The organism is Streptomyces sp. NPDC097595 (assembly GCF_044761525.1).
Lineage (GTDB): Bacteria > Actinomycetota > Actinomycetes > Streptomycetales > Streptomycetaceae > Streptomyces > Streptomyces drozdowiczii_A.
Genome location: NZ_JBIWCN010000013.1, coordinates 171,157 through 212,116, shown reverse-complemented (window position 1 = coordinate 212,116; position 40,960 = coordinate 171,157). Strand labels below are relative to the sequence as shown.

39 protein-coding genes and 5 tRNA genes are annotated in these 40,960 nt (G+C 72.9%); 28 read left to right on the top strand and 16 right to left on the bottom strand.

Translation table 11 applies throughout. The features are described from left to right. Positions 1-141 precede the first annotated feature (141 nt). From ACIQZN_RS21525 to ACIQZN_RS21510, 4 genes are all read right to left on the bottom strand, one after another. Positions 142-1,638: an FG-GAP-like repeat-containing protein gene (locus ACIQZN_RS21525; protein WP_403996094.1), complete on the bottom strand. Its 1,497-nt coding sequence runs from the start codon at positions 1,636-1,638 to the stop codon at positions 142-144. 342 nt (positions 1,639-1,980) lie between these two features. Beyond that, entirely contained in the window at positions 1,981-2,979 is a 999-nt protein-coding gene (gene gap / locus ACIQZN_RS21520; protein ID WP_265545289.1) for a type I glyceraldehyde-3-phosphate dehydrogenase, read from the bottom strand. A gap of 153 nt (positions 2,980-3,132) precedes the next feature. After that, the gene (locus ACIQZN_RS21515) at positions 3,133-4,083 is read right to left on the bottom strand and encodes a GlxA family transcriptional regulator (RefSeq protein WP_403996090.1); all 951 of its coding nucleotides are present in this window, start codon (positions 4,081-4,083) and stop codon (positions 3,133-3,135) included. Next, positions 4,083-4,517, bottom strand: a complete 435-nt coding sequence (locus tag ACIQZN_RS21510) for a VOC family protein (RefSeq protein WP_403996087.1) — start codon at positions 4,515-4,517, stop codon at positions 4,083-4,085. The genes ACIQZN_RS21515 and ACIQZN_RS21510 overlap by 1 nt, the downstream gene beginning before the upstream one ends. Before the next feature lie 99 nt (positions 4,518-4,616). Between ACIQZN_RS21510 and argC the strand changes: the two genes are divergently transcribed. From argC to ACIQZN_RS21485, 5 genes are read left to right on the top strand one after another with little or no spacing between them, the layout of a single operon-like run. Continuing rightward, positions 4,617-5,645, top strand: coding sequence for an N-acetyl-gamma-glutamyl-phosphate reductase (gene argC, locus ACIQZN_RS21505; RefSeq protein ID WP_403996084.1), 1,029 nt, complete (start codon positions 4,617-4,619; stop codon positions 5,643-5,645). Continuing rightward, entirely contained in the window at positions 5,642-6,796 is a 1,155-nt protein-coding gene (gene argJ, locus ACIQZN_RS21500) for a bifunctional glutamate N-acetyltransferase/amino-acid acetyltransferase ArgJ (protein WP_403996081.1), read from the top strand. Before argC ends, argJ begins: the two co-directional genes overlap by 4 nt. Next, a complete protein-coding gene (gene argB, locus ACIQZN_RS21495) occupies positions 6,793-7,695 on the top strand; it encodes an acetylglutamate kinase (RefSeq protein ID WP_073967851.1) in 903 nt (300 codons plus the stop codon). Before argJ ends, argB begins: the two co-directional genes overlap by 4 nt. Next, positions 7,692-8,903, top strand: a complete 1,212-nt coding sequence (locus ACIQZN_RS21490; protein WP_403996078.1) for an acetylornithine transaminase — start codon at positions 7,692-7,694, stop codon at positions 8,901-8,903. The genes argB and ACIQZN_RS21490 overlap by 4 nt, the downstream gene beginning before the upstream one ends. Positions 8,904-8,913: 10 nt before the next feature. Next, entirely contained in the window at positions 8,914-9,450 is a 537-nt protein-coding gene (locus tag ACIQZN_RS21485) for an arginine repressor (RefSeq protein WP_073967849.1), read from the top strand. A gap of 13 nt (positions 9,451-9,463) precedes the next feature. Here ACIQZN_RS21485 and ACIQZN_RS21480 read toward each other — a convergent pair whose 3' ends face one another. Continuing rightward, the gene (locus ACIQZN_RS21480) at positions 9,464-10,171 is read right to left on the bottom strand and encodes a L,D-transpeptidase family protein (RefSeq protein ID WP_403996075.1); all 708 of its coding nucleotides are present in this window, start codon (positions 10,169-10,171) and stop codon (positions 9,464-9,466) included. A 53-nt stretch (positions 10,172-10,224) separates the two neighbouring features. Then, on the bottom strand, positions 10,225-11,391 hold the full coding sequence (locus ACIQZN_RS21475; protein WP_403996072.1) for a hypothetical protein: 1,167 nt from the start codon (positions 11,389-11,391) through the stop codon (positions 10,225-10,227). A gap of 130 nt (positions 11,392-11,521) precedes the next feature. Between ACIQZN_RS21475 and argH the strand changes: the two genes are divergently transcribed. The 4 genes from argH to ACIQZN_RS21455 all read left to right on the top strand — a co-directional run bounded on the left by argH (position 11,522) and on the right by ACIQZN_RS21455 (position 16,147). Beyond that, the gene (gene argH / locus ACIQZN_RS21470) at positions 11,522-12,955 is read left to right on the top strand and encodes an argininosuccinate lyase (RefSeq protein ID WP_403996069.1); all 1,434 of its coding nucleotides are present in this window, start codon (positions 11,522-11,524) and stop codon (positions 12,953-12,955) included. A 64-nt stretch (positions 12,956-13,019) separates the two neighbouring features. Beyond that, positions 13,020-13,991, top strand: coding sequence for an aldo/keto reductase (locus tag ACIQZN_RS21465; RefSeq protein WP_403996066.1), 972 nt, complete (start codon positions 13,020-13,022; stop codon positions 13,989-13,991). A gap of 63 nt (positions 13,992-14,054) precedes the next feature. Continuing rightward, positions 14,055-14,606, top strand: coding sequence for a TetR/AcrR family transcriptional regulator (locus ACIQZN_RS21460; RefSeq protein ID WP_073864393.1), 552 nt, complete (start codon positions 14,055-14,057; stop codon positions 14,604-14,606). Beyond that, complete coding sequence (locus ACIQZN_RS21455; protein WP_403996062.1) at positions 14,603-16,147, top strand: MFS transporter; 1,545 nt, start codon at positions 14,603-14,605, stop codon at positions 16,145-16,147. The genes ACIQZN_RS21460 and ACIQZN_RS21455 overlap by 4 nt, the downstream gene beginning before the upstream one ends. A 59-nt stretch (positions 16,148-16,206) precedes the next feature. On the opposite strand, the gene ACIQZN_RS21450 is transcribed toward ACIQZN_RS21455, so the two are convergent. Continuing rightward, a complete protein-coding gene (locus ACIQZN_RS21450) occupies positions 16,207-16,878 on the bottom strand; it encodes a 1-acyl-sn-glycerol-3-phosphate acyltransferase (protein WP_073967842.1) in 672 nt (223 codons plus the stop codon). 234 nt (positions 16,879-17,112) lie between these two features. Here ACIQZN_RS21450 and ACIQZN_RS21445 point away from each other — a divergent pair, with 234 nt between their 5' ends. Together ACIQZN_RS21445 and ACIQZN_RS21440 are read left to right on the top strand one after the other, a co-directional pair. Further along, positions 17,113-18,279: a glycerophosphodiester phosphodiesterase gene (locus ACIQZN_RS21445; RefSeq protein WP_403996058.1), complete on the top strand. Its 1,167-nt coding sequence runs from the start codon at positions 17,113-17,115 to the stop codon at positions 18,277-18,279. A 204-nt stretch (positions 18,280-18,483) separates the two neighbouring features. Continuing rightward, positions 18,484-18,990 carry a GNAT family N-acetyltransferase gene (locus ACIQZN_RS21440; protein ID WP_403996055.1) on the top strand — a complete coding sequence of 169 codons (507 nt, stop codon included), beginning with the start codon at positions 18,484-18,486 and terminating at the stop codon, positions 18,988-18,990. A gap of 25 nt (positions 18,991-19,015) precedes the next feature. On the opposite strand, the gene ACIQZN_RS21435 is transcribed toward ACIQZN_RS21440, so the two are convergent. Continuing rightward, positions 19,016-19,450 (bottom strand): hypothetical protein, encoded by a 435-nt coding sequence (locus ACIQZN_RS21435; protein WP_018103832.1) that lies wholly within the window; start codon positions 19,448-19,450, stop codon positions 19,016-19,018. 2 nt (positions 19,451-19,452) lie between these two features. Beyond that, entirely contained in the window at positions 19,453-19,812 is a 360-nt protein-coding gene (locus tag ACIQZN_RS21430) for a hypothetical protein (RefSeq protein WP_018103833.1), read from the bottom strand. Positions 19,813-20,363: 551 nt separating this feature from the next. On the opposite strand from ACIQZN_RS21430, the gene ACIQZN_RS21425 reads away from it, so the two are divergent. From ACIQZN_RS21425 to ACIQZN_RS21390, 8 genes are all read left to right on the top strand, one after another. Beyond that, positions 20,364-21,413: a methionine ABC transporter ATP-binding protein gene (locus ACIQZN_RS21425; protein ID WP_403996051.1), complete on the top strand. Its 1,050-nt coding sequence runs from the start codon at positions 20,364-20,366 to the stop codon at positions 21,411-21,413. Further along, positions 21,410-22,078 carry a methionine ABC transporter permease gene (locus ACIQZN_RS21420; RefSeq protein WP_403996048.1) on the top strand — a complete coding sequence of 223 codons (669 nt, stop codon included), beginning with the start codon at positions 21,410-21,412 and terminating at the stop codon, positions 22,076-22,078. Before ACIQZN_RS21425 ends, ACIQZN_RS21420 begins: the two co-directional genes overlap by 4 nt. Before the next feature lie 235 nt (positions 22,079-22,313). Then, positions 22,314-23,168, top strand: coding sequence for a MetQ/NlpA family ABC transporter substrate-binding protein (locus tag ACIQZN_RS21415; RefSeq protein WP_403996045.1), 855 nt, complete (start codon positions 22,314-22,316; stop codon positions 23,166-23,168). Positions 23,169-23,270: 102 nt separating this feature from the next. After that, the gene (locus tag ACIQZN_RS21410) at positions 23,271-23,957 is read left to right on the top strand and encodes a GNAT family N-acetyltransferase (protein WP_403996042.1); all 687 of its coding nucleotides are present in this window, start codon (positions 23,271-23,273) and stop codon (positions 23,955-23,957) included. A 107-nt stretch (positions 23,958-24,064) separates the two neighbouring features. Then, a complete protein-coding gene (gene cbiE / locus ACIQZN_RS21405) occupies positions 24,065-25,303 on the top strand; it encodes a precorrin-6y C5,15-methyltransferase (decarboxylating) subunit CbiE (protein WP_403996039.1) in 1,239 nt (412 codons plus the stop codon). A 331-nt stretch (positions 25,304-25,634) separates the two neighbouring features. Then, complete coding sequence (gene cobT / locus ACIQZN_RS21400; RefSeq protein ID WP_403996036.1) at positions 25,635-28,844, top strand: nicotinate-nucleotide--dimethylbenzimidazole phosphoribosyltransferase; 3,210 nt, start codon at positions 25,635-25,637, stop codon at positions 28,842-28,844. A gap of 296 nt (positions 28,845-29,140) precedes the next feature. Beyond that, positions 29,141-30,391: a uroporphyrinogen-III C-methyltransferase gene (cobA, locus tag ACIQZN_RS21395; RefSeq protein ID WP_403996033.1), complete on the top strand. Its 1,251-nt coding sequence runs from the start codon at positions 29,141-29,143 to the stop codon at positions 30,389-30,391. Between the two features lie 58 nt (positions 30,392-30,449). After that, on the top strand, positions 30,450-31,268 hold the full coding sequence (locus ACIQZN_RS21390) for a TrmH family RNA methyltransferase (RefSeq protein ID WP_403996030.1): 819 nt from the start codon (positions 30,450-30,452) through the stop codon (positions 31,266-31,268). Here the strand turns inward: ACIQZN_RS21390 and ACIQZN_RS21385 are convergent, their stop codons facing one another. Then, the gene (locus tag ACIQZN_RS21385; RefSeq protein ID WP_403996027.1) at positions 31,269-32,561 is read right to left on the bottom strand and encodes a protein kinase; all 1,293 of its coding nucleotides are present in this window, start codon (positions 32,559-32,561) and stop codon (positions 31,269-31,271) included. A gap of 205 nt (positions 32,562-32,766) precedes the next feature. Here ACIQZN_RS21385 and ACIQZN_RS21380 point away from each other — a divergent pair, with 205 nt between their 5' ends. The 4 genes from ACIQZN_RS21380 to ACIQZN_RS21365 all read left to right on the top strand — a co-directional run bounded on the left by ACIQZN_RS21380 (position 32,767) and on the right by ACIQZN_RS21365 (position 35,153). Further along, positions 32,767-33,027: a hypothetical protein gene (locus ACIQZN_RS21380; RefSeq protein ID WP_383297108.1), complete on the top strand. Its 261-nt coding sequence runs from the start codon at positions 32,767-32,769 to the stop codon at positions 33,025-33,027. A gap of 186 nt (positions 33,028-33,213) precedes the next feature. Next, positions 33,214-33,405, top strand: a complete 192-nt coding sequence (locus ACIQZN_RS21375) for a hypothetical protein (RefSeq protein ID WP_018524181.1) — start codon at positions 33,214-33,216, stop codon at positions 33,403-33,405. Positions 33,406-33,840: 435 nt separating this feature from the next. Next, positions 33,841-34,806, top strand: coding sequence for a phosphotransferase enzyme family protein (locus ACIQZN_RS21370; RefSeq protein ID WP_403996023.1), 966 nt, complete (start codon positions 33,841-33,843; stop codon positions 34,804-34,806). A gap of 68 nt (positions 34,807-34,874) precedes the next feature. Next, positions 34,875-35,153, top strand: a complete 279-nt coding sequence (locus ACIQZN_RS21365) for a zf-TFIIB domain-containing protein (protein WP_026171619.1) — start codon at positions 34,875-34,877, stop codon at positions 35,151-35,153. Between the two features lie 50 nt (positions 35,154-35,203). Here the strand turns inward: ACIQZN_RS21365 and ACIQZN_RS21360 are convergent. From ACIQZN_RS21360 to ACIQZN_RS21340, 5 genes are all read right to left on the bottom strand, one after another. Then, a tRNA-Val gene (locus ACIQZN_RS21360) sits at positions 35,204-35,275 on the bottom strand. A 22-nt stretch (positions 35,276-35,297) separates the two neighbouring features. Continuing rightward, positions 35,298-35,369: transfer RNA gene (locus ACIQZN_RS21355), tRNA-Val, on the bottom strand. A gap of 37 nt (positions 35,370-35,406) precedes the next feature. After that, positions 35,407-35,478: transfer RNA gene (locus ACIQZN_RS21350), tRNA-Val, on the bottom strand. Position 35,479: 1 nt separating this feature from the next. Further along, positions 35,480-35,553, bottom strand: a tRNA-Cys gene (locus ACIQZN_RS21345). Positions 35,554-35,591: 38 nt separating this feature from the next. Further along, positions 35,592-35,664, bottom strand: a tRNA-Gly gene (locus tag ACIQZN_RS21340). A gap of 163 nt (positions 35,665-35,827) precedes the next feature. On the opposite strand from ACIQZN_RS21340, the gene ACIQZN_RS21335 reads away from it, so the two are divergent. The 3 genes from ACIQZN_RS21335 (at position 35,828) to ACIQZN_RS21325 (ending at position 38,586) form a co-directional block, all read left to right on the top strand. After that, positions 35,828-36,865, top strand: a complete 1,038-nt coding sequence (locus ACIQZN_RS21335; RefSeq protein ID WP_403996136.1) for a chorismate-binding protein — start codon at positions 35,828-35,830, stop codon at positions 36,863-36,865. After that, positions 36,862-37,683 carry an aminotransferase class IV gene (locus ACIQZN_RS21330; protein WP_403996020.1) on the top strand — a complete coding sequence of 274 codons (822 nt, stop codon included), beginning with the start codon at positions 36,862-36,864 and terminating at the stop codon, positions 37,681-37,683. The genes ACIQZN_RS21335 and ACIQZN_RS21330 overlap by 4 nt, the downstream gene beginning before the upstream one ends. Before the next feature lie 66 nt (positions 37,684-37,749). Then, positions 37,750-38,586 (top strand): GNAT family N-acetyltransferase, encoded by an 837-nt coding sequence (locus ACIQZN_RS21325; RefSeq protein WP_403996017.1) that lies wholly within the window; start codon positions 37,750-37,752, stop codon positions 38,584-38,586. Positions 38,587-38,597: 11 nt separating this feature from the next. Here the strand turns inward: ACIQZN_RS21325 and ACIQZN_RS21320 are convergent, their stop codons facing one another. Continuing rightward, complete coding sequence (locus tag ACIQZN_RS21320; RefSeq protein WP_403996014.1) at positions 38,598-39,113, bottom strand: DsbA family protein; 516 nt, start codon at positions 39,111-39,113, stop codon at positions 38,598-38,600. Between the two features lie 158 nt (positions 39,114-39,271). Between ACIQZN_RS21320 and ACIQZN_RS21315 the strand changes: the two genes are divergently transcribed. Continuing rightward, entirely contained in the window at positions 39,272-39,733 is a 462-nt protein-coding gene (locus ACIQZN_RS21315; protein ID WP_403996011.1) for a hypothetical protein, read from the top strand. 237 nt (positions 39,734-39,970) lie between these two features. Beyond that, complete coding sequence (locus ACIQZN_RS21310; RefSeq protein WP_403996008.1) at positions 39,971-40,942, top strand: acetylxylan esterase; 972 nt, start codon at positions 39,971-39,973, stop codon at positions 40,940-40,942. Positions 40,943-40,960 lie beyond the last annotated feature (18 nt).

The window sequence follows — 40,960 nt, the reverse complement described above, 5'->3', positions numbered from 1 at the left end:
CGACCTCCTGACCGACCTCGGCCTCAAGGAGCTGCCATGACCACCGCAGGGGCGGGCGGCCCCCCCCCCCCCCCCCCCCCCCCCCCCCCGGGGGGGGGGGCCCCCCCCCCCCCCCCCCCCCCCCCCCCCCCCCCACGTTTCTCAGTACGTGTAGAGCCCGGCTCCGTTGTCACCCGCCAGATTCAGGCCGAACCGGGCCTTCTTCGCCAGGATGCCCAGGTCGACCGGGTTGAAGGCCAGGGCGCCGGTCGTCGTCAGCCCCGTCGCGGTGCCGCGCAGCGACCACACCGCACCGCCGTCCGCGACCGCCTCCAGGTCCTCGTCCGGCGCACCGGCAGTCAGCTCCGCCCTGCCGTCCCCGGTGACGTCCAGCAGCCGCACGGAAGCGCCGAAGTGGTCGCCCTTCTCCGCCACCCCGGGCATGCCCGTCGTGTCCTGGTGGAACGACTTGGCACCGGTGCCGCTCAGCCCGCCGGGCCCGCCCTTCAGCAGGACCACCGCGCCCGCGCCCTTGACCGACTCCAGGGCCTCGAACGGCACGCCCACCGCCAGGTCGTCGTAGCCGTCGCCGTCGACGTCGCCGGCGCTCATCCGGGCGCCGAACTGGTCGCCCTTCTCGCTGACCCCGGGGACGCCCGCCGTGTCCTGTGTGATGATCCGGGACCGGGTGGCGCCCGGAACGGTCGCGGAGCCGTAGAGGATCCGGATGGTGCCCGGGTCGGTGGGGTAGTCCTCCTCGTTGCCGTTCGGGACCAGCCGGAGGGCCAGGTCGTCCTTGCCGTCGTGGTCGAAGTCGCCGACCGTCGGGACCCGGCCGCTGGGCAGCCGGCTGTAGGTCGTGGACAGGCCCTGCGGGGTGCCGAGCCACAGCCGGGTGTCCTCGACGTTCCCCTCCCACCCGTAGAAGGTGATCAGGTCGTCGATGCCGTCACCGTTGAAGTCGCCCTCGGCGGGGGTGCTCATGCGGCTGTCCGACGTGAACATGGGCACGAACTGTTCGCGCGAGGGCTCCCCGGACCGCTTGAACGGCCCGTAGAGCACGCTCCGCTGGTCGAGGTACTCGTCCTGCGAGCCGTGCGCCATCATCAGGTCCGCGTTGCCGTCGCCGTTGAAGTCGCCGGCGATCAGGTTGTCCCCCATATCGCCGCTCTCGGGGCCGGGAATGCGTACCGAGTCCTTGCCCGTCATGCCGCCGGTGCGGCCCCACAGGATGATCACGGAGCCGTAGTTGTTCAGCTCCGGCAGCGATTCGTTGGAGTAGAGCGCGAGATCGGTCAGCCCGTCGTGGTCCAGGTCGGCCGGGAACATCTGGAAGCCGAGGCCGTGGCCCTCCCCGGCCTCGCCCGGCACGCCCGGGGTGTTCTGGTCGATGGTCGTCGTGCGGGCGGGGCCGAGGCCCTGGGCGGAGCCGTAGGCGATGGTGATGTAGCCGGCGTAGAGCTGCCCGTCCACCGTCGCGTTGGGGGACCCGACGGCGACGTCCTGGTACCCGTCGCCGTTGAAGTCCTCGCGGACGGTGGTGCCTGCCGTTCCCCCGGCCGTGCCCGCGTGCGCGCCCTCGGGCGCCGCGACGGCCACGCCGCCGGTCAGCGCTGTGGCGGCACATACGGCCACGGTCAGCATGGTGCGAATGCCCACAAAATTCTCCTTGGTCGCGTACGTGGAGCCAATGGCGTACGAGGTGTGAGGGCTCGCATAGGAGACACCTACGGCGCGGAGAAGGTTGCACGGCGAACGGAAGGTGAACTCGGCTCGGGGGTAGGGGAGTCGGGGGCGGTCCGTGGCCGCCCCCGCCGCCCGTTCCTAGGGCCTGTCGTCACATTCCCGTCGTCCGCCCGGAGGGCGGGCCGGGCGGCGTCAGGTGCGTGCTCTCGGCGTGCCGGCCCCAGACCCCTGTACTGGATGTACTGGGGTCTGGGGCCGGTGCGGCGAGAGTGCGTGCATGGCGTCGCCCGGCAGACGGGAATGTGACGACAGGCCCTAGCGGCCGGCCAGCAGGGTGAGCGTGTCGATCACCCGGTTGGAGAAGCCCCACTCGTTGTCGTACCAGGCGGACACCTTGATGTGGCGTCCGTCGACCCGGGTGAGCTCCGAGTCGAAGATGGACGACGCCGGGTTGCCGGTGATGTCGGCCGACACGAGCGGGTCCTCGGAGTATTCGAGTACGCCCGCGAGCGGGCCCTCGGCCGCCGTCCGGTACGCGTCGAGCACCTGATCCCGCGTCACGTCCCGGGCCACGGTGGTGTTCAGCTCCACGATCGAACCCACCGGGACCGGCACCCGGATGGAGTCACCCGACAACTTGCCGTCGAGCCTGGGCAGCACGAGCCCGATGGCCTTCGCGGCGCCGGTCGTGGTCGGCACGATGTTCACGCCGGCGGCGCGGGCGCGGCGGGCGTCGCGGTGCGGGCCGTCCTGGAGGTTCTGCTCCTGGGTGTAGGCGTGCACGGTCGTCATGAAGCCGTGCTCAATGCCGGCGAGGTCGTCCAGGACCTTGGCCAGCGGGGCGAGCGCGTTGGTGGTGCAGGAGGCGTTCGACACGATGGTGTGCAGCTCCGGGTCGTACGCGTCGCTGTTGACGCCGTACGCGAGCGTCACGTCCGCCCCGTCCGAGGGCGCGGCGACCAGCACCCGCTTCGCTCCGGCGTCCAGGTGGGCGCGGGCGGCCTTCGCCGAGGTGAAGCGGCCGGTGGCCTCCACCGCGATGTCGACGCCCAGCTCCGCCCAGGGCAGCCGCGCGGGCTCCCGCTCGGCGAGCACCTTGATGCGGCGGCCGTCCACGACGAGCGTGTCCCCGTCCACGGTGACCGGGCGGCCCAGCCGGCCCGCGGTGGTGTCGAACGCCAGCAGCCGGGCGAGGGTGGCGGGCTCCGAGAGGTCGTTGACGGCGACCAGGTCGAGGTCGCTGTCGCGTTCGAGCAGCGCGCGCAGCACGTTGCGTCCGATGCGGCCGAATCCGTTGATGGCGATGCGAGTCACGTGAGATGTCCCTTCTCTCTTCGCCCTCCACGATCGCGCTCGCCGCGCGGCCCGGACAGCGGCGTGAACGCCACGGTCCGCAAGGATCCCGCCAGCCGGAGCCGGTGGCGGCAGGCCCTGTCTGTCCCTATTCGCCCCGGGCGGCCGTATCTTCTATTCGCCCCGGGCGAAGGTGCGCCGGTACTCGCTCGGGGTCGTGCCCAGGATGCGCTGGAAGTGCAGGCGGAGATTGGCTCCGGTCCCGAGCCCCACATCGGCGGCGATCTGCTCGACGGCCCGCTCCGAGCGTTCGAGGAGTTCGCGGGCCATGTCGATACGGGCCCGCATCACCCACTGCATCGGGGTGTACCCGGTGTCCTCGGCGAACCGCCGCGAGAACGTGCGGGGCGAGACCGCCGCGTGCCGGGCCAGCGCGTCGAGCGTGAGGGGTTCGCCGAGCCGGTGCAGCGCCCATTCCCGGGTGGCCGCGAACCGCTCGCCCAGCGGCTCGGGCACACTGCGCGGCACGTACTGCGCCTGGCCCCCGCTGCGGTACGGGGCCGCGACGAGCCGCCGGGCCGCGTGGTTGGACGCGGCGACGCCCAGATCGCCGCGCAGGACGTGCAGGCACAGGTCGATCCCGGACGCGGCGCCGGCCGAGGTGAGGACGCTGCCCTCGTCGACGAACAGCACGTTCTCGTCCACCCGGACCAGCGGGTACTTCGCGGCGAGCGCGCGCGTGTAGTGCCAGTGCGTGGTGGCCCGGCGGCCGTCGAGCAGCCCGGTCGCGGCGAGCGCGAACGCCCCGGTCGAGATGGCGGCGAGCCGCGCCCCCCGCTCGTGCGCGGCGACCAGCGCCTCGATCACGGTCCGGGGCGGATCCTCCCGGTCCGGCTGCCGGTACCCGGGTACGAAGACGATGTCCGCCCAGGCCAGCGCTTCGAGCCCGTGCGTCACGTGGTACGCGAGCCCGTCACCCCCCGTCACCGGCCCCGGGGCCGCCCCGCACACCCGTACCTCGTAGGGCATGCTCGCCCGGGTCGTGAACACCTGGGCCGGGATGCCCACATCGAGCGGCTTCGCCCCGTCGAGCACGAGGACGGCGACACGGTGCAGCCGGTCCATCAGTCGAGGCAGAACTCGTTGCCCTCGACGTCCTGCATGTTGAGGCAGGACTCGTTCTCCTCGTCGGCCGTCAGCAGCTTCCCGCGCACCGCGCCGAGCGGGAGGAGCCGCGCGCACTCGGCCTCCAGCACGGCAAGCCGCTCCTCGCCCTTGAGCCCGGTGCCCACCCGGACATCGAGGTGCAGCCGGTTCTTGGCGGTCTTGCCCTCGGGAACCTTCTGGAAGTACATCCGCGGACCGGCTCCGGTCGGGTCGGAGGCCGCGAACCAGGTGTTCCGCTCCTCGGCAGGCAGCGAGGCGTTGTAGGCGTCCCAGGAGTCGAACCCCTCCGGCGGCTGCGGCGCGACATACCCCAGCACCTCGCACCAGAAGCGCCCCACGCGCTCGGGATCCGCGCAGTCGAAGGTCACCTGGAAATGCTTGATCGTTGCCATGGGGTCACCTTAGAGGCCGCATCGGTGCCGCTCCAGGCGGATTCTTTGCATAAAAGTGCATCACTGCGTATAGTCATGCCATCGATGAGGAGGCTTTCCATGGCGGTACGCGCAGCAGTGGCAGGAGCGAGTGGGTACGCGGGCGGGGAACTGCTCCGTCTGCTGCTCGCCCACCCCGAGGTGGAGATCGGCGCACTCACCGCCAACTCCAACGCGGGCCAGCCCCTCGGCGCCCTCCAACCGCACCTGCGCCCCCTGGCGGACCGCATCCTCCAACCGACCACCGCCGACGTGCTCGCCGGGCACGACATCGTCTTCCTGGCCCTGCCGCACGGCCAGTCCGCCGCCGTGGCCGAACAGCTCGGCGACCAGGTCCTGGTGGTGGACATGGGCGCCGACTTCCGCCTCCGGGACGCCGGCGACTGGGAGAAATTCTACGGCTCGCCGCACGCCGGCACCTGGCCCTACGGACTGCCCGAGCTGCCCGGCGGCCGCGCCGCCCTCGCCGGGACCAAGCGGATCGCGGTGCCGGGGTGCTACCCGACCGCCGTGTCGCTCGCGCTGTACCCGGCGTACGCGGCGCAGCTCGCCGAGCCGGAGGCCGTGATCGTCGCCGCGTCCGGGACCTCCGGCGCCGGCAAGGCGGCCAAGCCGCACCTGCTGGGCTCCGAGGTGATGGGCAACATGTCGCCGTACGGCGTCGGCGGCGTCCACCGCCACACGCCCGAGATGATCCAGAACCTCAGCGCCGCCGCCGGCGAGCCGGTCACCGTGTCGTTCACGCCGACCCTCGCGCCCATGCCGCGCGGCATCCTTGCCACGTGCAGCGCGAAGGCGAAGCCCGGGACGACCGCCGAGAGCGTACGCGCCGCCTATGAGAAGGCGTACGCGGACGAGCCGTTCGTGGACCTGCTGCCCGAGGGGCAGTGGCCCGCCACCGCCGCCGTGTACGGCTCCAACGCCGTGCAGATCCAGGTCGCGTACGACGAGGCGGCCGGGCGGATCATCGTGATCAGCGCCATCGACAATCTCGCCAAGGGCACCGCGGGCGGGGCCCTGCAGTCCATGAACATCGCCCTCGGACTGCCCGAGGACACAGGTCTTTCCACGATCGGAGTCGCACCGTGAGCGTCACGGCAGCACAGGGATTCTCGGCGGCGGGCATCGCCGCCGGAATCAAGGAGAACGGCAACCCGGACCTGGCCCTCGTGGTCAACAACGGTCCGAGCCGCGCCGCCGCGGGCGTCTTCACCTCCAACCGCGTCAAGGCCGCGCCGGTCCTCTGGTCGGAGCAGGTCGTCAAGGGCGGCGAGGTCTCCGCCGTCGTCCTCAACTCCGGTGGCGCCAACGCCTGTACGGGCCCGCAGGGCTTCCAGGACACCCACGCCACCGCCGAGAAGGCCGCCGAGGTCCTCCAGGGCCACAGCGCGGGCGAGATCGCCGTCGCCTCCACCGGGCTCATCGGCCTCCTGCTCCCCATGGACAAGCTGCTCCCCGGCATCGAGAAGGCCGCGGCGGCGCTCAGCGAGCACGGCGGCGAGAAGGCCGCCATCGCCATCAAGACCACCGACACCGTGCACAAGACCGCCGTCGCCGGCGGCGAGGGCTGGACCGTCGGCGGCATGGCCAAGGGCGCCGGCATGCTCGCCCCGGGCCTGGCCACCATGCTCGTCGTCCTCACCACCGACGCCGACGTGGACGCCGCCGGTCTCGACGCTGCCCTGCGCGACGCGACCCGCACCACCTTCGACCGGGTCGACTCGGACGGCTGCATGTCCACCAACGACACCGTGCTGCTCCTGGCCTCCGGCGCCAGCGGGATCGCCCCGGAGCAGAAGGAGTTCGCCGAGGCCGTCCGTACCGTCTGCGACGACCTGGCCCGGCAGCTCATCGGGGACGCCGAGGGCGCCTCCAAGGACATCCGGATCGAGGTCGTGAACGCCGCGACCGAGGACGACGCCGTCGAGGTGGGCCGCTCCATCGCCCGCAACAACCTCCTCAAGTGCGCCATCCACGGCGAGGACCCCAACTGGGGCCGGGTGCTCTCCGCCATCGGCACCACGAAGGCCGCCTTCGAGCCGGACGCGCTCAACGTCGCCATCAACGACGTCTGGGTCTGCCGGAACGGCTCGGTCGGCGAGGACCGCGACCTGGTCGACATGCGCTTCCGGGAGGTCCGGATCACCGCCGACCTCGCCGCGGGCACCGAGTCCGCCGTCATCTGGGCCAACGACCTCACCGCGGACTACGTCCACGAGAACAGCGCGTACAGCTCATGACGACGGCGCGGAAGCACACCGCACTCCCGAAGGCGCAGATTCTCATCGAGGCTCTGCCCTGGCTGACCCGGCACAACGGCAAGACCGTCGTCATCAAGTTCGGCGGCAACGCCATGATCGACGAGGAGCTGAAGGCGGCCTTCGCCCAGGACGTCGTCTTCCTGCGCCACGCCGGGCTCAAGCCCGTCGTCGTGCACGGCGGCGGCCCCCAGATCAGCGCCCAGCTCGACAAGCAGGGCCTGGTCAGCGAGTTCAAGGCCGGGCTGCGCGTCACCACGCCCGAGGCGATGGACGTCGTCCGCATGGTGCTCGCCGGCCAGGTCCAGCGCGAGCTGGTCGGCCTGCTCAACCAGCACGGGCCGCTCGCCGTCGGCATGACCGGCGAGGACGCCCACACCATCACCGCCATACAGCACCGGCCCACCATCGACGGCGAGCTGGTCGACATCGGCCGGGTCGGCGAGATCACCGCCATCGACACCGGCGCCATCCAGGCCCTGCTGGACGACGGCCGCATCCCGGTCATCTCCTCCATCGCCCGGTCCGCCGACGACAACCACGTCTACAACGTCAACGCCGACACCGCGGCCGCCGCACTCGCCGCCGCGCTGAACGCCGAGACGCTGATGGTCCTCACCGACGTCGAGGGCCTGTACGAGGACTGGCCCAACAGCGACGACGTGATCAGCCGGCTCACCGCCACCGAGCTGGAGAAGCTGCTGCCCGAGCTGTCCAGCGGCATGGTGCCCAAGATGCAGGGCTGCCTGCACGCCGTACGCAACGGGGTGGAGACCGCCCGCGTCATCGACGGCCGGGTCCAGCACTCGATCCTGCTGGAGATCTTCACCGACGAGGGAATCGGCACGATGGTCGTGCCCGACGCACAGGGGGAGTCATGAGCAACGCCGAGCTTTCGCAGCGCTGGCAGCACGCACTGATGGACAACTACGGCACCCCGAAGCTGTCCCTCGTGCGCGGCGAGGGCGCCCGTGTCTGGGACGCGGACGGCACCGAATACCTCGACTTCGTCGGCGGCATCGCGGTCAACGCCCTGGGCCACGCCCACCCCGCCGTCGTGGAGGCGGTCACCGCCCAGATCTCCACCCTCGGGCACGTGTCCAACCTGTACATCGCCGAACCGCCCGTCGCGCTCGCCGAACGGCTCCTCTCGCTCTTCGGCCGCACCGGCAGGGTCTTCTTCTCCAATTCGGGCGCCGAGGCCAACGAGGCCGCGTTCAAGATCGGCCGGCTGACCGGACGCACCCACATGGTCGCCACGGACGGCGGCTTCCACGGCCGGACCATGGGCGCCCTCGCGCTCACCGGCCAGCCCAAGAAGCGCGAGGCGTTCACCCCGCTCCCCGGCGACGTCACCCATGTGCCGTACGGGGACGTGGAGGCGCTCCGGTCCGCCGTCACCACCGAGACCGCGCTCGTGATCATCGAGCCGGTCCAGGGCGAGAACGGCGTCGTGGTCCCGCCCAAGGGCTATCTGGAGGCCGCCCGGGAGATCACCCGGGCCACCGGCACCCTGCTCGTCCTGGACGAGGTCCAGACCGGCGTCGGTCGCTGCGGCACGTGGTTCGAGCACCAGGCCCACCAGGGCGTCGAGCCCGACGTCGTCACGCTCGCCAAGGGGCTCGGCGGCGGACTCCCGATCGGCGCCACGGTCGCCTTCGGCGCGGCGGCCGACCTGCTCGCACCCGGCCAGCACGGCACGACGTTCGGCGGCAACCCGGTCGCCTGCGCCGCCGGCCTCGCGGTCCTGGACACCCTCGCCGCCGACGGCGCCCTCGACCAGGTCAAGCGGCTCGGCGAGCGCATCCGGGAGGGCGTGGAGGCGCTGAACCACCCGTTGGTCTCCCATGTCCGGGGCTCCGGGCTGCTGCTGGGTATCGTGCTCACCGAGCCCCTCGCGCCCCAGGCGCAACAGGCGGCTCAGGGGGCCGGCCTCCTGGTGAACGCGCCCGCGCCCGATGTCCTGCGGCTGATGCCGCCGCTGACCATCGGCGACGCGGAGGTGGACGCGTTCCTCCGGGCGCTGCCGGATGCCCTCGACGCGGCATACGGGGACGGACGATCCGGAGAGAAGCGCTCCGGAGAATGAGGCGACGACGATGACCGAGGCGCAGGATTCCGAGTTCGGCGGGCCTTCGGTGCCGCAGACCCGCACGGCGCGCCACCGCCGGATCGTGGACATCCTCAACCGGCAGCCGGTGCGCTCGCAGAGCCAGCTGGCCAAGCTCCTCAGCGACGACGGGCTGAGCGTCACTCAGGCGACGCTCTCCCGGGACCTGGACGAGCTGGGCGCGGTGAAGATCCGCAACACCGGCGGCGAGCTGATCTACGCGGTGCCCAGCGAGGGCGGTTTCCGCACCCCGCAGGCCCCGCTGGGCGGCTCCGCCAAGGAGGAGCGGATGCGCAGGCTCTCCGCCGAGCTGCTGATCTCGGCGGAGGCTTCGGCCAACCTGGTGGTGCTGCGTACGCCGCCGGGCGCCGCGCAGTTCCTCGCCTCGGCCATCGACCAGGCCGAACTGCACGACATCCTCGGCACCATCGCGGGCGACGACACGCTCATGCTGATCAGCCGCGACCCGGCCGGCGGGCAGGCGCTCGCCGACCATCTGCTGCGGCTCGCGCAGAACGAGCGCTAGTGGTCGACGCGCGCTAGTAGTTCGTGATCGCGGTCGCGCCGGCAACGGTGCCGATCGCGATGTGCGGGCTGCGGGCCGGGTCGGCCCAGGCGAGGATGCGGTCGATCGCGTCCGCCGGTACGGAGACGCAACCGGCGGTCGCGCCGGACCCGTTGACGTGCAGGAAGATCCCGGCGCCCCGGCCGCGTACCGGCTTGTCGTAGTTGAAACCGATGACGAGCGCGCGGGCGTACTGCGTGGGGTACGCGGTGATCTGCTCGGACTCCGATGCCCGGCAGTCCGAGGGCAGCGGCTCGACCCAGCGGTTGTAGGCGGCCGCCTCGTTGTCCTCGCACCACCAGGACTTGGTGGTGGCCTGCCGGTACGAGAAGCGCGTGCCGGCGGGCGCGGCCTTGACCCCGAAGGCGTACGGCAGGTCGTAGAGACCGGTCGGCGTCGTATACGTGCTCTGCTGACGGGTGCTGCCCTCGGTGAGGCCCTTCGAGCCGAACCGGGCGGCGGCGGTCCCGGCGGCGACCCACTTCCCGTCCTTCAGGTCCCACCAGGTGAGGGTGCCGACGGTGGACGAGGTGGAGTCCGCCATGGCGGTGATCAATTGGGTGCCGCCGCCCGTGTCGGCGAGCCGGGTCGGCAGCGGGGCGGTGGCCAGCGGGGGCCGGCCCGCCCCGACGACGGTGCCGAGGGCGAGCAGGACGGCGGCGGTGGTCATAAGTCTTCGCATGCCACGGACTCTAGGCCGTGCCCGGCGGATCGTCTCAGGGTTCTGATACGGGATCAGCGCGCCGCCCGCAGCAGCCGCTGCGCCCCCACCCGCACCGCCCGCCGCGACTCCGGGCTGTCGCGCTCGCGCAGCCACTCCACCGGGAACTCGGCCGCGTGGGGGAGCAGGGCCCGGGTCGCCGCCCGGACGACGGCGGATGACGGGTCGTCCAGCAACGGCATCAGCCCCTCCCGCCGCACCGCGTCCAGCGCCCGCAGCCCGGTCACCGCCTGGGCGCGCACCGCCGGGTCCGGGTGGCGGACCAGGGCCCACAGCGTGTCCGCGTCCTGGTGCCGGTCGCCGCACTCGCCGAGCCCGGCTGCCGCGCCCGGCGCGACGTCCCCGCGGGTGCACAGCTCCCGGTACAGCGGCAGCGGATCGGTCCCGCCCTGGCGCACCACGTACCGGGCGCAGGCCCGCACCACGCCCGAACGGTCCGTCAGATGGGCCCGCGCCTCCTCGTACCGTCCGGCGCGCCGCAGCGCGGTGACTCCGGCGGCCCGGACGCGGCCCGAGCGGCCCGTCAGCAGGATGTCGAGGACATCCTCGTCACCGCTCTGCCGGAGCGCCGCTTCCGCGCACAGGTCCTGGAGGACGACGTCCCCCGAGCGCGCGGCGATCCGGGCCATCCGGAGCGGCGGCAGCAGTCCGCGCTCGACGGCGACGCGATGGGCGAACCGGAGCGTCGCCCGGTCGGCGCTCTCCAGCAGCGGGTGCAGGGCCTCGGCGGGGCCCTCGCGCAGCGCCCGGCCCAGTTGCTCCGCCGCGAACCCGCCCCGCTCGCGCCGGTCCAGGAGCAGGATCAGCTCCGCCTGGGCGATGAGGGCGGCGGCCTCCACCGATGCCAGCAGGGCCCGGGCCCGCTCACGTACCGGAGCCGCCCAGTCCGCGCACCGCACGACGAGGAGGGGCAGCAGATCCGGGTAACGGGACACGCGGTCGAGCGCGGCCTCCCGGGTCCGGCCGTCGGGGTGGCACAGGGCGAGGGCGGTGCCGGGTCCGGTCGGCGCGGCGTCCCGGTCCGGGAGCGGCGAGACCCAGCGGTCCGGGGCGTACCAGGGCGGGTACCGCACCGCCAGATCGAGTGCCACCCAGTCCACGGCGGAGTCCCGCCCGCCGAGCGCTTCGCGCACGGGCCGGCCCTCGGCGAGGCGCTGCGCCGCTGTCCACGCGTGGTCCATGATCCCCCCAGGTGCTCCGGAGACCGACCGTACCGGCGGCCCGGCGGTCCCGGCACCCGCTTTGACAAACCATGCAGAGCTCTGCATAGTTATGCCTATCAACGATCGTGGCACTTCCGAGGAGCACGTAGTGAGCAACGGCAACGGCAACGGCGACGTACGTCTCTGGGGCGCCCGCTTCGCCGACGGACCGGCCGAGGCGCTGGCCCGGCTGTCCGCGTCCGTCCACTTCGACTGGCGCCTCGCGCCGTACGACATCGCCGGCTCCCGTGCCCACGCCCGCGTCCTCAACAAGGCCGGTCTGCTCACCGAGGACGAGCTGAACCGGATGATCGCCGGGCTCGACCAGCTCGAAGCGGACGTGGCCGACGGCTCCTTCACCGGCACCATCGCCGACGAGGACGTCCACACCGCCCTGGAACGCGGCCTCCTGGAGCGGCTGGGCCCCGACCTCGGCGGCAAGCTCCGCGCCGGCCGGTCCCGGAACGACCAGATCGCCACGCTCTTCCGGATGTACCTGCGCGACCACGCCCGCGTCATCGGCTCCCTGATCGCCGACCTCCAGGACGCCCTGGTCGGCCTCGCCGAGGCGCACCCGGACGTCGCCATGCCCGGCCGTACGCACCTCCAGCACGCCCAGCCGGTGCTCTTCGCCCACCACGTCCTGGCCCACGTCCAGTCCCTGTCCCGGGACGCGGAGCGGCTGCGGCAGTGGGACGAGCGGACCGCCGTCTCGCCGTACGGCTCCGGCGCGCTGGCCGGGTCCTCGCTGGGGCTCGACCCGGAGGCGGTCGCGGCCGACCTCGGCTTCGAGCGGGGCTCGGTGGGCAACTCGATCGACGGCACGGCCTCCCGGGACTTCGTCGCCGAGTTCGCGTTCGTCACCGCGATGATCGGCGTCAACCTCTCCCGGATCGCCGAGGAGATCATCATCTGGAACACGAAGGAGTTCTCCTTCGTCACCCTGCACGACGCCTTCTCGACCGGCTCCTCGATCATGCCGCAGAAGAAGAACCCGGACATCGCCGAGCTCGCCCGGGGCAAGTCGGGCCGCCTCATCGGCAACCTCACGGGCCTGATGGCCACGCTGAAGGCCCTGCCGCTCGCGTACAACCGCGACCTCCAGGAGGACAAGGAGCCGGTCTTCGACTCCTGCGACCAGCTGGAGGTCCTGCTCCCCGCCTTCACCGGCATGATGGCGACGCTCACCGTCAACCGGGAGCGCATGGAGGAGCTGGCCCCGGCCGGCTTCTCGCTCGCCACGGACATCGCGGAGTGGCTGGTCAAGAAGGGCGTGCCGTTCCGCGTCGCCCACGAGGTGGCCGGCGAGTGCGTCAAGGAGTGCGAGCACCACGGCATCGAGCTGGACGAGCTGACGGACGAGCAGTTCGCGAAGATCTCCGAGCATCTGACCCCGGAGGTCCGCACCGTCCTCAACGTGGCCGGCGCCCTCGCCTCCCGCAGCGGGCGCGGCGGCACCGCCCCCTCGGCCGTCGCCACCCAGCTGGCCGAGGTCAAGGCGGACCTCGCCGTGCAGCACGCCTGGGCGGACGCGCACAAGTAGTCGAAAACGCATCGCGGGCTACGTTGAGGGTAGGCGCGTCCTGCCCGACGACGAGGAGCCCGCGATGCCGTTCGCCCGACTGTCCGAAGCGACCACCCCCACCGCCCACATCGGGCTCGGCCTGGCCGCCGTCGGCCGGCCCGGCTACATCAACCTCCACCGCGACCGCGACCTGCCCCAGGACCGCTCGCCCGACGCCCTGCGCGACCGTACGCACGAACTCCTCGACGCCGCCTACGCGCAGGGCGTCCGCTACTTCGACGCCGCCCGCTCCTACGGGCGCGCCGAGGAGTTCCTGGCCGGCTGGCTGGCCGCACACCCCGAGGCCGACGACGTCGTCATCGGCAGCAAATGGGGCTACACCTACACCGCCGACTGGGGCCTCGACGCGGAGACGCACGAGGTCAAGGACCACAGCCTCGCCGCGTTCGAGCGCCAGCGCGCCGAGACCGCCGCCCTGCTCGGCGACCGGCTCGACCTCTACCAGATCCACTCGGTGACCCCGGACAGCCCGGCGCTCGCCGACAAGGAGCTGCACGCCCGCCTCGCCGAACTGGCCGCGCAGGGCGTCAGCGTCGGCATCTCCACCAGTGGCCCCGCCCAGGCCGAGGCGATCCTCGCCGCCCTCGCCGTCACGGTCGACGGCGCCCCCCTCTTCCGTACGGTCCAGGCCACCTACAACGCGCTGGAGACCTCGGCGGGCCCCGCGCTCGCCGAGGCGCACGCCGCCGGACTCACCGTCATCGTCAAGGAGGGCATGGCCAACGGCCGGCTCGCCGGTGACCAGGTGCCCGCCGTCGTCCGGGAGATCGCGGACGAGGAAGGGCTCGGGGCCGACGCGGTCGCCCTCGCCCTGGTGCTCCACCAGCCGTGGGCCGGTGTCGTGCTCTCCGGCGCGGCCACCGTCGCCCAGCTCTCCGGCAACCTCCACGCGGCCGTCCCCGTCCTCGACGAGGAACGGCAGGCCAGGCTGGAGGCGCTGGTGGAGGAGCCGGACGCGTACTGGCGGCACCGCGCCTCGCTGCCCTGGAGCTGACACCGGCGACACGGCACTAACCCGAATGAGACATGAACGTCTCATTCGGGTTAGTGTCGTCTCATGACTCTTGATCGTGAGCAGGTGCTGCGCAGCGCCGCCGCCCTGCTGACCCGTAAATCCACCGCCACCATGGACGAGGTCGCCAAGGCGGCCGGCATCGGGCGCGCCACCCTGCACCGGCACTTCGCCGGGCGGGACGCCCTGGTCAGGGCGCTGGAGGAGCTGGGCATCCAGGAGTTCGAGGCCGCGCTCGACGCCGCCGCGATGGACGAGGGCACGAGCGAGGAGGCGCTGCGCCGGTTCGTCGTCGCCGTCGAGCCGAGCGCCGGACTGCTCTCGTTCCTCGTGACGGAGAACCAGCTCTGGGAGGACGGCGACCAGAACGCCGGCTGGGACCGGCTGGACGCCCGCGTCGCCGCCTTCTTCCGGCGCGGCCAGGAGCGCGGCGAATTCCGCATCGACCTGACCCCGGCCTGGCTGACCGAGGCGCTGTACGGGCTCATCGGCAGCGGGGCGTGGGCCGTTCAGGCGGGCCGGGTGGCCGCCCGGGACTTCCCGTACATGATCGCCGAGTTGCTGCTCGGCGGCGCACGCCGGAGCGTGGAGCAATGAGCAGCGTCGAAGAGCACCCGGAGCCCCCCGTCGATCCGTACCGCCCCGGGCGGTGGATCGCGCTGGCCGTCCTCGTCCTCGCCGTGCTCCTGGTGGCCGTCGACGCGACCGTGCTCGGCCTGGCGACCCCGTTCCTCAGCGAGGACCTGGAGCCGACCGGCACCCAGCTGCTCTGGATCGGTGACGTCTACTCCTTCGTGATCGCCGGGCTCCTGGTCTCCATGGGCAGCCTCGGCGACCGCATCGGCCGCAAGAAGCTGCTGCTGTGCGGCGCCACCGCCTTCGGCGCGGTCTCGGTGCTCAACGCCTACGCGCACACGCCCGAGATGATGATCGTGGCGCGCGCCCTGCTCGGCGTCGCGGGCGCCACCCTGATGCCGTCCACCCTGGCCCTGATCCGCAACCTCTTCCACGACCCCCGCGAGCGCAGCCTCGCCATCGGCATCTGGGGCGCGATGGCCTCGGCCGGTGCCGCCGTCGGGCCCGTCGTCGGCGGGTTCCTCCTCGAACACTTCTGGTGGGGCTCGGTCTTCCTGATCAACCTGCCCGTCATGGCCGTGCTCGTGGCGGTCGGCGTCAAGATGATCCCCGAGTCGAAGAACCCGGCGCCCGGACCGTGGGACCTGCCGAGCGTGGGCCTCTCGCTGGTCGGCATGATCGGGGTCGTCTACGCCATCAAGGAGATGGCCGCGCACGGCGTGGGCTGGACCCCCGCCCTGGTGGGCGTCGCCGGGCTGCTGGCGCTGATCTGGTTCGTACGCCGTCAGTTCCGGCTCCCCGCCCCGCTGCTGGACATGCGGCTCTTCCACCACCGGGGCTTCTCCGGCGCGGTCCTCGCCGACCTGCTGACCATCCTCGGCCTGTCCGGGATCGTCTTCTTCCTCTCCCAGTTCCTCCAGTTGGTCCAGGGCCGCGGCCCCCTGGAGGCCGGGCTCGCCGAACTGCCCGCCGCCATCGGTGCCGTCACCGCGGGCCTGCTGGCGGGCACGGTCGCCCGGCGGTTCACCGTACGGACCGTGGTGGCGGGCGGGCTCGGCGCGATCGGCCTGGCGCTGGCCGCGGTCGCCGCCGTCCACCGGGACACGGCCTACCCGCTGATCGGGGCGCTGCTCCTGATCGTCGGCGTGGGCGCGGGCTTCGCGTTCACCGTGACGTCCGACGTCATCCTCTCCAGCGTCCCCAAGGAGCACGCGGGCTCCGCCTCAGCGGTCTCCGAGACGGCGTACGAGCTCGGCGCGGCGCTCGGCATCGCGCTGCTCGGGTCCATCGTGACCGGGGCCTACAAGAGCTTCCAGGCCCCGCCCGGCACCCCGCCCGCCGTCTCGGACGCCGCGCATGAATCGCTGGGCGGCGCCGTGGAGTCCTCGCACCTGCTGCCGCCGCACGAGGCCACCGAGATGGTCACCGCCGCCCAGGACGCGTTCGTGGACGGCCTGCACCTCGCCTCCGTCGTCGGCGCCGTCGTCCTCGTGGCTACGGCCGTCGCCGCCTGGTTCCTGCTGCGCGGTCAGGAGCTGGAGGAGGGCATCGTGCACGACTGACACACGCGTGAGGGCCCGCCCCCGGTCCGGGGGCGGGCCCTCACGTATGCGTCAGCGGATCAGGCGGCCTTCGCCTTGGTCGCGTACATGTCCACGTACTCCTGGCCGGACAGCCGCATCACCTCGGCCATCACGGAGTCGGTTACCGCCCGCAGCACATAGCGGTCGCGGTCCATGCCCTCGTAGCGCGAGAACTCCATCGGCTCACCGAAGCGCACCGTGACCTTGCCCGGCCGGGGCAGACCCGAGCCGCCCGGCTGGAGCTTGTCCGTGCCGATCATCGCGAACGGCACCACCGGCGCGCCCGTCATCAGCGTCAGCCGCGCGATGCCCGTACGGCCCCGGTAGAGCCGGCCGTCGGGGGAGCGGGTGCCCTCCGGGTAGATCGCGAACGCCTTGCCCTCCTCCAGGATCCGGCGCCCCGTCATCAGCGCCGCGACACCGCCGCGCCCGCCGTCCCGGTCCACCGGGATCATCCCGACGCCCGTGAAGAACCAGGCCATCAGCCGGCCCTTGAGCCCCTTGCCCGTCACGTACTCGTCCTTGCCGATGAAGAACACCGGGCGGTCGCAGCAGATCGGCATGATCATCGAGTCGATGAACGTCAGATGGTTGCCCGCCAGGATCACCGGCCCGCTGCCCGGAATGTTCTCGATGCCCTCCATCCGGGGACGGAACATCAGGCGCAGGATCGGTCCGAGCACTGCCTTGATGAGTGCGAGACGGGACAACGCTTCCTCCGGTGTAGTGGCCGGGCCGGCCGGGGTGACGGATTGTAAAGGTCCATGCAGGTGAGGACGATACTCGCGGGTACCGGCCCATCGCACATCGGGTTCACGCATCGGATACACCGTGTTGACATGTGTTCGCGCCATGTTCGTCCAGGTGCCGCCCCCAGGACCGTACCTCTGCCTACGCTCGATCCTCGCTCGACAGGTGCCGTACATCACATGCGAGGAGCATTCATGACAGAGCGTGCGCAGGCCGCGCCGGGCCGCCGGACCGTCATCGGAGCGGGGGCGGCCGTCCTCGGAACCGCCGCCCTGGGTGTCACCACAACGGCGCAGGCGGCCGACCGCAACGGCGGACACGGGGACCACGGCGGCCACCGCCTCGACCTGCCGGTCCCGACCGTCATCGGTCACCGGGGCACCAGCGGCTACCGCCCCGAACACACGCTGGGCTCCTACCAGCTCGCCCTGGACATGGGCGCGCACATCATCGAGCAGGACCTCGTCCCCACCCGCGACGGCCACCTCGTCTGCCGCCACGAGAACGACATCACCGCCACCACCGACGTCTCCGCGCACCCCGAGTTCGCGAACCGCAGGACCACCAAGAGCGTCGACGGTGTGTCCCTCACCGGCTGGTTCACCGAGGACTTCACCCTCGCCGAGCTCAAGACGCTCCGCGCCAAGGAGCGCATCCCGGCCAACCGCCAGAAGAACACGCTGTACGACGGCCGCTGGGAGGTTCCCACCTTCGAGGAGGTCCTGCGCTGGGCCGACCGCGAGGGCCGCCGCCGCGGAAAGCCCGTCTGGCTGTACGTCGAGACCAAGCACCCCACCTACTTCCGGGGGATCGGACTCGGCCTGGAGGAGCCGCTGGCCAAGCTGCTGCGCCGCTACGGACGCCACCGCGCCCAGTCCCCGGTGATCCTCCAGTCCTTCGAACCCGGCAGCGTCCAGCGGCTGGCCCGGCTCGTCGCGACCCCGCGCATCGTCCTGCTCTCCGGCACCGGCACCAAGCCCTGGGACTTCGAGGTGTCCGGCGACCCCCGCACCACGGACGACCTGGTCAAGCCGGCCGGCCTCAAGTGGATGGCCTCCTTCGCACAGGGCATCGGCCCCACCCTGGACCTGATCATCCCCAAGGACGCCGCCGGCCGGCTCGCCGAGCCCACCACCCTGGTGCGCGACGCCCACGCGCAGGGCCTCGTCCTCCACCCGTACACGATGCGCAACGAGAACACCTTCCTGCCCGCCGACTTCCGGCGCGGCAGCGACCCCAACGCGTACGGGGACGCGTTCGGCGCGTTCGCCGCGTACTTCGCGACCGGGATCGACGGCATCTTCTCCGACAACCCGGACACCGCCCTGCTCGCGGCGGCGGACTTCGCGGCGAAGAAGTAGCACGTCGGGCCCGACTCCCCGTCAGTACCCCGCTCCCGTCACATCGCAGGGGAGTTGGCTATGTCACAGGGGAGTTTGGGCCCCATCCGTTCCCGATGCCTTGGATGTCTGCGCAGAATGCTCGCGGCGGAGGTTGTCGCTCCTGAACCGTGGGAAAGGAGCGGGAGACAACCGGCGGATCAGGTGAGCGGGAGGCATGCGCACATGGGCATGAGCGTGACCATCTCGGCGGCGGACGTGCGGGACGCCGAAGAGATTCTGAAGCTGCAGTACCTCTGTTTCCAGAGCGAGGCGGAGCTGTACGGCAATTACCGCATCGACCCGCTCGTCCAGACCCTCGACTCGGTGCGCGCCGAGATCGCGGAGAACCTGGTCTACGTGGCACGGCTCGGCGACGAGGTCGTCGGCTCGGTCCGGGGCTCGGCCGACGAGGACGGCACCGGCCAGATCGGCAGGCTCTGCGTCCACCCGCGCCTGCGGGGCCACGGCCTCGGCGCCCGGCTGCTGCGCGCGGCGGAGGCGGGCCTCGCCGACGAGCGCGCCGCCACCCGCTTCCGGCTGCACACCGGCCACCGCAGCGAGGCCAACCTGAGGCTCTACCAGCGCGCGGGCTACGCCGCCGTGGGCAACGCCCCGGGCAGCGACGGGGTCATGATGATCCTGCTGGAGAAGGAGGCCCCGGCCCCCACCGCGTACGTGGCCAGCGCCTAGCCGTACACGCGCCGCGCGCGGGCCCTTACGCGGTCCGGGCGCGGCGCAGCCACATCATCCCGGTCACCGGCAGGATCACCGGGATGAACAGGTAGTCCCGGCCGCAGTACGACCACACGGTCGCGTCGGCGAACGCGGACGGCTCCACCAGCGTCCACGTCCCCACGATCAGCACCCCGGCCAGCTCGGCCGCGCAGCACACCAGCGCCGTCCGGCGCGCCCGCTCGCCGCCGCGCACCAGCGAATACGTGATGAAGCCGTAGACGAGCGCGGCGACCGCCGACAGCACATAGGCGAGGGGCGCACGCCCGAAGTCCAGGATCATCTGGACGATCGAACGGGACGCCGCCGCCACGGTGAACACGCCGTAGAACCAGACGAGGACCCGGCCGGGACCGGTGCCGAGGTCGAAGGGCCGCTTCTCGCCGGCCGTCGCCTGCGTGGTGTCGGTGTCGGTCACGGTCAGCTTCCCCAGATGTCGTAGAGCCGTACTTCGAGGACGGCCAGGACGACCGCGCCCGCCGCCACCGTCACCGAGCCCCAGCGGGTCCGCTCGCTCAGCGACAGGAACCCCGCCGCCGGTACGGCGAGGAACGCCCCGGCGAGGTACGCGATGAAGATGGTCATGCCCTGCTCCGGCCGCTCGCCCCGGGCCAGCTGCACGATCCCCGTCACCAGCTGCGCCAGGGCCAGCAGCGAGACGACGGCCATGCCGATGAAGTGCCAGTCCTTGGTGGGCTGGTCGCGGTAGGCGGCGTATCCGCACCAGGCGGCGAGGGCGAGGGCGGCCACGGCGACCGCGACCGTCAGGGCGTCGAGCATGAGCCGAGGGTATTACGGCGCGCCGGACCCTCCGCCCTCGCCCCCGGTTCGCCGGGGATGGTGGCCTTGACCACAGGGTGCGCTGCTCCCGGGGACTGGGGGAGTGGCATGGGAGGGGTCGCTACGAGTACATCACCGCAGGTCAGAGCCGTTTGGCTGGAAAACGTCGGCCGATACGGGACCGTCGTGCCCACCCATCCATGGCCGTCCGCTATCCGGACAACCGGTCCGGCGGCGAACTCACGTCTGTTTTACTTGTGCCCATGACCACGACGAGCAGCCGCATCCTTGCGACCGAGGCGATCACGACGCCCGGTGCTCGTTGTATGGGTCGAATGCGCGCCTTCTGAGGGCCCACGACCGAGCCTCGCGCCCCGAAGCGAGACCCTTCCCGGCCGCCCGTACGGGCCCCGGCCCGCGGTGACCGCCGCGCCCGGACGCCCCGGGAACCCGCTCGGAACGTCCGATCGAAAACGTCCGGATCACCCCCGGACGCATGCCCCGTGCCCGGCGGACACCGCGCCGCGCACTCGACAGTGACGGAAACCCCTGTGATCACCACGACGGGCCTCACGAAGGTCTACCGTTCGCGCGACCGCGAGGTCACCGCCCTGGACGGCGTCGACCTCCACGTAAGCGAGGGCGAGGTGTACGGCGTCATCGGCCGCAGCGGCGCCGGCAAGTCCTCGCTCATCCGCTGCGTCAACCTCCTGGAGCGCCCCACCTCGGGCACCGTGGCCGTGGCCGGCCAGGACCTCACCGCCCTCGCGGGCCGGGGCCGCCGGGCCGGCAAGGAGCTGCGCGAGGCGCGCAGCCGCATCGGCATGGTCTTCCAGCACTTCAACCTGCTGGCCTCCCGCACCGTGCAGAGCAACGTCGAACTCCCCCTGGAGATCCTCGGCGTCACCGGCCGCGAGCGCTCCCGCAAGGCCCTCGAACTCCTCGACCTGGTCGGCCTCGCCGACAAGGCCAAGTCCTACCCGGGTCAGCTCTCCGGCGGCCAGAAGCAGCGCGTCGGCATCGCCCGCGCCCTCGCAGGCGACCCCAAGGTGCTCCTGTCCGACGAGGCGACCTCCGCCCTGGACCCCGAGACCACCCGCTCCATCCTCCAGCTCCTGCGCGACCTCAACCAGCAGCTCGGGCTCACCGTCCTGCTCATCACCCACGAGATGGACGTCGTCAAGACCGTCTGCGACTCCGCCGCCCTGATGCGGGGAGGCAGGATCGTGGAGTCCGGCACCGTCGGCGAACTGCTCGCCACCCCCGGCTCCGAGCTGGCCCACGAGCTGTTCCCCGTCGGCGGCACCGCCTCCGCGCCCGACCGCACCGTCGTGGACGTCACCTTCCACGGCGAGGCCGCCGCCCGCCCGGTGATCTCGCAGCTCTCCCGTACGTACAACATCGACATCTCGATCCTGGGCGCCGCCATGGACACCGTCGGCGGCAAGCAGATCGGGCGCATGCGCATCGAACTGCCCGGCCGGTTCGAGGAGAACGTCGTCCCCATCGGCTTCCTGCGCGAACAGGGCCTTCAGGCCGAGCTCGTGGATGCCGCACCCGTCTCCGCACCCGCACCGCTCACCAAGGAGGTGGCGAAGTGACCTGGTCCGAAATGCAGCCGCTGCTGTCGCAGGGCACCGTCGACACCCTCTACATGGTGCTGTGGTCCGCCCTCGTCACCGTCCTGGTCGGACTGCCCCTCGGCGTCCTGCTCGTCCTCACCGACAAGGGCGGACTGCTCCAGAACACCCCGGTGAACAAGGTCGTCGGCGTGATCGTGAACATCGGCCGCTCGCTGCCGTTCATCATCCTGCTGATCGCCCTGATCCCGTTCACCACCTGGGTCGTCGGCACCTTCATCGGCCCCACCGCGATGATCGTGCCGCTCGCCGTCGGCGCCATCCCGTTCTTCGCCCGGCTGGTCGAGACGGCGGTGCGCGAGGTCGACCACGGGCTCGTGGAGGCCGTCCAGTCGATGGGCGGCTCCATCCCGACGATCGTCCGCAAGGTGCTCCTCCCGCAGGCCCTGCCGTCCCTGGTCTCCGGGATCACCACCACCGTCATCGTGCTCATCGGCTACTCCGCGATGGCCGGCGCGGTCGGCGGCGAAGGGCTCGGCTCCAAGGCCGTCACCTACGGATTCCAGCGCTTCGACAACCGGTTCATGCTGATCACGGTCGCGCTGCTGATCGTCATCGTGACCCTCGTCCAGCTGATCGGCGACCTCGCCGTCCGCCTGCTGGCCCGCCGAGGCCGCACCACCTGACTTCCCTTCCCCAGGGGGGTGTCTTGCCGGTCAGGGCCGGGCCCGCGACGCCTGGCACGGTACCTCGCGGCGTTGCCGAACCGCCCTAATCGCTCCGCGATGAGGACGCCCCGGCGCCTTGCGATGCACCGCACCAGACGCCGCGGCCTGATCCGGCCCTGACCGGCAAGACACCCCCTAGCCCGCACTCCTTGTCCGGGCGCTCCACCATCACCACCTGAAAGAGGCACTTTTCGTGCGTACCAGCATCAAGATCACCGCCGCCGCCGCGGCCACCACCGCCCTCGCCCTCGGCCTCACCGCCTGCGGTACGGACTCCGACCCGGCGTCCAAGAGCGGCACCGCCGACAGCTCCAAGGCCCTCGTCGTCGCCGCGTCCCCGACGCCGCACGCCGACATCCTCGGCTTCGTCAAGAAGAACCTCGCCGAGAAGGCCGGCCTCAAGCTGGAGGTCAAGGAGTTCACGGACTACGTCCTGCCGAACACCGCCACCGAGACCGGCCAGGTCGACGCCAACTTCTTCCAGCACCAGCCCTACCTGGACGACTTCAACAAGAAGAACAACACCCACCTGGTCTCCGTCGGCACCGTCCACCTCGAACCGCTCGGCCTCTACTCCAAGAAGGTCAAGAGCCTCGACGCCATCAAGGCCGGCCAGACCATCGCCGTCCCCAACGACACCACCAACGAGGGCCGCGCGCTCCAGCTGCTCGCCGAGAACCACCTCATCACCCTCAAGGCGGGTGTCGGCACCAGCGCCAAGCTGAGCGACATCACCGACAAGAAGGGCCTGGAGTTCAAGGAGCTGGAAGCCGCCACGGTCCCGCGCGCCCTCAACGACGTGGACGCCGCCGTCATCAACGGCAACTACGCCATCGAGGCCAAGCTCAAGCCCGCGAAGGACGCTCTCGTCCTGGAGAAGGCCGACGGCAACCCGTACGCCAACATCATCGCCGTGAAGAAGGGCAACGAGAAGGACCCCCGCGTCCAGAAGCTCGTGAAGCTCCTGCACTCCGACGAGGTCAAGAAGTTCATCGAGGACACCTACCAGGGCTCGGTCGTCCCCGCCTTCGGTGACACCAAGTCCTGACCCGTACACGGCACTTGCCCCAGGAGCCCCGCACCCCCCGCCCGGGGGGTGCGGGGCTCCGCCGTACCGACCCGGCCATGCACGCGCCCCCGGCGATGCTGCATGCTGTGCATTTACACGGTCTTCGGCATGGAGCTGCGCATGACTTCCACCTTCCCGGACATCTCCATCAGCACGGACCGGCTGGTGCTGCGCCCATTCGACATGGCGGACCTCCCCGCGTACATCGAGATGATGAACGACGAGCTGGTCACCGCCTGGACCGACGCACCCCACCCCTACACCCAGGTCGACGCCGAACGCTGGGTGCGCAGAATCGCTCCGGCACACCGCACCAAGGGCGACGGGATCGCCCTGGCCGTCACCGAGTTCCTCACCCAGCGCCTCGTCGGCTCCGTACGGCTCCGCAACACCGACTGGCGCACCCTGTCCACCGAGGCCGACTACATCACCGCACCCTGGGCCCGCGGCGAGGGCTACGCCACCGAATCCGTGCTCGCCGTCGCCCAGTGGCTCTTCCGCGACCAGGGCTTCGAGCGCATCGAACTGCGCACCGCAGCCGACAACACCGCCTCCCAGCAGGTCGCCCAGAAGCTCGGCTGCATCAGCGAGGGCGTCCTGCGCAACGCCCGCATATCGCGTACCCGGACCGAGAACGGCACGGACGGCGGATGGACCGACATCCGCACCGACCTCATCGTCTGGGGCCTGCTCCCCGAGGACCTCGAAGGCGTCGCCGAACAGCTCGCCGACGCCGGCGGCTACGGCACCTACAACGACTGGAACTGACCGGCGGCGGGGCCCCGGCACCCCGCCGGAGGGGACCCGGTAACCTCACCCTGCCCGCCCCCGGGCCACCGCCCCGCCTGCGACGACTCCAGGAGAATGACACCAAGATGGCCGACCGGGTCACAGTGATCGGCTGGGACGGCTCGCCGCTGACCAGAGCGGCCACCGCAGCGCTCTCGGCCGCGACCCTGGTCGCCGGAGCCGCCCACCACCTCGCGCTGCCCGAGGTCCCCCGGAACGCCGAACGCATCCGCCTCGGCTCCGTCGACCTCGCCGCCCGCCGCATCGCCGGCCACCGCGGCAGCGCCGTCGTCCTCGCCGACGGCGACCCCGGCTTCTTCGGCGTCGTCCGCACCCTGCGCGCCCCGCAGCACGGCCTGGAGGTCGAGGTCGTCCCGGCCGTCTCCTCCGTCGCCACCGCCTTCGCCCGCGCCGGCATGCCCTGGGAGGACGCCCAGACGGTCGTGGCCCACCCCCGCACCCTGCGCCGCGCCGTGAACGTCTGCCGCGCCCACCACAAGGTCGCCGTCCTCACCTCGCCCGGCGCCGGACCGGTCGAACTGGCCCTGCTCCTCGAAGGCGTCCACCGCACGTTCGTCATCTGCGAGGAGCTGGGCACCGACCGCGAACAGGTCACCGTCGTCACGTCGGACACCGCGGCCGACCACGTCTGGCGCGACCCCAACGTCGTCATCGTCATCGGCGGCAGCCCCGAACAGCAGGCCGAGGGTGCCTGGATCGCCGGCCGCCATCCCGCCCACCCGCAGGGCGTACGGGGATGGGCCCTGCCCGCCGACGCCTACCCGGACCCGGGCGCCCGCCCGACGGGGGAGAGCGGCGAGGGCGAGGGCCCCGTCCTGCGCGCCGCCCAGCTCGCCCATCTCGGCCCCCGCACCGGCGACCTCGTCTGGGACATCGGCTCCGGGAGCGGCGCGCTGGCCGTCGAGGCGGCCCGCTTCGGCGCGGCGGTCCTCGCCGTGGACAGCGACCCCGACGCCTGCGCCCGCACCACGGCCGCCGCCCGCGCCTTCGGCGTACAGCTCCAGGTCGTCGAGGGCCGCGCCCCGCACGTACTGGAACGGCTGCCCGAGCCCGATGTCGTACGCATCGGAGGCGGCGGAGTCCCCGTCGCCACCGCCGTCGCGGACCGCCGCCCGGAGCGCATCGTCACGCACGCCTCCACCCGCGACGAGGCCGAGGCACTGGGTGCCGCACTGGCCGGAAACGGCTACACGGTCGACTGCTCGCTCCTCCAGTCCGTCGAACTCGACACGACCGCCTGGTCGGAGCGCGAACGCACGGTCGTCTTTCTCCTTTCCGCACTCCGTTCGGACCTTGCCCCCTGACCCGTCGGCAAGCGGTGCGAGGTAGGCTGGCCGATCGTCGCACCGCTCCCGGACGTTCGTCGCTTCGTTCGTCAATGTCCGGAAAAGGGGACCGTTTTGGTCCCCGTTGTGGTACGGCAGCACCCTGGGACGCGCAACGTGGCGCAGTCCACAGCGGGCCGTGGCGAAATCAGCTGCCGCGGCGGCGAACGACCGCGAGAATGCAGGATGTCCGCGACCGATTCGTGCCGCGCGGCGCGCCCGCTCGTTCCATTGGACGAGCACCGCGTGCCGTGTCCGGGCGTCCCGGGCGAAGGGCCGAAGGAGCACTGACGATGGGCGAGGGGAACGCATGAGTGACACCGGCCGGATCCCGGGCGAGGGACTGCCGGAGAACACGGGCACGGTGGAGCAGCCGGGCGTCCCCGCGCCCGACTCCTACACCTACCTCGAACCCTCCGCGCACACCTCCGAGGACGACGACCTCCTCCTGATGCCGAGCGCCCAGGGCGCCTGGGGCGAACCCCAGCCGGCCGCTCAGCCGACCGACCACTACGCGGACCCCGCCGCGCAGGGCGCCTACCAGCCGCACTTCCAGCCCCAGCCGGCCGACCCGACGCACGCCCAGGGCCCCGTCCAGCTCCAGGAGCAGGCCCCCGCGTACGCCATGCACCAGGCCGCCGCCGCACCGCTGCCCGAGACCGGCCCCGGCGCGCACGAGTCCGGAGGCCGCGACTCCGGCTCCGTCGACCTCGGCGCCGTCCGCATCCCCGCCTCCGCCGCGCAGGCCCCCGTGCGCCGCCCGCTGCACCGCGGCCCGGCCTCGCCCGAGCCGTCCTACGGCGGTACGGCGGGGGCCGGCGTGGTCCGCTCCCTGGCCGACCGCGGCCCGGCCGGAGCACCCCAGGCCCGCCACGCGGGCCCGGCGACGGCCGAGCCGGAGTACTTCGACCCCCAGCCGACGGACCAGCCCCTCCCGGGCCCCCAGCTCGGCGAGATCCCGCCGCAGACGGCCCACCAGTGGGCCCCGCTTGCGCCGGAGGCACCGGAGCAGGCCCTGCCGCCCGAGCCCGTCGCCCCGGCGGCCGAGGCACCGGCACCTGAGCCGCAGATCGCCGAGACGGTGGCGCCCGCACCGGTCGCGGCGGAGCCGGTACCGGCACCGGAGGCGCAGATCGCCGAGGCGGAGGCCCCGGCACCGGTTGCCGAGCAGCCGGTCACGGAGCCCGTGGCGGCGCCCGAGCCGGTGGCCGTGGCGGAGCCGGCCCAGGTCGCGGCGCCGGAGCCCGTCGCCGTGGTGGAGCCCGAGCCGGTCCCGGTCGCCGAGGCCGCACCGGCCCCGGTGGCGGAGCCCGCGCAGGCGGCCGATCCGCAGCCCGAGCCGGCCGCCGTGCCGGAGCCCGCACCGGCCGCCGAGCCGGAGCCGGTGGCCGTGGCGGAGCCCGTACAGACCCCTGAGCCGCAGCCCGCACCGGCCCCCGAGCCGGAGCCCGTCGCGGTGGCGGAGCCCGTAGCGGCCCCCGAGCCGCAGCCCGCACCGGCTGCCGAGCCGGAGCCCGTCGCGGTGGCGGAGCCCGAGGCGGTCCCGGTCGCCGAGGCCGCACCGGCCCCGGTCGTGGAGCCCGCACCGGCACCGGTCGCCGAGCCGCAGCCCGAGGCCGTGACCGAGCCCGCACCGGCCCCCGAGCCGGAGGCCGCCGAACAGTCGATACAGTCGGAGGCACCCGCACCCGCCCCCGAGCCCGGTCCCGAGGTCATCGAGACCCCGGACCTGAGCGACGACGCGGAGCCCGTACCGGCGGAGGCCCCCGAAGCGGCGGCGCCCACGGCGCCCCCCGCGCCCGGCTACGACGACGCCGAGCGCGAGGCCGTCCTGCGGGTCATGCGGGAGCGCCGCGACATCCGCAACGGTTTCCGCAGCGACCCCATCCCGCACGAGGTGCTGCTGCGCGTCCTGGAGGCCGCGCACACGGCGCCCAGCGTGGGCCACTCGCAGCCGTGGGACTTCGTGGTCATCCGGTCCGCCGAGACGCGCCGCTCGATGCACGAGCTGGCGCAGCAGCAGCGGGAGGCCTACGCCAAGTCGCTGCCGAAGGCGCGGGCGAAGCAGTTCAAGGAACTGAAGATCGAGGCGATCCTCGACACCCCGGTCAACATCGTCGTGACCGCCGACCCGACGCGGGGCGGCCGCCACACGCTCGGCCGGCACACGCAGCCGCAGATGGCCCCGTACTCGTCGGCGCTCGCCGTGGAGAACCTGTGGCTGGCGGCACGCGCCGAAGGCCTGGGCGTCGGCTGGGTGAGCTTCTTCGACGAGCGCGAGATGGTGCGCGCGCTGGGACTGCCGGAGCACCTGGAGATCGTGGCTTACCTCTGCGTGGGGTACGTGGACGAGTTCCCCGAGGACCCGGAGCTGATGCAGGCGGGCTGGTCGAAGCGGCGCCCGCTGTCCTGGGTCGTCCACGAGGAGACGTACGGCCGCCGCGCCCTGCCCGGCGAGGCGCCGCACGACCTGCTCCAGGAGACGATCTCCAACATCCGCCCGCTGGACGCCAAGGCGCTCGGCGAGGCGTGGGAGCGCCAGAAGCGGATGACGAAGCCGGCCGGTGCGCTCGGCATGCTGGAGATCATCTCGGCGCAGCTGGCCGGGCTCTCCCGGATGTGCCCGCCGCCGATCCCGGAACCGGCGGCCGTCGCGGTGTTCGCGGGCGACCACGGGGTGCACGCGCAGGGCGTCACGGCGTGGCCCCAGGAGGTCACCGGCCAGATGATCGCCAACATGCTGGGCGGCGGCGCGGTGTGCAACGCGTTCGCGTCGCAGGTCGGCGCCGAGGTCTGCGTGGTCGACGTGGGCGCGGTCGCGGAACTGCCCGCGATGCCGGGCCTGCTGCCCCGGAAGGTACGGGCGGGCACGGCGGACTTCACCACGGGCCCGGCGCTCACCCGCGAGGAGGTCCACGCGGCGATCGAGGTCGGCATCGAGACCGCCCGCGACCTGGTGGCGGCGGGCAACAAGGGTCTGCTGACCGGCGAGATGGGCATCGCGAACACGACGGCGTCGGCCGCGCTGATCTGCGTGTACACGGGGATGGACCCGGCCGAGGTGACGGGCCGGGGGACCGGCATCAACGACGAGATGCACGCCCGCAAGATCGACGTGGTGCGGCGCGCCCTGGAACTCCACCAGCCCGACCCGGCGGACCCCATCGGCGTCCTGGCGGCCGTCGGCGGCCTGGAGCACGCGGCGATGGCCGGCTTCCTGCTGGGCGGCGCGTCGCTCCGTACGCCGGTCATCCTGGACGGCGTGAGCGCGGGCGCGGCGGCCCTGGTGGCCCGGGCGATCGCCCCGGAGGCCCTGGCCGCGTGCATCGCCGGCCACCGCAGCGCGGAGCCGGGCCATGTGGCCGCCCTCAACAAGCTCGGCCTGCGCCCGCTGGTCGATCTGGACCTCCGCCTCGGCGAGGGGACGGGTGCGCTGCTGGCGCTGCCGATCGTGCAGAGCGCTGCGCGGGCGATGCACGAGGTGGCGACGTTCGACTCGGCGGGCGTGACGGAGAAGTAGCCCGGCTCGTTGCGGGGGCTCTGCCCCCGTACCCCCGCTGCTCAATCGCCACAGGGGCTTGATGGTGGCGCGGCCACTTTCAGCCCCGCCGGCGTTTGAGGCGCGGGGTCCGGGGCAGCGCCCCGGTTTCGGGAAGGGGCGGGGAGGGGAACAGGCCAGCCGCAGGCGCCCCCCTGCCCACCGCACACCGTGGCCCCCGGGCCACCCCGTATCGTGATCCCCACCCACCACACCCACGCCGCTCCACCGCCGCAGCGGCCCGCGCTTCCGCACCGCCCCGAGGAGCCCGCACCACCATGGCCGAGCACGCCGATCGCCCCGCCTACCCCGTCGGACTGCGCCTCAACGGGCGCCGCGTAGTCGTCGTCGGCGGCGGCCAAGTCGCGCAGCGCCGCCTTCCCGCCCTCATCGCGGCCGGCGCCGACATCGTCCTCGTGTCGCCGTCCGCCACCCCCTCCGTCGAGGCGATGGCGGACGCCGGCGAGATCCGCTGGGAGCGCCGCGGGTACGCCGATGGCGACCTCACCGACACCTGGTACGCGCTCATCGCGACCGACGACGACGCCGCCAACGAGGCCGCCTCCGCCGAGGCCGAACGCACCCGCACCTGGTGCGTCCGCAGCGACGACGCCGAAGCGGCCACCGCCTGGACGCCCGCCACCGGCCGCAGCGAGGGTGTGACCGTCGCCGTGCTCACCGCAGGCGCCCACGGCCGCGACCCGCGCCACTCCGCCGCCGTCCGCGACGCGATCGTGGAGGGCCTGCGCGACGGCAGCATCGCCGCCCCGCACCACCGCACCCGCACCGCCGGCGTCGCCCTGGTCGGCGGCGGCCCCGGCGACCCGGACCTCATCACCGTCCGGGGCCGCCGCCTCCTCGCCGAGGCGGACGTCGTCATCGCCGACCGGCTCGGCCCCCGCGACCTCCTGGACGAGCTCCCGCCGCACGTCGAGGTCATCGACGCCGCGAAGATCCCGTACGGCCGCTACATGGCCCAGGAGGCCATCAACAACGCGCTGATCGAGCACGCCAAGGCCGGCAAGGCGGTCGTCCGGCTCAAGGGCGGCGACCCCTTCGTCTTCGGCCGGGGCATGGAGGAGGCCCAGGCGCTCGCCGCCGAGGGCATCCCGTGCACCGTCGTCCCCGGCATCTCCAGCTCCATCTCGGTGCCCGGCGCGGCCGGCATCCCCGTCACCCACCGGGGCGTCGCCCACGAGTTCACCGTGGTCAGCGGGCACGTCGCCCCCGACGACGAGCGCTCCCTGGTCGACTGGGCCGCCCTCGCCAAGCTGCGCGGCACCCTGGTGCTCCTGATGGCTGTCGACAAGATCGGCGCCATCGCCCGTACGCTCGTGGCGCACGGCCGCTCGCCCGAGACCCCGGTCGCCCTCGTCCAGGAGGGCACCACAGCCGCCCAGCGCCGCGTCGACGCCACCCTCGCGACGGTGGCCGAACGGGCCGCCGCGGAGGACGTCCGCCCGCCCGCCGTCATCGTCATCGGCGCCGTCGTGGAGGTCGGCGCGGACCTCGCGACGAGCGGCGCGTAGCCAGCCGTACCAGCCCCCGACCGTCGGCACCCCCACCGGACAAGGCAGCACCAGAACCGTGGTTCAACCCCTCACCATCGACACCCCCGACGACCCCCGCCTCAGCGACTACGTCAGCCTCACCGACGTGGAACTCCGGCGAAGGAAGGAGCCCGCCGAGGGCCTCTTCATCGCCGAGGGCGAGAAGGTGATCCGCCGCGCCCTGCAGGCCGGGTACGAGATGCGCTCCATGCTGCTCTCGGCGAAGTGGGTCGACCAGATGCGGGACGTCATCGAGGAGAGCGACGCCCCCGTCTACACGGTCGCCCCGGACCTCGCCGAACGCGTCACCGGCTACCACGTGCACCGGGGCGCCCTCGCCTCCATGCAGCGCAAGCCCCTCCCGGCCGCCGCCGAACTCCTCCGCACGGCCCGCCGCGTGGCCGTCATGGAGGCCGTCAACGACCATACGAACATCGGCGCGATCTTCCGCAGCGCCGCCGCCCTCGGGATGGACGCCGTCCTGCTCTCGCCGGACTGCGCCGACCCGCTCTACCGACGCTCCGTCAAGGTCTCGATGGGCGCGGTGTTCTCCGTACCGTACGCCCGTCTCGACACCTGGCCGCAAGGGCTCGGGACCGTACGCGAGGCCGGGTTCACGGTGCTCGCGCTGACGCCCGCCGAGCAGGCCGTCAGCATCGAGGAGGCGGCGCCGCACCGGATGGACCGGGTCGCCCTGATGCTCGGCGCCGAGGGCGACGGCCTGTCCGCCCGGGCCCTCGCCGCCGCCGACCGGTGGGTGCGCATCCCGATGGCCCACGGCGTGGACTCGCTGAACGTCGGGGCGGCGGCCGCGGTCGCCTTTTACGCGGTGGCCACAGGACGCCCCGAGAGCTGATTACGGCCGGCTCTGGGCCTGGCCCTGGCTCGTGCCGTGCCCGAGGTCCACGCCCAGCCCCCGGGCCGGACCCTGGCAGCCCTGCGCCGCCGCGATCCCCAGCGCCACCAGCAGTGTCACCACCACGAAGACGACGAGCCGCTGCCGCAGCAGTTTCGGGTTGGCCGGGCGCCGCCCCGTCGACGTGGTCCGGGTCCCGGGCCGCGTGCCCGGCCTGCCGTTCGTCCCGTTGGTGCCCTGCGGACGCCTGGCCGGACGCGCCGTCCCGCGCGGCTGCTGCACCGGCCGGCCGCCACCGGTGCGGGCGGGGGCGGAACGCGCCGCCGACGGCCGGTTCTGCGGGCGCGACCCCGGGGGCGGACCGGCCGCCCGGCGGGTCTGCTGCTCGGTGTACGGGCCGTCCAGCCGGCCGGTCGGGCGGTCCGCCTCCTGGGCCGAACGCTGGACCGGCGGCCGGCTCTCGTGCAGCCCCTGCGCCTCGCGCGCCGCGATCTCCTTCAGCCGCATCGACAGCTGGAGCGTGCTCGGCCGCTCCTCCGGGTCCTTGGCCAGGCAGGCGCTCACCAGCGGCGCCAGCGCGTCGTGCACATCGAAGAGCTGGGGCTCCTCGTGCACCACGCGATACAGCATCACCTCGGAACTGCCGTGCCCGAAGGGGGAGTCGGCCATCGCCGCGTACGCCAGCGTCGCCCCGAGCGAGAACACGTCCGTCGCCGGCGTCACCGCCGCGCCGCGCACCTGCTCGGGCGCGAGGAAGCCGGGCGAGCCCACCGCCGTACCGACGTGCGTCAGCGTGGACGCGCCCGTCGACCAGGCGATCCCGAAGTCGATGATCCGGGGGCCCTTGGGGGAAAGGAGGATGTTCGACGGCTTCAGGTCCCGGTGGACCACCCCCGCCTCGTGCACCGCGACCAGGCCCTCGGAGAGCGCCGCCCCGATCGAGGCCACCTCGGCGGCCGACAGCGGGCCCTCCTCGGCCACCTTGTCGTGCAGCGAGGGCCCCGGAACGTACTGCGTGGCGAACCAGGGGCGGTCCGCCTCCAGATCGGCGGCGACCAGCCGGGCCGTGCATCCGCCGCGGATCCGCCGGGCGGCGGACACCTCGCGCGCGAACCGCGAACGGAACTCCTGATCCTCCGCCAGGTCCGGGCGGATCACCTTCAGCGCGACGCGCTGGCCCCGCCGGTCCGAACCCAGGTAGACGACACCCATCCCGCCGGCCCCGAGCCGCCGGTGCAGCCTGAACGAGCCGACGACACGCGGGTCCTCGCGCCGGAGCCGCATCATCGCCATGTCTGCCCATCCCCGCTGCCTGGTACGCCTGACGAGGCACAGCTTACGTACCCGCCGCCCGGGGTGCTCAGAGGCCGCGCCCTCAACGGAGATTCGATTGTCAGTGGCGGGTGGGAGACTTGAGGAGTGGTCAGGGCGCCGCGGATCCAGGCGCCCCGGCCCGTGCGAGATCTCAAAGGTCCGTCGCAGAAGGGGGATTGGATCAGTGAAGGGCGATCGAGTCGAGATAGTCGTGGACGCCGGGGACAGCACCCGGACCTACGAGGTGGTGGCTTCCCGGGCAGGCCGCCGGGTGGAGACCGCGGTCCGCCGGGGCGTGGTCGAAGTGAGTGAAGTCACCCGAAACGGGTCCGTCGTGCGCACGGCCCGCTTCATGGCGACCAGGGTCCTCGCCCTGGTCGAACAACCGGTCCCCAGGGAGGACGCCTCCGAGCGTCCCCTCCGGGAAGACCCCAACCCCGCGTAGTCCGTTCTCCACCCAGGGGAGTACGCCGACCGAGCACGGCTCATCCTCCGGGAGGCCCGGGATTCGGTACGCGGGCATGACGCCGCCCGCCCCCCGGATCCCTAATGTTGAGTCCAAGCGGCGGGCGTCGCACTCGTCCCCCGAGGTCAAACGCCCGCCGCCCCACATCAGGTCAGGAGAGGAACCATGGCTGACACGGCAGCACGGACGGTGGTCCGCACGCGGACACGCGGCTCGTCCGCCGCGTCCGGCCGCCGCCACCCGCTGGTGGCGACCGCCATGGTCCTTCCCCTGGCGGCCCTGCTCGTCGTCGTCTTCGGCGGCTGGGAAGCAGTGGTCACACAGGCGTCGTCCGTGGGCGTGATGCTGGGGCGCTGAGCGGCGCCCCGGGTCCGGAAGAGCGGTCCGGACCGGGACATCCGGCCAACAACCCCGTGGGGACGGGGGTGCGGCGGACGGCAGCGTTTGTCCGGTCAGCTGGGGAGCTGACCGGACATCGCGCTGTCCGGAGCCGGAACGCCTCCGGCGCCCCCTCCGCGTACGCCCTGCGGGGACGCGTCCGGCCCCGCAGCCGCCGGCCGCCTCGGTCCGGACCCTGGTCCGGTCCGCGTACGCCCTGCCGGGACGAGCCCGGCCCCGCAGCCGCCGGCCGCCTCGGTCCGGACCCTGGCCCGGTCCGCGTACGCCCTGCCGGGACGCGCCCGGCCCCCGCAGCCGCCGGCCCCACGCCCCGGGCCCCCGGCGCCTTCCCTCCGCGTACGCTCTGGCGGGGGCGTGACCGCCCCAGTCCGTTCCGCGTCACCGGGGGAGACCGTGACCACCGCACTCGTCCGCGCGCTGGGGGGCCTCGCCCACCGGGCGGCCCACCCGGCCGGCTGCGGCACCCGCCCCTGCCCGGCGCCCGCCGTGCTCGCCGAGCGCGACGACGGGATCGTCGTCCGCAGTGGCGCCGTCGTCGCCAAGGCGCACGCCGCCGATACGGACACGGTGGCCCTGGCCGCGCGGCTGCGCCTGGCGGCCGGGCCGGGGCAGGACGGCGTCCTGCTGGCGCCCCTGCCCGTGGCGCCCGGCGCTCACCTCACCGAACTTCACGGCCGCCCCGTCACCCTCTGGCCGCACGGTGAGCCCGTCGACCCCGGCGACCCCGACGCGGCGCCCTGGGAGGAGGCCGGGGCGCTCCTGGCCCGGCTGCACCGGACCGGGACCCAGGGGCCGCTCCCCGCCATGCGCGGGCCCGCGAAAGCCGCGCTCGCCGTCGACCGGATGCGTACCGCCCGCCCCGGCGACCCGGCCGTCGCGCCCGTGGTCGCGGCCTGGTGCGGGCTGCCCGGCTGGGCGCGGGGCGAGGCAACGCCTCCGGCCGGCCGGGGAACGTACCTCTGCCACGGGGACCTCCACCTGGGCCAGCTCGTGCGCCACCCCGCCCCGCACGGCCCCTGGCTGCTCATCGACGTGGACGACGCCGGCCTCGGCGACCCCGCCTGGGATCTCGCGCGCCCCGCCGCCTGGTATGCGGCCGGGCTGCTGCCGCCGGACGTCTGGCTCCGCTTCCTGGACGCCTATCGGGCCGGCGGCGGCCCCGCCGTACCCGCCGACGGCGACCCCTGGCCGGCCCTCGACGTGGCGGCCCGCGCGCTGACCGTGCAGACCGCCGCGCTCGCCTGGGCCAAGTCCGCGGCGGAGGACCGTGCTCCGGATGAGGTGGAACAGGTGATGATCGACGCCTGTGCCCGAATTGCCTCGCTCCCGCCCGAGTTGGCGGCCGAGCGCACGTCGTAGGGTGAACCGACCGTCGGCGGGCATGCATTCCGGCGACGGCGAACCAACGGCGAGGAGTGAGCCCGAACATGCAGTGTCCCAAGTGCCACGCACAGATGCACACGTACAACCGCAATGGCATCCAGATCGAGCAGTGCAGCGGCTGCCGGGGGATATTCCTGGACTACGGCGAGCTGGAGACGCTGACCCGCATCGAATCCCAGTGGACGCAGCAGGCCCCTCCGCCGGCCGCCCCGCCGCAGGCGTACCCCTCCGCCCCCGCGCCCGCCTGGGGCGCCCCGCACCACGGTGGCCACCACGGTCACTACCGGCAGAAGAGCTTCGGCCGCATGCTCTTCTCCTCCTGACCGAGCACGACGAAGCCCCGGTCGCCGAGACGACCGGGGCTTCGTGACAGTGCGCGATACTGGGATTGAACCAGTGACCTCTTCCGTGTCAGGGAAGCGCTCTCCCGCTGAGCTAATCGCGCAGATGAACCTGCGTGTACTGCGTGCGCGATACTGGGATTGAACCAGTGACCTCTTCCGTGTCAGGGAAGCGCTCTCCCGCTGAGCTAATCGCGCGGGTGATCCTTGCGGACCTGTGATCCTTGCGGATCAGTGGACGATACTGGGATTGAACCAGTGACCTCTTCCGTGTCAGGGAAGCGCTCTCCCGCTGAGCTAATCGTCCTTGGAGGTGGAGACGGGATTTGAACCCGTGTAGACGGCTTTGCAGGCCGTTGCCTCGCCTCTCGGCCACTCCACCAGGGGCGGGAGTCCGGGATGAATCCCCCGCCTTCTGCGAGCGGACGACCAGGTTCGAACTGGCGACCTCAACCTTGGCAAGGTTGCGCTCTACCAACTGAGCTACGTCCGCTTGTCTTTCCCGGCCCGCTTGCGCGTCCCGGCGACGTGTTGAACTCTAGCGGATTCCCGGGCCAGTACAAAAACGCGTTTGTGCAGCGTGCTGAGGTGCGCTCGCCCCGGCGCGGGCCACCGTGCGCCGTCCTACACTCGCGGACGTGCACGACCTCGCTCCCATGGCCCGCTTCGGCGGCCTCGTCGCCTCCGGTCTGCGGGATGTGACCAGTGATCCCGCCGCCCTCGACTCGTCCGGCTTCTGGGCCGTCTGCGCGGGCTTCGAGGGTTCCCTGACCTGCGCCCGCTTCGACACCGTGCGCCCCGCCCCGGTGCCCGCCCCGGTCCCCGGTGCCTGGCGCGGCCCCGGCACCGGGGACTGGACCTCCTCGCTCGACCGGGCGGCGTACACCGAAGGCGTACGGCGCATCCGCGCGTACATCGCGACCGGCGAGGTCTACCAGGCCAACCTCTGCCGCGTGCTGAGCGCCCCACTGCCCGACGGGGACCGGGCCGACGTGGACGCCCTCACCGCACTGCTGGCGCGCGGCAACCCCGCCCCGTACGCAGGAACGATTAGGCTCCCCGCGCACGGCGTCGAGATCGCCACCGCGTCCCCCGAGCTCTTCCTGCGCAGGGACGGCCGCACGGTCGAGTCCGGGCCCATCAAGGGCACCGGCCGCACCGAGGCGGACCTGCTGGAGAAGGACCACGCCGAGAACGTGATGATCGTGGACCTGGTCCGCAACGACCTGGGCCGGGTCTGCGCCACCGGATCGGTCACCGTCCCCGACCTGTGCGCCGTCGAGAAGCACCCCGGCCTCGTCCACCTCGTCTCCACCGTGCGCGGCCGCCTCACCGAGGGCGCCGGCTGGCCCGAGATCCTCGCCGCCGCCTTCCCGCCCGGCTCGGTCACCGGCGCCCCCAAGTCCAGCGCGCTGCGGATCATCGGCGCACTGGAGACCGCCCCGCGCGGCCCGTACTGCGGCGGCATCGGCTGGGTGGACGCCGACCGGAGGACCGCCTCGCTCGCCGTCGGCATCAGGACCTTCTGGACCGACCGCACGGGGCCCGCACCCCTGCTGCGCTTCGGCACCGGGGCCGGCATCACCTGGGGCTCCGATCCGGAACGCGAATGGGACGAGACCGAACTGAAGGCGTCCAGGCTGCTCGCTGTAGCGTCGGGCGCATACGAAGCGACCGGAAGGACCGCACCATGAGGATCTGGGTCAACGGCGAGCTGCGCCCCGCCGACGACGCCCGGGTGTCCGTGCTCGACCACGGGCTCACCGTCGGCGACGGCGTCTTCGAGACGCTCCGGGTCTCCCAGGGCCGCCCCTTCGCCCTCACCCGCCACCTCGACCGCCTGACCCGCTCCGCCCGGGGCCTCGGCCTGCCCGCCCCCGACCTGGACGAGGTGCGCCGCGCCTGCGCCGCCGTCGTCGAGGCCAACCCGGTCGGACTCGGCCGGCTCCGGATCACGTACACCGGCGGCATCTCGCCCCTCGGCTCCGACCGCGGCAACGAGGGCCCCGGCCTCGTCGTCGCCCTCGGCGAGGTGACGCGCCGCCCCGACACCACGGCCGTCGTCACCGTGCCCTGGACCCGCAACGAGCGGGGCGCGCTCACCGGCCTCAAGACCACCTCGTACGCGGAGAACGTCGTCGCCCTCGCCCGCGCCCACGAGCAGGGCGCCTCCGAGGCCCTGTTCGCCAACACCGCGGACCGGCTCTGCGAGGGCACCGGGTCCAATATCTTCGTCGTCCTGGACGGGCAGCTCCACACCCCGCCCGTCGCCTCCGGCTGCCTGGCCGGGATCACCCGGGCGCTCGCCGTGGAGTGGACCGGCGCGCAGGAGACCGACCTGCCGTTCGACGTCCTGGACCGGGCCGACGAGGTCTTCCTGACCTCCACCCTCCGTGATGTGCAGGCCGTCCACCGGGTCGACGGCCGGGAGCTGCCGGGCGCACCGGGACCGGTGACCGCCAAGGCGATGCGGATCTTCGAGGAGCGCGCGGCCGACGACCTCGACCCGTGACCGGGGACCGGCCCGTCCGCGTAAATACGGGTGACGGGCCCCCGCGCAGGGGATAGAAACCACCTGATGACGACGACACTGCGGCCGGCCGGGCCGATCCAGTCAGGCGCCGACGGCGCACAGCGGCGCGCGTACGACGTGTGCGACAACGGGCGCCCCGTCGGCTCCGTCGCACTCGCCGTCGAGCCGGGCGCGGGCGGGGCGACGGGCCTGATCAGAGCCCTGCGGATCGACGAGGCCGTCCGCCGGCGCGGCCGGGGCACCATCGCCGCCCTGGCCTCCGAGGAGATCCTGCGCGGCTGGGGCTGCGCCCAGGTGTGTACGGAGGTGGCGGCCGGGGACACCGCGGGGCAGCGTCTCGCCGCCGTGCTCGGCTACACCGAGCGCAGCCGCAACATGGTCAAGACGCTGCCCGAGGAACCCCCGGCCCTCCCGGACGGGCTCACCGCGCAGCCGATGACGCCCGAGGAGTTCGCCGCGTGGGAGCGCGACGCGATCGCCGCCTACACGGAGAACCTGGTGAGCCGGGGCGTCCCGCGCGAGGCGGCACCGGCCGCGGCCCGCGCCTCCCACGCCCGCCACCTGCCGGACGGCCTCGCCACCGAGGGGGCGCGGCTGGACCACCTGCGCCACGGGGGCGAGACGGTCGGCCATGTCTGGGAGGCGCCGTTCGAGATGCACCCTGGCATGCGCATCGGCTACGTGTTCGACGTGGAGGTGGCCGAGGCGTACCGGGGCCGCGGTTACGGGCGCGCCCTCATGCTCCTGGCCGAGCGGATCGCGCTGGCGGCGGGGGAGCGGCGGATCGGGCTGCACGTCGTCACGGCCAACACCCCGGCCCTGCGGCTGTACGAATCGCTCGGTTACGAGCCGACCCAGCACAACCTGGGCAAGCCGCTGTAGGCCCTGACTCCTCAGCCTTGTTCGGCCAGGAGCCGGTCGGCGATCTCCTCGATCCGCTCGCGCAGCCCGTCCTGGCTCTTGCCGCCGTCCAGGCGCTCCCCGCCGATCACGTACGTCGGCGTGCCGGTCACCCCGATCGCCTTGCCCTCGGCCTGGTCCGCGTCGACGATCAGCATGTGCCGGCCGTCGATGAGCGCGGTGTCGAACTCCTCCGCGTCCAGACCCAGCTCCCCGGCCACCTCGACCAGCAGCTTCTCGCCCCGGTCGCCGAGGTCGCCGGTGCGCGCGAGCACCGCCTCGATGTACGGCCAGCCGCTGTCCTGGGACACGGCCTCCTCGGCGGCCTGCGCGGCGGCGTAGGCGTGCTTGTGCTTCTCCAGGGGGAAGTGCCGCAGCCGGATGTCCAGCCGGTCGCCGTACCGGGCCCGGAGGGCGTGCACATCGGTGAGGGCGTGGTGGCAGTCGGGGCACTGGAGCTCGCACCAGACGTCGAGGACGACCGGTGCGGCGGGGGTGGAATCGCTCATGGGGCCAGTCTCGCAGGGTGCACGGCAGGGCGGCCGCCCGGCACCTGGGGAGGAGTCCGGCCCCTGAGATGTCCCTGATACGGGCACGGGGCATGGCCGCCCTGCCGGTGACCGGTGCAGGATGGAAGGGACGTATCCCCCTGCGCCAGGAGGCACCGATGCTTGCCGAGACCATTTGTTCCGCGGTGTCCGCGGCGGGCCTGGGCATCGCGGCCGTCACCGCGTACCGCAAGCGGTTTCTCACCGCGACGAGGATCGCCGCCTACTCCCTGGTGCCCGTCGGCCTGGTGCTGACGGGCGTGGTGAAGTGGGTGTCGGACATCGCCTTCAAGCCGAGCGTCTGGCTGGGCTTCGGCCTGCTGGGTATCGCCTGGCTGCTCTTCATGATCACGCGCGCGGTCGAACGCCGGGGCGGCGGCAGCCGCAAGGAGCGCCGGGCCGCCGCCCGCGCCGCCCGGGGCGAGGCCGTGGAACCGGCCGCGTCGGCTCCCTCGCTCGGTGCGGGTTCCTCGCCGCAGGCCACGCGTGCGCGCGGCAAGCAGGGCGAGCAGTCCGCCCCGGCCGGATCGGGCGAGGACTTCAGCGACATCGAGGCCATCCTGAAGAAGCACGGCATCTGACACCGGAAGCCGTCCGGACCAAGGGCCCCGCCGCACCACGCGGCGGGGCCCGCCCCGTCTCACCAGGAGAATCGTTTCGCCTGTGGTCGCCCGGGATTCCTTGACCCTGCCCGGCGGGGCCGCATAGCGTCCCGCTGGGCCGTGAACGTATGCGTTCGGGCCCCATGACACCGGGGCGGGACACGTGGACCTGTGCGGCGGACGCCGCCCCTTCCGCGTGCCCGAAACGGAGAAGCGATGGCCCTGTTCGACCTGCCCCTGGACCAGCTGCGCGGCTATCGGCCCGACCCCGACGAGCCGGAGGACTTCGACGCCTTCTGGCGGCTCACCCTGGACGAGGCCGCCGCCCACCCGCTGGACGCCGAGTTCGCGCCCTACGACGGCGCGCTGGCCGCGGTCGACTCGTACGACGTGTCGTTCGCCGGCTGGGGCGGGCACCGGATACGCGCCTGGCTCAACGTCCCCACGGGCGCCGAGGGCCCCCTGCCGACCGTCGTGCACTACCTCGGCTACAGCGGCGGGCGCGGGCTGCCCCACGACCACCTGGTGTGGCCCTCGGCCGGCTGGGCGGCGCTGATCGTGGACACCCGGGGCCAGGGCGCCGTCAACCACCACTCGGCGGGCGCCACCCCGGACCCGTACGGCGCCGCCAACCCGCAGGCGCCCGGCTTCATGACCAACGGCATCCTCGACCCGGAGACGTACTACTACCGCCGGGTCTTCACGGACGCGGTGCGCGCCGTCGAGGTCGCCCGCAGCCACCCGGCCGTGGACCCCGCCCGTATCGTCGTGAACGGCGCCAGCCAGGGCGGCGGCATCGCCCAGGCCGTGGCGGCCCTCAGCCCGCAGGTGAAGGCCGCGTTCGTGGACGTGCCGTTCCTGACGCACTTCCGCCGGGCCGTCGAGATCACCGACGAGGACCCGTACCAGGAGATCGTCCGCTTCCTCGCCACTCAGCACCGCGCGGACGCCCAGGTGTTCCGGACCCTGTCCTACTTCGACGGCGTCAGCTTCGCGGCCCGCGCGACCGTGCCCGCGCTCTACTCGGTCGCCCTGATGGACGCGGTCTGCCCGCCCTCCACGGTCTTCGCCGCCTACAACCGCTGGGCCGGGCCCAAGGAGATCGAGATCTACCCCTGGAACGGCCACGAGGGCGGCACCGGCCTCCAGCGCCAGGTCCAGCTGCGGAAGCTGCGCGAGCTGAGCTGAGCCGCCGGGACCGCAGGG

What these genes read in the sequence shown, in the direction of transcription:
- ACIQZN_RS21515 (WP_403996090.1), bottom strand. Translation starts at nt 4,083, where the DNA reads ATGGACCGGCTGCACCGTGTCGCCGTCCTCGTGCTCGACGGGGCGAAG.
- ACIQZN_RS21510 (WP_403996087.1), bottom strand. Translation starts at nt 4,517, where the DNA reads ATGGCAACGATCAAGCATTTCCAGGTGACCTTCGACTGCGCGGATCCC.
- argC (WP_403996084.1), top strand. Translation starts at nt 4,617, where the DNA reads ATGGCGGTACGCGCAGCAGTGGCAGGAGCGAGTGGGTACGCGGGCGGG.
- argB (WP_073967851.1), top strand. Translation starts at nt 6,793, where the DNA reads ATGACGACGGCGCGGAAGCACACCGCACTCCCGAAGGCGCAGATTCTC.
- ACIQZN_RS21490 (WP_403996078.1), top strand. Translation starts at nt 7,692, where the DNA reads ATGAGCAACGCCGAGCTTTCGCAGCGCTGGCAGCACGCACTGATGGAC.
- ACIQZN_RS21485 (WP_073967849.1), top strand. Translation starts at nt 8,914, where the DNA reads ATGACCGAGGCGCAGGATTCCGAGTTCGGCGGGCCTTCGGTGCCGCAG.
- ACIQZN_RS21480 (WP_403996075.1), bottom strand. Translation starts at nt 10,171, where the DNA reads ATGCGAAGACTTATGACCACCGCCGCCGTCCTGCTCGCCCTCGGCACC.
- ACIQZN_RS21475 (WP_403996072.1), bottom strand. Translation starts at nt 11,391, where the DNA reads ATGGACCACGCGTGGACAGCGGCGCAGCGCCTCGCCGAGGGCCGGCCC.
- ACIQZN_RS21465 (WP_403996066.1), top strand. Translation starts at nt 13,020, where the DNA reads ATGCCGTTCGCCCGACTGTCCGAAGCGACCACCCCCACCGCCCACATC.
- ACIQZN_RS21460 (WP_073864393.1), top strand. Translation starts at nt 14,055, where the DNA reads ATGACTCTTGATCGTGAGCAGGTGCTGCGCAGCGCCGCCGCCCTGCTG.
- ACIQZN_RS21455 (WP_403996062.1), top strand. Translation starts at nt 14,603, where the DNA reads ATGAGCAGCGTCGAAGAGCACCCGGAGCCCCCCGTCGATCCGTACCGC.
- ACIQZN_RS21445 (WP_403996058.1), top strand. Translation starts at nt 17,113, where the DNA reads ATGACAGAGCGTGCGCAGGCCGCGCCGGGCCGCCGGACCGTCATCGGA.
- ACIQZN_RS21440 (WP_403996055.1), top strand. Translation starts at nt 18,484, where the DNA reads ATGGGCATGAGCGTGACCATCTCGGCGGCGGACGTGCGGGACGCCGAA.
- ACIQZN_RS21430 (WP_018103833.1), bottom strand. Translation starts at nt 19,812, where the DNA reads ATGCTCGACGCCCTGACGGTCGCGGTCGCCGTGGCCGCCCTCGCCCTC.
- ACIQZN_RS21410 (WP_403996042.1), top strand. Translation starts at nt 23,271, where the DNA reads ATGCTGTGCATTTACACGGTCTTCGGCATGGAGCTGCGCATGACTTCC.
- cbiE (WP_403996039.1), top strand. Translation starts at nt 24,065, where the DNA reads ATGGCCGACCGGGTCACAGTGATCGGCTGGGACGGCTCGCCGCTGACC.
- cobT (WP_403996036.1), top strand. Translation starts at nt 25,635, where the DNA reads ATGAGTGACACCGGCCGGATCCCGGGCGAGGGACTGCCGGAGAACACG.
- cobA (WP_403996033.1), top strand. Translation starts at nt 29,141, where the DNA reads ATGGCCGAGCACGCCGATCGCCCCGCCTACCCCGTCGGACTGCGCCTC.
- ACIQZN_RS21385 (WP_403996027.1), bottom strand. Translation starts at nt 32,561, where the DNA reads ATGGCGATGATGCGGCTCCGGCGCGAGGACCCGCGTGTCGTCGGCTCG.
- ACIQZN_RS21375 (WP_018524181.1), top strand. Translation starts at nt 33,214, where the DNA reads ATGGCTGACACGGCAGCACGGACGGTGGTCCGCACGCGGACACGCGGC.
- ACIQZN_RS21365 (WP_026171619.1), top strand. Translation starts at nt 34,875, where the DNA reads ATGCAGTGTCCCAAGTGCCACGCACAGATGCACACGTACAACCGCAAT.
- ACIQZN_RS21335 (WP_403996136.1), top strand. Translation starts at nt 35,828, where the DNA reads ATGGCCCGCTTCGGCGGCCTCGTCGCCTCCGGTCTGCGGGATGTGACC.
- ACIQZN_RS21330 (WP_403996020.1), top strand. Translation starts at nt 36,862, where the DNA reads ATGAGGATCTGGGTCAACGGCGAGCTGCGCCCCGCCGACGACGCCCGG.
- ACIQZN_RS21325 (WP_403996017.1), top strand. Translation starts at nt 37,750, where the DNA reads ATGACGACGACACTGCGGCCGGCCGGGCCGATCCAGTCAGGCGCCGAC.
- ACIQZN_RS21320 (WP_403996014.1), bottom strand. Translation starts at nt 39,113, where the DNA reads ATGAGCGATTCCACCCCCGCCGCACCGGTCGTCCTCGACGTCTGGTGC.
- ACIQZN_RS21315 (WP_403996011.1), top strand. Translation starts at nt 39,272, where the DNA reads ATGCTTGCCGAGACCATTTGTTCCGCGGTGTCCGCGGCGGGCCTGGGC.
- ACIQZN_RS21310 (WP_403996008.1), top strand. Translation starts at nt 39,971, where the DNA reads ATGGCCCTGTTCGACCTGCCCCTGGACCAGCTGCGCGGCTATCGGCCC.